The following is a 57,671-nucleotide window of genomic DNA, read 5'->3' as shown; positions in this document are numbered from 1 at the left end:
TCCTTCCGGCGGATTCGCCACCTCGATCGTGCCGCCGTGGAGCCGGGCGTTCTCGCGGGCGATGGCGAGCCCGAGGCCGCTTCCGTCCGACCTGGTCCGCGCCTCGTCGGCCTTCGAGAAACGATCGAAGACATGCGGAAGGATCCGCGGGTCCACCCCGGCGCCCGCGTCCCGCACCTCGATGACGACGGTCTCGGCCCCGGCGCGGAGCCGTACGGTGACCGGGGGCGCACCGTGGCGGAGGGCGTTGCCCACGAGATTCGCCATGATCACGTCGAACCGGCGCGGATCCAGCCGGACCCGCGTGTCCGCGGGCAGATCGAGGCACACCCGCCCGGTCCAGCCGCGGGTCCGCAGGCAGGCGCGGACCGCGTCCGCGGCGTCGACGTCGTCCAGGACCAGCCTCGCCGCACCGGCGTCGAAGCGGGAGATCTCCATGAGGTCCTCGACGAGCCGCACCAGCCTGCCGACTTCGAGGTTCATCAGGCGGGCCGCCTTCTCCAGGTCGCCTTCCAGGTGGCCGGCCTCCTCCTCGAACATGTCGGCCATCGCGAGAATGGACGCCAGCGGGGTGCGCAGCTCGTGCGACACGTCGGCGACGAACCGGCGGGCCTGAACCTCCATGCTCCGCAGTTCCGAGACGTTCGCCTCCAGGGCGGCGGCCGTGGCGTTGAAGGTCTTGACCAACCGCGCCAGTTCGTCGCCGCCGGTCACCTTCAGACGCGTGTCCAGCTCGCCCGCGCCGAGCCTGCGCGCCGCCCGGTCGAGGTCGCGGACCGGGCGCAGGACGCCGCGCGCCGCCACGAGGGCCAGCGCCACGGCGAGCAGCACGACGGGGATCGCCCCGTCCCGCGCGGCCGTGACCAGGAGCTCCTCCTCGCGTTGCTCCTTGGCGAGGGAGACCATGAGGTACACCTCGACGCCCGAGGAGGTGGCCTGCCTGCCGAGCATCACCGGCGTGCCGACCACCAGGTAGGGCGTCCCGGACCTGACGACGCGCTGGTAGAAGAGGCGGTTGCGGTCGAGGACGGTACGGCGCAGCTCGGAAGTGATCGCTCCCGTGTCGTCGCCGGAGGCGATCAGTGCCCCGCCCCGGTAGGCGGCGGCCCCGGTCGCCTCGAGGAACGAGGGCGCGACGCCGTTGGCGAGCCGTTGCAGCGCCGGCCGGTCCGGCGGGTGCTGCATGTTCTCGGTGAGCGTCGCGACGCGCAGCCGGAACTCGTTGACGAGCGACCACTCCGTACGGGCCAGCATGAGGTCGCGCGCCTGGCGATACACCAGCCCGGCGGCGGTCACGGCGCTGAGCGCCGCGAGCAGCACACAGACGATCATCAGCCTGGGGCGCAGCCCGCGCACCCAGCCGGAGAGCCGGCCGTCCCCGGGACCCCGCCTCACAGAGGGCCGAACCGGTAGCCGAACCCGCGCACCGTCTGGATGTACCGGGGCTTGGCGGGTACGTCCTCGATCTTGGCGCGCAGCCGCTGCACGCACGCGTCCACCAGCCGGGAGTCACCCAGGAAGTCGAGCTCCCAGACCGACTCCAGGAGCTGCTGACGGCTGAACACCTGGTTGTAGGCCGCCGACAGTTCCAGCAGCAGCCGCAGCTCCATCGGCGGCAGGGCGATCGGGACCCCGGCCTTGGCCACGGTGAGGGCGCCCCGGTCGATGGTCAGGTCGCCGTGGGTCTCCGGCCCCGCTGACGCGGAGGCCGCCGCCGCGACGGGTCCTCCGCGCCGCAGCACCGCGCGGATCCGCGCCTCCAGCACGCGCGGCCGGACCGGCTTCACCACGTAGTCGTCGGCCCCCGCCTCCAGGCCGCTGACCACGTCGAGGTCGTCGCCGCGGGCGGTGAGCATGACGATCGGCGTGGGCCCTCCCGCGCGGATGCGGCGGCACACCTCGAATCCGTCGAGCCCGGGAAGCATCAGATCGAGCACCACGATGTCGGCGGGGGCGGCGGACATGCGTCGAAGGCCTTCCTCGCCGGTCCGCGCGACCTCGACATCGTGCCCGTTGCGGCCCAATGACAGACGCAGGCTCTCCCGTAAGGAGTGGTCGTCCTCGATCAGCATCACTCGGGCCACCACTCAAGTATCCGGTATGCCCGTTTTTCTTCCTGCGAATGGCGACATCCATTACATGCTCATGACATTCCGATCATGATCGGCGGACATTCCCCTGCCAGCATCGGGGCCATTCCCAGATCAGCGACCTGCGGCGTGCGTGCGGGAACGCCTCCCGCCATGCCGCCGCGCAAGGAGGAAGCATGCGAATGATCCGTACCGCACTGGCGGTCTCGGCGCTCGGCATCGCCGTACTGGCCGCGCCCGTGAGCCCAGCCGTGGCGGACAGCCGACCGGTGGCCGCCGCGCCCTCGCCCGCCGCGCAGCACGCGTCGTCGGACGAGCCCACTCCCGTGCCGTCGGCCGCGCCGGCGGAGCCGAGCGAGGGGGAGCAGGCCCCGGCCGAGCGCCCCCGGACCGTGCCGCGAGGCGCCCCGGAGACCGGTGGCGGCCCCTCGGACACCGCGACCGTGCTGGTCCCGGCGGGTGCCGTCCTTCTCGCCGCGGGGGCCGGGATGGGTGTGCTGGCGCTGCGCCGGAGGTCACGCGCGGGTGCCTGACATGCCGGGTGCGAGGACGGACGGCGGGCGTCGTGCCCTGGGCGTGGCGGCCGCCGCCGTCGCATTGACCGGCGCCGTGTTCGTGGGCTGCGGAGTCCTGCCGGCGGACGGTCCTCCGGCCCCGCCGCCCGCGGCCGCCCGGCCCGCGACGGCCGACAGGGGTACGGCCGGCGGGGGAACAGCCGCGGAGCCGATCTCCTCTTCCGGCCGCCCCGCGCTCGGGCGGTCCGAGCCGCGCCGCCTGGACATCTCCAAGATCGGCGTCCACGTGGCGCTCGGCCGGCTCGGGCTCAACCCCGACGGCACGGTGCAGGTCCCGCCGGTGGACCACCCCGAGGAGGCAGGCTGGTACGCGAACGGAGCGACCCCTGGCGAGCGCGGGGCGGCGGTCATCCTCGGCCACGTCGACGGCGCGGGCCGCAAGGGAGTCTTCTACGACCTCGGGCGGATGCGCCCCGGGGACGTCGTCGAGGTCGGCCGCGCGGACGGCTCGGTGGCCAGGTTCGTGGTCGAGTCGGTGGAGACGGTGCCGAAGAAGCGGTTCCCCACCCGTCGCGTGTACGGCCCGCTGGATCACGCCGGCCTTCGCCTGGTGACGTGCGGCGGTGCGTTCGACCGCCGGGCCGGCCACTACACCGACAATGTGATCCTCTACGCCCGTCTCGCCGGCCGATGACAGGCCGGGACGGCGAACGCCGAGAGCCCGGGAGCCGAACCTCGGGTCAGCCGTCGGCACGAGGCGGGGTGCGCAGGAACGAGCGGATCGCGGGGACGAGGTCGGCGTGGGCGTCTTCCAGCACGTAGTGGCCTGCGCCGTGATACAGGCGGGTCAGGGCGGCGGGAAAACGCCGACGCCATTCGCCCAGCACGGCGCGGTCGAAGACCGGGTCGCTCAGCCCCCAGGCGATCAGCACGGGCCGGTCGGCGAACCGCGTCAGCGACGTGCCGGTGCCCTGCAGAACAGGCCAGGAAGGGTCGCCCGGGCGCAACGGGATGTCCTGGACGAAGCGCTGGATGGCCACGCGGTGCTCGGGCCGGTCGTAGGGAGCCAGGAACGCCGAGCGCACCGGAGCGGGCATACGACGCCGGACTCCCAGCGGACGCCAGGTGGCGCCGCGGGCGAAGAGGTTGTGGCGCAGGAACAGGCGAGTTCCCAGCCGGGTGTCACGCAACACCCGGAACGGCAGCCGCAGCAGAGGACGTACGCGTTCGCCGTGCGGGTTGGGAAAGGCCGCGGTGTTCAGCACGACCAGGCGGGCGACCCGGCCGGGGTGGCGGCAGGCCCAGGCCATGCCGATCGGCCCTCCCCAGTCGTGCAGGACGAGTGTCCACCCGTGTTCGGGGGCACCGCCGCCGGTGATGAGGTGCTCGACCAAGGCGTCCAGGTCGTCCACGCGGGCGGCCAGGTCGTAGGGGTAACGGTCGGCCCCCGGCTTGTCCGACAGGCCCATGCCGATGTGGTCGGGGGCGATGCACCGGAACTCCTCGCGCAGCGCGAGGATCGGCCGCCGCCACAGGTAACTCCAGGAAGGGTTCCCGTGCAGGAACAGCACCGGCTGTCCCGCCCCCTCGTCCAGGTAGTGCTGGCGCAGGCCGTCACGGCGCGGGTGGGCGAACCACCGGGAGGTGAACGGGTAGTCCGGGAATCCGGTCACCGGGTGTTCTCCGCGGACAGGTGGGCGGTGAGCCGGGCCAGTCCTTCCGCCATGCTCACCCGGGGTTGGTAGCCGAGATCGCGACGGGCCGCGGAGATGTCGAACCAGTGCGCCGTCGAGGCCTGCTCCACCAGGAACATCAGCGGTGGCAGGCGCCGCGCCCACGGCAGCCGGCGCGCCTGCTCCAGCAGCCGGGCCGCCCGCAGGACCGGGCCGACCGGTGCCCGGCGTGTCACCGGAGGCAGCCCGGCGGCGCGCAGCAGCAGGTTGAGCCATTCCCCGAAACCGCAGGGCTGGCCCTGGGTGATGAAGTAGGCCCGGCCGGCCTGCGGTGAGCCGGGACGTAACCGGTCGAGAGCGAGCAGGTGGGCGTCGGCGGCGTTGTCGATGTAGACGGTGTCGATGGTCTTGTCGGTCTCGCCCAGCAGCCACAGCAGGCGGCGGTGCGCCACCAGCCTGGGCAGGAAGTGCGGATCTCCTGGACCCCAGATGAGATGCGGACGCAACGCGACCGCCGTCACCCGCCCGGCCGCGGCACCGGCGAGGACGAGCCGTTCCGCTTCCGCCTTGGTGCGCGGATAGGCGGCGGGGAAACGGCGGGCGTAGGGCACGGACTCGTCCACTCCCTCCAGGTCCCGCCCGTCGTGGACGACACTCGGCGAGGACGTGTGAACCAGGCGTGCCCCGTGACGCGCGCAGGCGTCCAGCACGTTCCGCGTCCCTGACACGTTGATCTCCTCGTAGTCCCGGTCCCGTCCATGTACGCCGGCCTTCGCGGCGCAGTGCACGACCGCCTCGCATGCAGCGACGGCGGCCAGCACCGCCGCGCGGTCACGGACGTCGGCGAGGTGCTGGGTGACCCCGAGAGCCGCCAGCGCGGGGCTGTGGTGACGCTGAAGAGCGTGCACGGTGTCGCCGCGGGCGGCCAGCCGCCGGCAGACGGCCTCTCCCAGGAAGCCGCCGCCCCCGGTCACCAGGACCCTCATCGTCGGCCCGCCCGGACGCGTCGCGAGGCCCACAGCGCGAGCTCGTGCCGGCGGATCTTGCTGTTGTGCCGGGCGTCGACCGGGAACCCGGGGTGGAAAAGCACCTCCCGAAGCTCGGCGGTGTGCGGATGGCGGGCCGCCACGTCCAGGACGTCGGCCTTCACGCGAGCCTTCACGCTCGCCTTCACGCGAGCATTCACGCGAGCATTCACCGCAGCGTCGTCCCGGGATCCCGGTTCGCACTCCACGACCAGGACCGCACGCTGGGCGCCGGCGGGACCGACGCCGACCAGTGCGGTGCGGCGGACCCCCGGCACGGCGGCGAAGACGGGTTCGACCTGGTCGGTGTACAGGTCGCCGCCGACGGTGCGGACCCGTTCCGATTTGCGTCCGGCGAACCAGAGCCTTCCCTGCTCGTCGAACCGGCCGACGTCGCCCATCCGGTGCCAGACGCGGTCCCCATCGCGGATCCGGGCCAGTGCGGTGGCCTCCGGATCGTCCAGGTAGGGGTCGCTGACGGTAGGGGCGGCCACGATGATCTCCCCAATGGTGCCGGGCGGCACGACCAGGTCCTCACTCCACCGTTCGACGGGGTCGTCGCCGACGGCGATGACCCGTACCTCGGTGCCCGGCAGCGGAGGACCCAGGCAGGTGCCCGCCCCGGCGGCGGTGGCCGCGGCGTGCTCGGCGAGCAGACGGCTCTCGATCGCGGCCACCGGCATGCATTCAGTGGCGCCGTACACCGACAGCACCCGCGCGTCGTCGCGCAGGCAGCCGCGCAGGCGGTGCATCACCGGCATCGGCAGCGGCGCCCCGGCGGACACCACGTCGCCGAGCGTGTCCAGCACCAGATCGTGCGCGGCGCAGTGACGCGCGAGCCGGTCCAGCAGCGCGGGGGCGGCGAACATCCCGGCCACCCGATACCGCCGGATGTCGGCGACCAGGGCGGCCGGGTCGGCCCGCACCGGATGCCGCGGGTCCATGTCCGGGATCACCACGGTCGCCCCGAACGCCGCCGCTCCCAGGGCGAACGGCGCGAACGTCGACAACACCGGCGTCCCCGGTTCCACCGTGCCCAACGCGCCCAGCAGGTCGAGCTGCGCGGCCAGATGCCGGTGACGCAGCGGCACGCCCTTGGGCGGGCCGGTGGATCCGGAGGTGTAGGCGATCAGCGCCAGGTCGTCGGGGCCGGCGGGGCGCCACCGTCCCGGCTCGCCGGGCCCAAGGCTGCGCCCCGGCTCGCCGGACGGGCCTGTGTCTGACGGGCACGCCGAGCCGCGGGATCGCCGCGAGGGGACCGTGATGGACACGCGGACGTCAGGGGTCCAGCCCAGCAGCCTCCTGGCCAGCTGCGCGGCGGGAATCGCGATGAACGCCTCGGGCGCCGCCTGGCGCAGACAGCGCTTGATCGCGTCGAGTGGCAGCCCGGGATCGACCAGCACCGGTACCGCGCGCAGCCGCACCAGGGCGACGGCCAGCGCGCCCAGTTCCGGACCCGGCGGCACCAGCAGGCCGGTACGCATGCCCGGGCGGATCCCGGCCCCGGCGAGGGCCGCGACCGCACGGTCCACCGACCGCGACATCTGCCCGTAGGTGGTGGCCGCCGGGGTGCGGCCACCGACCTGGCAGGCGATCACGTCGGGCTGCTCGCGAAACCAGCGCTCGGCGCGGACGATCAGCTCGCCGACCGGCTCGGCCGGGCCGGAGCCGCTCGGGCCGGATTCGCTCGGGCCGGATTCGCTCGGGCCGGATTCGCTCGGGCCGGATTCGCTGGGAGGGGTCGCCTGTGTGGTCACCGGATCACCACCGCACGACGACGATTCCGGCACTGGCCCCGCTGGCCAGGCCGACCAGGGCGACCAGGTCGCCGCGCCGTACCCGTCCCGAGGCGACCACCCGCGCCAGTTGCACGAGCAGCGTCGCCGCGACGAGGTTGCCGTGCTGGGCGATGGTGACGACGACCTTGCCCTGCGGGATGCGCACCTGGTCGCAGAACCACCACAGCGTCGGCAGCGTCGCCTGGTGCACGCAGATGGCCGCGAAGTCGTCCCAGGTCAGCCCGAGATCGGCGAGGGGTTTGTGGAAGACGGCGTAGTCGATGTTCTCGATGCCGCGCACCAGCAGGGCGGAGTCGACGATGAGCGGCCCGATGGTGGGCCTGCCCGCCCACGGGTCGGTGGTGAGGTTGTCCACCGCGGAGACCGCCGCCTGCCATCCGGCGGAGTACGCGGAGAACCGGTGGGCGAGCACCCCCGGTTCGGTGCCGGCCTCCAGCAGCAACGCGGCACCGGCGTCGGAGACGGTGTAGGACGCGGCGACGGTGACGTACTCCTCGGCGTCGGCCAGGGTCCACGGTGTGCCGGCGGTGGGTAGTTCTCCGCAGCAGACGAGGACCCGCCGATGACGGCCGCCGGAGATCAGCGCGTCGGCCACCTGGATGGCGTTCAGCACGCTGTTGCAGGCGTTGCGTACGTCGAACACCGGGCAGCAGGCCCCGATCTTGGCGGCGACGACGTGTCCGGTGGCAGGCTCCACGGCGTCGGACGACACTCCGGCGTAGATGAGCAGATCGAGGTCGGCGGCCTGCAGGCCGTTGTCCTCCAGGACCCGGCGGGCGGCGTGCGCCGCCAGGTCGGACGGTTTCTCGTGAGGGAGGGCGACGTGCCGGCGCCGGACTCCGCTGTGGTCGTGGATCAGCCCTCGGGGCAGGTCCAGGGTGGGGTTGCGGTCGGCGAGCCGGTCTTCCAGCTCGGCCGTGCTCAGTGTGGTCTCCGGCAGGTGGGCGGCCACCCCCGCCATCCGGGTGTGCGGCTGGGTCAATGCGGTCCTCACTTCTGCCGGCTCGCACCGGCGGGCTGCTGTTCGCCGCGGAGACCGAGGCGGATGAGCACGCTGTGAGCGATGTCGGCGACGGTGCCGCCGCTGCGCATCAGCTCCATGGGAGGGATGTCGGTGCCGAACCGGCTGCGGATGGAGGTCAGCAGTTCGGTGGCCATCAGGGAGTCCAGTCCGTACTCGTCCAGCCGCCGGTCTTCGGCGATCTGGTCGGCCGGGATGAGCAGGACGGTGGACAGCAACCGGGTGATCTGCTCGGTGATGTACGCGTACTGCTGCTCGTAGCTCATCTCCGCCAGCAGCGACAGCAGGTCGGGGCCCTGCTGCTCCGCGCCGGGCGGCAGCACCGGCGACAGCCACGGGCGCTGCAGGCTGGGCAGGACCTGCCGCAACCGGCCCCAGTCGCACCGGCCCACCATGGCGACGTCGGCGTGCTCGCCGAGCATGGCCTCCACGGCGTCCAGAGCCTGGTCGGGAGGCATCGGCGGGATCCCGGCCTTGGCCAGTGCCTCTCCCTGCCTGCCCCGGGTCAGCACCCCGGTTTCCGCGAGCGCGCCCAGGCAGGCCGTCAGCCCGGGCAGGCCCTGCCGGCTCCGCCGCCGGGCCAGCGCCTCCAGGAACAGGTTCGCGGCGACGTACGACGTCTGGCCGATGTTGCCGATGGTGGTGAGGGAGGAGTACATGACGAACAGGTCGAGGGGGCGATCCCGGGTCAGTTCGTCCAGCACCATCGCGCCGGCGACCTTGGGGTGCAGGACGGCTCGGATCCGGTCGTCGTCCAGGTCGGCGAGCGGGCCGTCGTCGAGGTGCATGGCCGCGTGTACGACCCCGCGCAGCGGGTGGCCGCCGGCGTCCAGGTCGTGCAGGATCCGCCGCATGGCGTCGCGGTCGGCCGCGTCGGCCGCGTACGCGCGGACCTCCACCCCCGATGCCTCCAGTTCCTCCAGCAGGGCGGGAGCTTCGGGCGCCTCGGCGCCCCGGCGGCCGACCAGGGCGAGGTGGCGGGCACCCCGCCGGGCGAGGCGGCGAGCCGTCGCCGCGCCGAACCCGCCCAGGCCACCCGTCACCAGGTAGGTCCCCTCCGGGTCCAGGCGCGGCGCCGTCCGCTGGGGCTGGACGGTGACCGGTTCGTCGCGCGGGTCGAAGGACACCACGACCTTTCCGATGTGCCGGGAATGGCGCATCATGGCGAAGGCGTCGGCGACGCGGGCGGCCGGATACACCGTGTGCGGCAGCGGCCGGAACCGCCGGGAGTGGTAGAGGGGCGCGGCCTGCGACGTGCTCTCCGCCATCAGCTCGGGCGCCTTCCACATGAGAGTGCCCACGTCCACGCCGTAGAACGCGATGTTGTCGGAGAACGGGCGCAGCAGCAGGGGCCTGTTCTGGTAGATGTCCCGTTTGCCGAGCTCGATGAACCGGCCGCCGTGCCGCAGACATTCCACGCCCCGGGTGACGGCCTCGCCGGCCAGCGAGTTGAGCACGATGTCCACTCCCCGGCCCCCGGTCAGTTCCTTGACCTGCTCGGCGAAGTGCAGGCTGCGCGAGTCCAGGACGTGGTCGGCTCCCATCGCGAGCAGCAGATCGCGTTTGGCGGCGGTGCCGGCGGTCGCGATCACGCGGGCTCCGTGGTGGCGGGCGTACTGCAGCGCGGCCAGGCCGACCCCACCGGCGCCGCCGTGGACCAGGATCGTCTCACCCGCCTTGACGCGTGCGCAGTACCCCAGCGAATGGTGCGCGGTGGAGAACGCCATCGGCATGGTGGCGGCTTCGGTGAAGGTCATCCCCTCGGGGAGGGTGACGGCCGCCCACGCCTTGACCCTCGCGTGACTGGCGAATCCGACGGGTCCCGCGGCCATGATCCGGTCACCGGGCCGAATCCCGGTGACGGCGGCGCCGACGGCGGTGACGATCCCGGCGCATTCCAGGCCCAGTTCGTGCCCGCCGAAGACCGCTTCGACGGCCTCGGAGGGCAGCAGGTTCACCGCGCGCATCACGTCGCGGTAGTTCAGCCCGATCGCCCGTACCTCGACCACGACCTCGTCAGGCCCGGGCCGCGGCATCGGCATCTCCTCCCAGGCCAGGGTGTACGACAGCCCGGGATCGCACACCTTGAGCCGGTAGGCGCCGCCCGAGCCGGCGGGCAGGCTGCGGGCGTGCTCGCCCGACTCCAGCAGCCGCGGCACGAAACGCCCTCGGCGGGTGAGCAGAATCTCGTCCTCCTCACCCGGGGCGAGCAGTTCCGCCGCCAGGCGGCCGGCGTCCTGTGCGGCGTCGCCGGTGGGGTGGAGGCAGAGCCGGCGTATCGCCAACCGCGGCTGCTCGTTGCCCAGCGAGCGCGTCGTCCCCCAGGTCGCCGCGTCCTCGGGGTGGAGCCGGACGTCGTCGAGGCGGGGTTCCGGCAGCGCGCCGCAGGGGCGGGCCACCAGCCACACCGCGGTCGCGACGTGCTCGGGCAGTTGCTCGCAGGCCAGCGCGATGGCCCGCAGCGCCGCGGCCCGCCGAGTGATCCGCTCGACGGTCGCCTTGGGATCCGTACCGTCCGCTCCGCCGAGGATGACCGCGATGGTGACCGTCTGGGCGGTGGGTGGGAAGCGATCGATCCAGTGGTCGGGATCGTCGCTGAGCGGCGAGTGGAGCACGTCGGCCCCACGGCTTCGCAGCAGCGCCCCCAGTTCGGCGGTCAGAGCGCCGGTGCCGTCCTCACCGGCGATGATCCACCTGCCGGCGGCGTCCGGTAAGAAGTGCGCGGTGGCCGAAGCGCCCCCCGTGGTGGCCGGGGCGGTGGCCGGCGTGGTGGCCGGGGTGGTGGCCGGCGTGGTGGCCGGGGTGGTGGCCAGCATCACCGAGAAGTCGCCTGCCGCGAGTTCGTCGTCGTCGCCGGTCTGGACGACCTCGGTGTAGCCGGCCTCCGCCAGCACCTCCGGCCATCTCTCCCGGGACAGCAGCGGCGAGAGCGGGCGCAGGTGCCGGTCGGTGAAGTCCCAGAACTCCTCCTGCAGGCCGAGGAACGGCAGCAGGGTCCCCACCCGGTGCGGTTCGGCGATGAGCAACTGGCCGCCGGGAACCAGGAGGGAGGACAGGCGGTGCAGCGCGGCGGGCAGGTCACGGGCCAGGTGCAGGCTGTTCGCCGCGACGACGAGATCGAACCCGCCCGCGGTCAGTCCCTGCTCGACCAGGTCGGCGTCCAGGTCGAGGATGGCGTAATCGACGAAGTCGAAGCCGGCGAAGCGCTGCCGAAGCCGGGTCAACGCCGCCTCGGCGAGGTCGGTGACCAGATAGCGGGTGCGGTCGGCGGGCAGGACGGGCAGCAGCATGGCGGTGGTGCCGCCCGTCCCGGCACCGGCTTCCAGGACACGCAGCGGCCGGTCGGCCGGCCATCGCCGGACGATCTGCTCGACGAGCGCCCGGGCGATCCGGTTGGTGAACAGGTTGACCGGCCCGGCGTCGTGGAACTGCTCCATCAGCTCATGACCGCCGCCGGAGCCCAGGACGTCGGAGCCGGCACGCCGGCCTGCGAGCAGTTCGGGCAGGCACCGGCCGGCCCGTACGGACAGGGCGGTCTGGGCGGCGAAGGCGGCTCCCCGGGCGAGGAGGTCCCGGTGGAGGTCCCGGTGGAGGTCCCGGTGGAGGTCCCGGTGGAGGTCCCGGTGGAGGTCCCGGTGGAGGTCCCCGCGGAGGTCACGGTGGAGGTCACGGTGCGGCTCGTGCGGGTCCGCACCCGTCGGCGTCAGGCGGAGGCCGCCCTCGACCGGCCGCTCCAGCAGTCCGTGCTGTTCCAGCAGCGGCAGTGCCGCATGGAGCATCCGCCGGTGGTGCGCCGCCGGGCACGTCTCGATCAGTTCCTCGACGCCGATCGATCGCTCGGCGGCCAGCTCGCCGAGCGCGCCGGCCAGCGTGCGGGCGAAGACCTCTTCGAGCAGTGCGGCGTACCGCGGATAGTCCAGCTCGTGCCACGCCGAGCGCAGCCGGTCGATCCGCTCGGCCGCGTCGGACAGGATCTGCCCGGGGCGGGGGGCCGGCCACGGCTCGGCGGGCGTGCCGGCCCGGGGCGCGGCCCGTAGCGCCGTCTCGTAACGGGTGACCGGGGTGATGTGGACGCCGGGCATCCGGCGCAGCCGGCAGCCCTCCACTTCGGCGGCGATCCGGCCGTCGTGATCGGCGACCACGATGTCCCAGCAGACCTCCTCGGCACTGCTGGAACGTTCCCTTACGTGCACGAGCCCCTGGGCCGCGGGCGTTCCCCACAGGCGGACCGAGCCGATCGCGGCGGGCATGTAGCCGCGGCCCGATCGGAGCGACTCCACCAGCCACAACACGCCGGCCTGCAGCGCGCTGTCCAGCACCACCGGATGCATCTGGTAGCGCCCCTGCCCCTGCTCCGGGCACGAGTAGGCGCCCAGCACCTCCCGCTCGCCCATCCACAGCTCGGTCAGGACCTGGAACTGCGGCCCCCACACCATGTGTCCTTCGGCGGCCCGCGCGTAGTAGCCGGGCACGTCCACGCGCGTGCCGATGCGAGCGCGCAGCGCGGCCACGTCCAGCGGCGGCGGGATCCGGCGCAGCAGCGGCCGTACCCGGGCCCGGAAGTGCTCGCGGGGCTGCTCCGCCTGGCGGCCCGCGCTGGCCACGGTGACCACCCCGGTGTCGACGCAGAGCGACGTCTGCGCGTATACCGGATCGGCGGCGGCCTGCGACGGCACCACCATGGCCCGGCTGATGTCGACCCTGTCCACCTCCACCGCCTCGGCGGCGTCCGGCATGACCAGCCGGGCGGCGGCGATGGCCATCTCCACGTAGCCGGTGGCCGGCATGACGGCGGCACCGCCGGCCCGGTGGTCGGCCACCCAGGGCACCCGCACCCGGTCGATCTCCCCCTGCCAGGTGGGGTCCAGCACCGGCATCCGCTGTCCCAGCAGCGGATGCTGGATCGTCGTGTCGATGTCGGTCCGCACCCAGGTGTGCGGGCCTCCGATCCAGTGCCGTTCGCGCTGCCACGGGTAGGCCGGCAGCGATCGCACCGCGCCGGGGCGGGGGAAGTATCGATCCCAGTCGAGCCGCGCACCGGCCGCGACGAGTTCGGCGACCGCGCGGCGGACACGCGCCGGGCCTGGCTCGTCCCGGCGCAAGGTGGTCACGACGGCCGCGCGTACCCGCGCGGTGCCGCTGATGCGGCGCAGGTAGGAGCGCAGCACCGGATGCGGGCCGATCTCCAGCAGCACGTCGAAGCCGTCGCCGAGCACCCGCTCGACCGCCGCGGCGAACCGCACCGGCTCTCGGACGTTCCGCCACCAGTACGCCGCGTCCAGCTCCGGCCCCCGGACCGGGTCGCCCGTCACCGTGGACACCAGGGGGATGCGCGCCGGGCAGGGCCGCAGCCCGGCGAGTCCCTCGGCCAGGGGCTGCCGCACCGGATCCATGGCGCCGCTGTGGAAGGCGTAGTCCAGGTCCAGTTCGCGGAAGAAGATCTCGCGCGAGGAGAGGTCCTCACCCAGTGACTTCAGCGATTCGTCCGGTCCGGCGATCGTGACGTCGCGGTCGGAGTTGACCGCCGCGACCTCCAGTCGCGGGTAGCCGGCCAGGACCTGCCTGGCCGCGGTCTCGGGCAGCCCGAGCGCGGCCATCCGGCCCCGCCCCCGGGTGACCGACTGCGCCATGCCACGCTCGGAGATCACCTGTGCCGCCTGGGCCAGTGACAGGGCACCGGCGGTGTAGGCGGCGGCGACCTCGCCCACGCTGTGGCCGAGCACCGCTCCCGGCCGTACGCCCGCCGCCTTGAGCATCTCCACCAGACCGACCTGGACGGCGAACAGCAACGGCTGCGCCACTTCGGTCGCCGACAGCCGTGACTGGTCGGCCGGCAGGGACAGTTCCTTGAGCACCGACCAGCCGAGCCGATCGGAAAGTTCGGCGTCGACCGCTTCCACGGCCGAGCGGAAGGTCTCGTCGGACAGCAGATCGGCGCCCATCCCGGCCCACTGCGAACCGTTGCCGGAGAACACGAACGCCACCCGCCCGTGCTCCACCGTCTCCGACTCCGCCACCGCCGCGTCCCCGGCTCCGAGCCGCCCGCCCCCACCGGACTCACCGGCGGGGCCGGTCGGCTCCCCGCCCGTCGACTCCGGGGCGTCCGCCAGGCTCGCCAGCGCCCGCGCCGCCGCGGCGGCGGTATCGGCCAGCACAACGGCGCGATGCCGGTGGCCGCCGCGCCGCCGGGTCGCGGTGTAGGCCACGTGGTAGAAATCCCGTTCGTCGAGTGACGCCAGGTGCGCGGCGGTCCGTTCCACGGCTTCCCGCAGCGCGGACCGGCTGCGCGCGGACACGACGACGGGCAGCGCTCCTGCGGGGGGTGCCGCCGGTTCGTCCACGGCCTCCCGGGGGAAGGGCGGTGCGGCCAGCGCCACATGGGCGTTGGCGCCCCCGAACCCGAAGGAGTTGACTCCGGCCACGGGCCGCTCGCCTGCTTCGTCCAGCGGTCGCGGCTCGACGGTGACGCTCAGCCCCAGGGCGTCGAAGTCGATACGGGGGTTGAGCGTGGCGGCGTGCAACGAGGGGGGGATCATCCGGTGCCGGAGCACCAGCAGGGCCTTGAACAGCCCCGGCATGCCGGAGGCGGGCTCCAGGTGCCCCAGGTTGGACTTCACCGAGCCGATGGGCAGGACTCCGCGCGTGCGCCGGCTGCCCAGCGCCCGCCCCAGCGCCTGGCATTCGGCCGGATCACCGGCCTGGGTGCCGGTGCCGTGCGCCTCCACGTACACGATCTCGTCGGGGCTGATGCCCGCCGTGGTGTACACCTGCCGTAACAGGGCTTCCTGTGCTTCGGCGTTCGGCAACGCCAGCCCCATGGTGTGGCCGTCGTTGTTGGCGGCGGCGCCGACGATGACGCCGTGGATGCGGTCCCCGTCGGCGATCGCGTCGGCCAGGCGCTTGAGCACCACCACACCGCCGCCCTCCGCGCGTACGAACCCGTCGGCGTCGGCGGAGAACGCCCGGCACCGGCCGGTCGGCGACAACATCGACGCCTGGCTGAAACCGATGAAGGGGCCCGGGCTGAGCAACAGGTTGACCCCGCCGGCCAGCGCCACCCGGCTGGATCCCTCCGCGAGGGACCGCCAGGCCCGCTCCACGGCCGTCAACGACGAGGAGCACGCGGTGTCGATGCTCATGCTCGGCCCGCGTAGGTCGAAGAAGTGCGACAGCCGGTTGGCCGCGATGGACAGGGTTCCCCCCGACATCGAGTAGGGGCCCATGGCACCCGGCTCCAACGCCTGCATGGTGCCGTAGGCGGGATCCGAGATGCCGATGAAGACTCCGGTGTCCGTGCCTGCCAGCACCGCCGGATCGATGCCCGCGTCGTCCAGGGCCTCGACCGCCATCTCCAGGAGCAACCGCTGCTGCGGGTCCATCGAGGCGGCCTCTTTGGGGGAGATGCCGAAGTAGGCGGCGTCGAAGGCGGTGATGTCCTCGTCGAGGAAGCCTCCGGCCCGGGTGTAACTCCTGTTCGGCCTCGGCAGGGTCTCGTCGACGAACCGATCGGCCTCGAACCTGCTCGGCGGGACCTGGCCGACCAGATCGGCGCCTTGCCGCAACGCCTGCCACAGCCCGTCCAGGTTCACGATCCCACCGGGCAGGCGGCATCCCACGCCCACCACCGCCGCCGCGTGCTCCGGCCATGCCTGCTCCGCTGTCGGGTCGTCCGCGCTCATGTCGCCCTTCCTGCTCAGGTTCACCACGACTCGGCACTTCGCCGGTCGGCTTGCTGTCTCGGTCAGGGTCCACCTAGCGCGTCTGGCGCAGGGCTAGGCGGTCGGCCACCATGTCATCACAACTCACCGTATATGCATAGATACTGTCCGTATTTGCCCAAGAGAAGGATGTTATGCGAGGTATGCGGGAAACCCGCTATCTCGAGCAGGTGTAACTGAATTCGATGTACTCGTTCACCGGCGGGCGAGTGAGGAGAGGGTAGCTACTGGAAAAGGTGATGTAGACCTGCCCATTGGGCTCCGGCACCAGTCGCTGGACGCCTTCACCCGCTTCGACGTCGTACGCGGTGAAGCTTTGGGTAAAGCCTCTCTGCGTGTACTCGAGAGATTCGAAAAGGGGGTAGCTCGACGGGCAGCCGATTGAGGTCCTGAGCGGCTTCGTGTCGCTCGACCTGACCATGACGGCGTTCTCCCTGTTGATGGTCGTCGGCAGCGACGAGCAGATATACCTGATCTCCACCGTTGCCGGCTCGGTGCCGCTGTTGGTCGCTCTCACCCCCCAGCCGTCGTGCTCGTCGTTCCGGCGGACATACTTCATCCCGTCCGCGCCGGAGCCGTACTGCACGCGGAATCCGGTCCTCTGCATATAGGGAAGATCGGACGGGCAATTATCGGTGATGTCCACGGTCGCCCCGGGGGCGACGTCGACAAAGCGCTGGAGGCTCGCGCTGTCGGCGGATGCGGACGGCGCGGTGATGACCAGGCCGACGGCGGCCATCGCCACCGCGCCCAGAGCGGCCTTCTTGGACAAGCTCATGTGTGTGTTCCTCCTCGGAATGTCTGTCGTCCAGGACGTTAGGACCGCGGACTTGACGCGTCCTTGGAGCGCACCAGGGCCAAGACTTGGCGCGGGATTCAATGAGCGCGAGCGATCACGCTTCGACCGGCACACCTGCACCGTCATGTGGGGGGACGGGACGGCGCCCGGGGTGCTCGACGGAGCTTTGTCGCCGTGCTTCCTGCCCCACACCTACGGTCCGGGCACGTTCACCGCCACGGTCACGGTGAGCGACGGCGACGGCGGCTCGTCTTCGCGGCGGGCTCTCCGGCGTCGGGACAGACCTCCTGCTCCCCGGGTCGGACGGACTCGGTCGAACAGACGGTCACCGCAGGTGGATCGCCGCTGTCGTACGACGCGGCGCAGGATCAGTACACGTACGTCTGGAAGGCCGACAAAGCGTGGGCCGGCCAGTGCAGGCGGCTGGTCGTCACCTTGGCCGACGGCACCCAACACTGGGCGCTGTTCGCGGGCACGAGGATGAACCACGGTGAGGGCGCATACGTGCTCTGAGGCATGAGACTACGGATGATCCTGCTCGTGGCGGTGACGGCGCTGACCACGGCCTGTGGAGGAGTGGAACCGGACACGTCGGCGGCCGCGGCCGCCGACGGACCGGCGAAGCCGGTCGCCTTGTGGGGCGCGGAAGGCGGGTTCGTGACCCCGACCACGAACGTGCTGCGTCCGCCGAGGGTGGTGCTGTACGGCGACGGCCTGGTGATCGTCGACGCGAGCAGGCAGATGACGCTCACCGATGCCGAGGTGCGCGAGACGGTCGCGCGCATGGAGGAGTACCTGACCGGGCAACCGCCGACCGCGGAGCCGAAGCCGGGTGCGCCGTCGGTGACCGACGTGCCGGACACCGTCCTCGGCGTACGGGGGAAGGACGGGAAGATGCTGGAGGTCCGGGTCCCGGCCCTGGAACAGCTCGCGGACTTCTACCCGAAGCAACTGGTGGACGCCAAGAAGCTGATGGACGGCCTGGCGACCCGGGCCACCGCGGAGGGCGCCGACTATGTCGCCACCCGCGTCCGGTTGGTCGCCGAAGGGGCCGCGTCGGCGGAGGGCAAGCCGTCGCCGTGGCCCGAGGGCGTTCCTGAGCCTTCGGGCGTGGTGGACCCGGTCTGGCGGAAGGACGTCGAGGGGGCGGCGGTGAGTGCGATCACCAAGGCGGTCCCCGCCGGGCAGGAGCACGGCCGGTCGCTCTTCAGGACCGGCTCGGGGGCGATCTTCGTGCTCTCCTGGCGATACCTCCTGCCTCACGAATAGCCGCCGGCCGGCGCGGGTGGCCCAGGGTGATCTCCTCCTCGGTGAGCGTTTCGCAACCGCGCTCAGCTCTTTGTCCCGATATATGAGAATTGTCAGGTTTCTTTGCTGGTTCACCTTCGCTACACGCGAGGGACCCGATCCGTTTCACCGTCCGTGATTTCTGTGATCGGCACGCTAGAACCACCTGAAACGGTAGAAACATGACGCGCAGCAGCGCACCACGAACACTCACCTGGCCCGGTGCGGTCACGGCGATCGCACTCGCAGCCGGCGCACTGGCCGGTGCGCCGGCTTCCCCGGCCGCGGCAGCCGGTGAGGACCGGCCGACCTACCTGGGCAGGTCCCTGTACACCGGCGAGTTCCACGCGCACACCTCCGTGAGCGACGGCGCCGAACTGCCGCCGGACGCCTACAAGCACGTCCATGACGAGACCGACGCCGACTTCTTCGCGGTGTCCGAGCACGACGTCATGTGGGACATCCGCAACGGCGACGACTTCGTCGACGACTGGCGGGACGCCGACTCCGCCGAGTGGCGCTACCTGCACGAGAGCGCCGCCCGATTCAACGCCGACCAGAAAGACCTGGTCGCGGTCCCGGCGATCGAGAACACCTGGTATGACGGCACCGGCCACATCAACGTGTTCGACACCGACTGGCACGTGACGGCGCGGGCGACCGAGAAGGGCAGCGTCGACGGGTACGGCAACGCGTTCGGCACCGGCGACATGAAGTACGACTACTTCACGTTCCTGGCCCGCCTGAAGCAGGACCCGGACGCGATCGGCCAGTTCAACCATCCGTCCACGAAGGACAAGGGCGACTTCTTCGGCTTCAAGGGCCTGGACCCTGTGGTCGACGACAGGATGGACCTCATCGAGGTCAAGTCGGCCGATGCGGTGGGCGAGTTCCAGAAGGCGCTGGACGCCGGCTGGCACCTGGCCCCGACGTGGAACGGCGACGAGCACTCCGCGACCTGGGTGTCCGGGAACCCGTCGATCACCGGCGTGTGGGCCAAAGGGCACTCCCTGGACGCCCTCTACGCGGCGATGCGCGACCGCAGCCTCTACTCGACGGCCGACACCAACGCGGTCCTCGGGTTCGGCGGCAACGGCTCGCTCATGGGCTCGATCCTGCCGGGCGACACCACCAGCCTGGACGTCGAGCTCCGCCTCGCCGACCCCGACGCCAAGGACTCCTTCACCTCCGCGCGCCTCGTCACCAACGGCGGCGCCGTCGCCCACGACTTCGGCGAGATCAGCGGCAACGACCTGACGCTGAAGACCAGGCTCGACGTCCGGGACGGCGACTTCTACTACGTCCGGGCCGACCAGGCCGACGGCAACTTCCTGGTCTCCGCCCCGATCTGGATCGGCAAGACCACGCGCGGCGCGAACTACGCCCCGCGGATCACCGTCCCGGGCGGCTTCCCCGCCACGGCGCGGTACGGCGACACGATCACGCTGCCGCAGGCCACGGCCGTCGACGACTCCGGCACCCGGCCCACGGTCACCTACGAGGTGTACGACTCGGCGGGTGAGGTCCCGGTCTCCGCCGGCGCCTTCCGGATCCGTTCGTACGACGACGCGTTCGTGGTCGTGAAGGCGACCGACAACCTCGGCAACACCAACGCCGAGCTGCTCCGGATCCAGGTCTCCCAGGAGGCGCCGGACCCGGCGGGAGTCTTCCGTTTCGGCAGCAACGCGTCCGTGGGCGAGGAGCCCGGCTCCGCCGGCATCGCGGTCACCACCGACCGCGACGTCAAGCAGGTCTACGCACAGGTCCTGCCCGAGGGCTCGGACGACTGGTCCAAGGCCGAGGTGCTGACCTCGGCGAACGACCGCCCGTACGAGGTCGACACCGTCGGCAACGACGAGCCCGTCCGCCAGCACTCCATCACCGGTCAGACGCTGCGCTCCCACGAGTTCCGGCCGACCGGGCTGAAGGTCGGCACGACCTACCGGTTCCGGTTCGGCGTGGCCCGCGACGGCCGCGCCCCCGCCGCCACCGACGCGTCGGCCTGGACCGACGTGCGCGGCAGGTTCCTCGCCGGCGGCGCGAAGGGGGAGCCGGTCTACATCCTGGGCGACGTGCAGGTGCCCGACGGCGACGCCGGCGAGCTCACCCTGCCGGGACGGGTGCTCGACCAGCTGAAGAGCCGGACGCCGGGCGGCGGCACCGTGATCCAGGTCGGCGACCTCGTCGACCGCGGCGGCCGGGGGGAGAAGTGGGCCGAGATCCACGACTCCTTCCTGTCGAAGCTCGACCTGCAGTACGCGGGCCTGGTCGGCAACCACGAGACCTACGAGGACCTCGACTACGACGCGGTCGGCAGGCAGCCGAGCGCCATCTTCACCAACATGTTCGCGCTGCCGCGCAACGGTGTGATCGGCGAGAGCAACTACTCCTTCGACCGCGGCGACATCCACTTCTCGGTCCTGAACTCCAACGCGCGTCTGGACGAGCAGCTCGACTGGCTGGTCGACGACGTGCGCGCCTCGGACGCGACGTGGAACGTCGTCGTCGGCCACTTCTCCTACTACGGCGGCCGGCACGCCGGCGACGGCGGCATGGACATCGACCGGGACAAGGTCACGCGCGTGCTCGACCAGCTCGGCGTCGACCTGTACGTCGGCGGGCACGACCACGTCTACAAGCGATCCACGATCTACGACGGACGCCTGGCCAAGACGCCCGAGGAGGAGGTCGCGGGCACCACGTTCGTGACCATGGGGTCGTCCGGCCCGAAGTTCTACGACAACCAGAAGTTCTGGTGGGACGACAAGGTCTTCGACGAGGACGTCCAGATGGGCGGCGTCCTGAAGGTGACCGACGCCGGCCTGCGGCTGTCGACGTACACGATCGACGGGCGCCTGGTCGACGAGGTGACCGTCGCCAAACCGCACGGTTCCTGGAAGGTCTCCTCCGCGGAGATCAAGAGCCGTGAGCTGAAGGGCGTGGGACTCCTGTCCTCCCGGGGCAGCCTGGACAGGGTCACCGTCATGGCCGCGACGTACGACAACGCGTAGCAGCGGATGATCGACGTGCGCACCCTCGACGTCACGCTCGACCACCGGGGGCGCGAGCAGTACGTCCGCTTCGACACGCCGCTGCCGGTGGCGCCGAGCTCGACGGTGAAGCTGTTCACCTGGGACTCCCTGGCGTCCGGCAAGCCGTTGCAGCCGGCGGTGACCCTGCGCGAGGGCCTGGCCGGTGAGGGCAGCGAGCAGTCCCCGTATCTCATCGACTCGCCCGACGACCTGGCCAAGGTCGACAACGACCCGGCCGGTCACTACCGGCTGACCGCCGACCTGAACCTGACCGGGCTCGCCCGTGCCCAGATCGGCCGTACGACCACCTTCACGGGCGTCTTCGACGGCGACGGGCACACCGTCTCCGGGCTGGCCGCCCTGGCCGACCAGGGGCCGGGCCTGTTCGCCGACAACCACGGCACGATCGAGGACCTGGTGGTCCAGGGTGACGTCACCACCGACCGTTCCACGGCCGGCCTGGTCGCCGACGCCAACCACGGCACGATCCAGCGGGTCCGCGTCGACGGGTCGCTGACCGCGAACAGCTACGTCGGCGGCATCACCGGCCACCACTTCGGCACTGTTCGTGACAGTGTTTCCACGGTGGACGTGCGCGCCACGACCCAGTACGCCGGCGGTGCCGTCGGCGTCTCCGTCGGCGGGTCGGTCACCGAGAACGTCCTGGTCACCGGTGCGGTCGTCGCGAACAGCGCGTCCGCGGGCGGTGTGGCCGCCTACGGCTACACCGACACCCAGGTGCGCCACACGGTCGCGTTGAACGCGAACATCTCCGCGTCGAGCTACGCGCACGCCATCGTCGGCCGCGTCTACACCGGGCAGACCGCCACACTTGAGGACAACCACGTCAGCCGGTCCGTGCCGATCAGCGGGCAGTCGCTGACCTACCCGCCGGCGGCCGACAACCAGAAGGGCAACGTGGTCGCGCCCTCGGAGATCCAGAAGCAGGCCTTCTACGAGGAGCGCGGCTGGGACTTCGCGAATGTCTGGCAGTGGAACGACGTCGCCAGGCGCCCGACCCTGCGGATGGCGCCGGAGACGCTCGAACCGGTCCCGGCACCCGGGCTGCCGGCCGACGAGCGCGGCTTCTACAAGATCGACAGCATCGAGGGCCTGACCCTGATGGGTCAGCACCCGTCGTACGACTACATGCTCGCCGCCGACCTCGACCTGACCGGCAGGCCGTTCACCAGCCTGCCCGGGCCGTTCACCGGCGAACTGGACGGCGCCGGCCACACCGTCAAGGGCCTGACCTCCACCACCGGTGGGCTGTTCGCCCAGGTCTCGGGGCGCGTCCACGACCTCGCGGTGCTCGACGCCACGGTGAACACCACCACCGCGCGCGCCGGCATCCTGGCCAACAGCAGCACCGGCACCATCGAGCGCGTGTGGGTCTCCGGGTCCGTGACCGCGGGCTCGCGCGCGGGCGGTCTCGTCGGCGACTCGCAGGGCATCGTGCGCGACGCCTACTCGACGGCGAACGTGCGCGTGCGCACCACCGAGGCGGGCGGCGTGATCGGCGTGGCCCTGGCCGGCTCCACCACGGAGCGGGTCTTCTCCACGGGCGCCGTCACCGCGGACTCCCGCAACGACGGCGGCGTGGCCGGCTACGGCTACACCGGCACCACCATCCGCGACTCGATCGCGCTCAACCCGACGGTCACCGCACCGTCCTGGGCGCACCGTTTCCTGGGCCGGGTGCTGGCGAACAACGTCGCCGCGCTCGGCAACAACTGGGCGGCCGAGACCGTCGAGGCGAAATCGCAGACCGAGACCGCGATCGGCCCGGCCACGCTCAACGGCGCCACCGCGACCCGGGACGAGGTCGCCGGCCAGGCGTTCTGGGCCGGCAAGCTCGGTTTCGACTTCGCGTCGGTGTGGCAGTGGGACGCCGGCCTCGGCCGGCCGGTGCTGCGCGGCACGGCGGCACCCGCCGCCCAGGCGACGGCGGCACCCGTCGGTGCGGCGCCCGCGACAGCCGGGACCGAGGCTGAGGTGCCCGCGACAGCCGGGACCGAGGCTGAGGCGACCTCGGCCGAACACGCGGCCATGGGGGAGACCGTCGCCGAGGCCGGGGCGGTGCGGACCATAGCGTCCACCACCGCGGTTTCGCCGGCGGCCGAGGCCACCGAGACCGGCGGCATCCGTCACGAAGCGGTCGTGAACGAGGACGGCACCGTCACCGTGAAGGCGTCCGCCGGGACCGCCGCGGCGGCCAAGCGGCTGTCGTTCCTCCTGCTGAAGGCCGGCGCCTCGACGTCGGCTCCGGCCGAGGACGACATCGCCTACCTCGGGGAGGCACCCCTCGACGAGCAGGGCGAGGCGACGCTGACCGTGCTCGTGAACCAGCCGGACGGGACGACCCTCGCGCTCAACACCTCCGGTGACAGCGAGCGCTACGTCGCCTCGCTCCTCCCGCCGAAACCCGAAACCCCGGCGATGAGGGTGCTGCACGACACCGTCACCGCCACGGTCAAGGGGAAGGGGAACGCCCCCGCCCAGGCGACGATCACCCTGGTCTGCGCCGGTGCGGACAAGTGCCAGGAGCAGGTCACCGTCACCCATGACGGCCACCCTCTCGACACCAAGAAGGTCACGCTCCAGCCCGGCAAGACGCGGGACCTGAAGCTCAACCTCCGCGACGAGGCCCGCGCCGCCCTCCTCGCCGGCGAGTCGGTCATCCTGGACGTCCAGGTCGGCTCGGCCCCGGCGGTCCGGGTGACCGTCACTCCGTGACGTACCGACCGGAGAGGTGTCGCTCTCTGCGGTGACTCCGGAAACCATGGCGCCCGCGGCCGCGGGCGCCATGGCTCTTTCCCTGGTGACTCGGCTCCGCGCCGCCCTCGTCCGTACCCCCGGCGTCGACTTCCGCCCTCGGCTCGCCGCGCCCTCGGCTCGCCGCGGACCCGGATGGAAACAGATTCCGCCTTACAGCAGGCCGTATCCAGGATGAAAGCGCATTGCAAGAAGCCGGGCCTACAACTGGTCGTGCGAAGGCCGATCGGAACCGGCACCGAGAAGTCGGGCGGATGTGGACGTACGACGGTCTCGCGGAAACAGCCGTTATTTCTCCGTGCGGAACCATTTCCGCGCAGGCGGGGAAGAATCGCCACCGGCTCCCGGCGGCGCACATCGATTGGAAGGGACGAGGAAAGATGACGAACATCACGCGCAGGACCCGACTGGGCCTGACCTTCGCCGCGATCGCCGTGGCCTCCTCGGCGATCATCCCGGCCTCCGCCGCCACGGCGAGCACCGCCTCCGCCGCGACCACCGCCACCACGACGTCCGCCGCCCCGCTGGCCTGGCACTCGGGCTATTTCACCAAGACCATGTGCTACAAGGACGCTCGCTCGTTCGCCCAGGGCGCGTTGCGCCGCTACGGCTATGCCGTCGCCTACAACCCGCCGAACGCCGTCCTCGGCACCGATGGCACCACCACCGTCGAGGTCTCCTTCGCCCCGGCTCAGACCAGCTACAACCCCAACACCTTCGCCAAGATCAACTTCACGGTCACCGCGATATCCAACTCCTCCAGCCTTGCCGAGAACGCCCGGAACCGCGTCCGCGAGAGCATCGTCAAGCAGGTCTACTTCGACTACTGCTGATCTTCGCCCGCACCCCTTCATATGGTCACTGCGGGACGACTCGATGGCAGAAGGGCGAAGTCCTCGCTCTCCCCGGGACCACCTCGTCCGAGCGCTCCTCGCGCCGTACAGGCGTACGCCGAGGTCGAGGTGGTCCTCGCGCGGGCATCCCGCCTCGTCACCAGCCGGGGCGCGCCCCCGCCGGGCCGTATTGCTTTCGGCCGCGAAATGTCAGCCCCTGGATCTACCCTCGGGAAACGTCGAATCACTTGCGCGCAGAAATCAATCTTGGTGTGGCATTCCGGTATGCCTGTTTGTCTTGCCCGAAGTTTTGTCCGTGCTGCCGTCAATTGGGAGGATCGGCGCTCACCACCGCAGTGGCGGAGGTGTTTATCGATCCCGGGCGCGGGGACGGTTGCCGTCGTAATCGCCCATACCGGGTGAGTCGACGGATCCAGGAGGCTGACATGACTGGATACCTGCCGTATCGCGATTCCACTCCCGCTGCCCGCATCGGCGGCGTACGCGGCTGGCAGGCGGACATTCTCCGCGGCGAGTCGTAGCTGAGTGAATCGAGGTACTGCGGCGCGTCAAGGCCGCAGTGCCTCGACCTGTTACGAGACCTACTCAGAGGCGGGGGGATTTCATGGCGCGATTGTCCTACCCTGCCGCCTGGCGCAGCGATGTGGTGGAGGATCTGTTCGGATTCCCGGTGCCCGATCCCTACCGGTGGCTGGAAGACGGCGACGACCCGCGCGTGCGGGACTGGGCCGCGGCCCAGGATCGCCTCTTCCGCGCCCATCGCGACGAATGGCATGACAAGGAATCCTGGGCGTCATCAGTGGATGAGGCGTCCTCCTTCGGCTTGTCGGAGCCTCCGATGGTGCGTGGCTCGCTCATGTTCCTCGCCGAGCAGCTTCGCGGGGACGAGCAGCGGCGTCTGCTCGTCGTCGACGCCGAGGGTGACAGGCGGGTGCTGGTCGATCCGGTGGAGATCGATCCGTCCGGCCACACCGGGCTGTACGCCTGGTGGCCGTCACGCGAGGGCGAACGTGTGGCCGTGCAGACGGAGGTCGCCGAGCAGCCCGGCAGCGACATCATGGTGCTGGACGTGCGTACCGGCGAGGTGGTGGACGGGCCGTTGCCGCGCGCCCGCAACACCTCGCTCGCCTGGCTGCCGGGAGGGGACGCGTTCTACTACGTCAGCCGTGTTCCCGACGAGGAAGTGGCCCCCGGCGACATGCGTCTTCACCGGCGGGTGCGGTTGCACCGGATCGGATCGCCCTGGAAGGCCGACGCGGTGGTGTTCGGCGGCGAGGACGCTCCGGACCACTATTACGGGCTCACGGTCAGCGCGGACGGCCGTCATCTGGCGATCACCGCGATGGCCGGACCCTCCTCGCAGAACGACGTGTACGTGGCCGAACTCGCCGACCCCGAAGCCCCGCACTTCGTCAAGTTCGTGGACGGAGGTGCCGTCGGCGCCCGCGTCCTCCCCCGCTTCCTCGCGGACGGCACCCTGCTGCTCGTCACCGACCATCAGGCCCCGTGCGGCCGCGTCTGCGTGGCGGACGGGCGCGATGCCGACCCGGCCGCCTGGCGCACGCTGATAGCCGAAGATCCCCAGGCCCCCGTGGACGAGTGCCTGGTCCTGGACGGCCCGGCGCTCGCGCGGCCCCTCCTGCTGGTGGCGCGCGCCCGCCACGGCATCTCCACCCTGACGCTGCACGACCTGGCCGACGGCCGGCTGCTCACCGATCTGCCCCTTCCCGGCGCGGGCGTCGTGTCGTCCCTGCGCACGAGCATTCCGCACGGACATCAGGCCTGGTTCAGCTACTGCGACGCCACCACACCGCCCACCGTCTATCGCTACGACGCCGTGCGCGGTACGACGGAACGGGAAGCCGGCGCCGCGACAGCGGGGCGTACTCCGGAGATCCGCAGCCGCGCCGTACGCTGTCGCGCCGGTGACGGCACCGAGATCACGCTGTTCCTGTTCACTCCGGATGAGGAAGACCAGGGCCCGCGCCCCACCCTTCTGTACGGGTACGGCAGCTTCGGCATGCCGATGCGCCCGTGGTTCTTCCCCCTGGCGGCCGCATGGGTCGGCGCCGGCGGCACCTACGCGGTCGCCTGCGTGCGCGGAGGCGGCGAAGAGGGCCGACACTGGCACGACTCCGGCCGCGGGCCACACAAGCACCGCGCGGTCAGCGACTTCAACGACGCCGCGGCCTGGCTCATCGAGACCGGCAGAACCACCCGCGACCAACTGGCGATATACGGCCAATCCGCCGGCGGGCTGCTGGTCACCGCCGCCGCCGTACAGCGACCGGAGCTGTACGCCGCGGTCGTCGCCGAAGGCCCGCTCTGTGACATGGTGCGCTATGAACAGTTCGGCCTGGGATGCACGTGGACCGACGAATTCGGCAGCGCCTCCCGGCCCGAGCAACTCCAATGGCTGCTCTCGTACTCCCCCTATCACAACGTCACGCCGGGAGTCCCCTACCCCGCCTTCCTTTTCACGGGCGCGGTGACCGATCTGCAGACCGGAGAGGCCCATGTCACGAAAATGTGCGCGGCCCTCCAGCACGCCACCGGCGGTGACCGGCCGATCCTCATGCGCAGGGAACCCGACACCGCCCACGCCGCCTCGCCCGCGAGCAAGGAACGCGCCCTGACCGCGGACATCCTGGCCTTCGCCGGCGAACACACCGGTCTGTCACCGAGGAAGCCGGCCACGTCTCTTCGCGAGACCGCCGCGGAACCACTTCGAAAAGCCGGCGTGCCGCAGGCGGGATCCTGACAAGATCGCACCATGCTGCGATTGGTCATGACATTGCTGGTCGTGGTGCCGCTCCTCGGCGGCGGTTGCCTTCTGGCCGGACCGCGCACATTCGAAGAGCACGCCGCACAGGCGGTGGAGACCTGGCGGACCAGCGGTGCCGCGGAGATCTGGCGCGACGGCTTCGTCCCTGTCGGCGACCTGACCGTGATGCCGCCGGAGGTGCGCGAGCAGATCGAGCATGACGAGGAATACGGCTGGGTCGTGGCCGGCCCGCTCCCCGCCTCGCCGGGCGCGGGGCAGGTCCGCTGGGACGACGGGTCCGCGATGCGGGTCCCCGTGATCGGGCCGGCGGAGGCGTTGCAGGCGGTGTCTCCCTGGCCCGAAGAGTGGATCTGGCCTGACCGGCACACGTACCCCGACGGGGAGGCGTACAAGCTGACCGGTGCGGAGTTCACGACGATACGGCTGGAGACCGTACGCGGCGTGGCGACCGTGCCCGCGTGGCGGCTGCACTTCTCCAACCTGCCGGGCCTGATCGACCGCGTCGCGGTCGATCAGGAGGCGCTCGACACCGTGAAACGCGCCGTCGGCAGGCACGACCCGGGCGCCGAGCAGATCATGGACGTCGAGGCGCGCGGCGAACGCCGGCTGCTGGTGACCTACGAGTACGGGACCTGCAACGGTGAGCGGCTCGATGTCGTCCTGCGGGTCAGCGAGCAGCCGGACGTGGTGGTCCTGGGGCTCGACGTCCCCTCCCAGGGCGACGGCCTGTGCTTGGGCACCGGCATGGGCGGCCAGGGTGTCGTGGGGCTCGACAGGCCGCTGGGCGATCGTGTGGTGCTGGACGCGATGAGCGGGCTTCCCGTCCTGTGTCTTCGCCGCGCGCCGGACGCCTGCGGTTCCAGGAACGCGTGACATCACCAGCGCCCCGCCGGTTCATCCCTGCGTGAGCGGTGTGCCGGGTCCCTCGTGGAGCGTGGTCTTCCGGCGGCGCCGGAAGACCAGAGCCGCGACGGCGAGCCCGCAGAGGACGACGAGGAGGAGCAGCAGCGCCCAGGGGAGGGTCCACGCGTGCGCGGTGCTCTCGACGACCGAGAGCGGGGCCACCGAGCCCGCCGCGTCGGTGAGCAGCGGGACGAGGGTGACCGTCCCCGTCAGTCTCAGCGCGGGAGTCACTCCGTGCACCGGTACGGAGACCTTCCAGGTGTCGCCCGGCAGCAACTGGGGCGAGTCGTCGACGTGCCCCGCGCGGGCGTCCCAACGCCCGAAGGGGCCGGACAGGGACACCGCCTGCCGAGCGGTGAGAACGCTGTTGCCGTCGTTGCGGATCGTGTAGGTGACGGTGGCGTCGCCCGTCCCGAGCGGGTTGGGCGTGCCCGAATAGCGCACCCGCAGGTCCTCCACCGACAGGCTCGGCGTGAGCTCTCCGCCCACGCGCAGGCGGATCCGGATGCCGAGACGTCGTGCGTCCGCCGTGCCGAGCTTGATCGGCGAGGTGACGATGCCGCCCATGTACTCGCCGGGTGCGGCGTCGTCCGGAAGCGTGACCGTGAACGGCACCTCGGCCGTCTCGCCGGGCCGGACCGTCACGTCGCGCCGGTCCGGGTGGACCCACGCGCCCACCCCGGTCGGCGTCGCGTCCTCGCCGCGCAGGTCGAGCCGGCCCTGCCGGGTGGTGAACGCGTCCGCGGCGTACACGCTCAGGTGGAGCGGCGCCGTGCCGTGGTTGGCGACCACGAGACCGTCCTCGATCCGCCCGCCGGGGTCGAGTGTGTAGCTGTAGTTCCGCCGGTCGGACCCGAAGTCGCCGGAGGCCGTCGCGACCGTCCAGGAGGCCTCGCCGTCCGCCGCCGCGGCGGGGCCCGTCCCCGCTACGAGGAGGCCGGACGCGGCGAGCAGCGCCACGACGACGGCCCGGACGAGAGAGCCTGCTGGTCTGGTCGTACGCGGTCTGGGCTGGCGCATCTGATGGTCCTCGGGTGGTTCTGGGAACGGTGGGATGGACGACGTGCCGTGGGGTGGGCGCCTGGACGGTGCCCACCCAGGTGCCCACCCCACCGGGTCGAGCGGGGCCGATCAGCTCATCGTGAGGGCCCCGCGTCACCCTCTGTCGTCTACTGGAGCCAGTCGGACTCGGCCGCCGCCGGCTTGTCCGCGCCGGCCTTGCCCTCGTTCGTGTGGATCACGACCTTGTCGACGGTGGAGCCGACCGCGGGAGCGGCGGTGGCGCCGTTGTCCGGGCCGCACCACTTCACGTTGCCGAGCTCCACCGCGGCGTTGGGCGCGGCGCAGGTGCCGCTGCGGATGTTCTCGACGACGAGCTTGTTCCCGCGCACCTGGACCCGCACGTACGTACGGACGTGCTCCTGGTTCTCGACCGAGTTGGCCCAGTGGTTCTTGGGGTTCAGCGGGTCGGGACCGTAGTTCGGGTCCTTCGTCGCGTCCGGCGCGGTGAGGTCGTAGTACTTCGAACCCGACGCCGAGTTCGCCGTCACGTAGATGACGCCGCCCGGGCCCTTGGACACCTCGGTCGCGCCGGGCTGCTCGTCCTTGTTCGCCTTCTGGCCGTTCTTGATCACATAGCTGCGGGAGTAGCTGTGGTCGTGACCCTGCAGGACCAGGTCGACGCCGAGCTTCGAGAAGGCCGTCGGGAAGTCCTGACGGCGCACCTTGTTGTCGGCGTCGTTCGCGTGAGCGGCCGGGGAGTAGATCGCGTGGTGGTAGATGAGCACCGTGTGCTTGGCGCCGGCCCCGTGCTTGTTGACGACATCGGTGATGTAGTCGATGTGCGCGGCGTCGGAGCCGTTGGAGTAGGCGTTGCTGTTGATGTCGATGAACAGGATGTTCTTGTACTTGAACCAGTAGTCGCCGCCCGACCGGGTCGTCGCGCTGCCGTTGTAGTACGGCGCGGAACGGTCGGTGTTCGGCGTCCAGAAGTGCTGCTCGTAGGCCTTGCCGCCGACGTCGTGGTTGCCGATGGTGGCGGCCCAGGGGTACTGGCGCAGCTTGTCGGGCGCGAGGAACGCGTTCCACTGCGTCTCGGTGTTGGCGGACTCGACCTGGTCGCCGCCGGAGACCAGCAGCTCGGCCTTCGGGTTGGCGGCGAGGGCGACGTTCAGGGTGTCCTCCCACCCGGCGCCGTCCTTCGCCACGTTGCCGGACGAGCCGATCTGCGGGTCGCCGAAGAAGAGGAAGTCGAGGTTGTTGCCGTTGAAGTCCTGGGTCGTGAAGGAGTACGTCGGGGACCAGTTGCCCTCGGCGCCGACCCGGTAGGAGTACGCGGTGTTCTGCTTCAGGCTGTCGATCGTGGCGTGCGCGTTGTAGCCGCCGTTGACGACGTTCGCGGTGACCGTGGCCGGGAAGGTGACGGCGTTCGCGGGGAACCGGCCGTCGACCACCTTGGACGTCGGCGCGACCTGGACCACCTGCGCGGTGCCGGCCGAGGAGTACCACGACACGACGCGCTGCGTCTCGTCGGCGCCCACGCCGAGGACGATGCCGGTGAGCGTCGCGCTGTCGGCGTGAGCCGCGGTCACCAGGCCGCCGCCGAACACGGCGGTGGCGCTGAGGGCCGCCGCGGTGGCGGTCATGGCCACCCGGCGCAGGACGAGCCCGGGGCCCTGAGTCCCCTTGTCGAGCTTCATTGCTTTCCATCCATTTGGGGGTATTGGAGCGATTTGCACGATTTCGGGATCCGGTGTCGCGGAGATGAACGTGGGGCAGGCGGACTGTTGCGCTTGCCGGAAGTTGTGATGTGATCTCAAATTCCGAGAACCCGTTGCACGAACCACACCAGGCCCATCGCGGACACACCCGCCGCGATCGCCCCGGTCGTCCACAGCCCCGCCATCGGCCGGCGGTGACGCAGCAGGGCGAGCAGCGGGAAGACGGCGACGATGATCGCCAGCTGGACGACCTCGATGCCCACGTTGAAGACGAGCAGCGACCACAGCAGCGTCCACGACCAGGCCTGGTCGATCCCCAGCGCCGCGGCGAAGCCGAGTCCGTGCACGAGACCGAAGCAGAAGACCACCGCGAGCCGCGTCCAGCCCGCGCGGTCCAGGCCGAGGCGGCCGTGACCGGCCGTCTCCAGATCTGTGGCGTGCGAGCGGCGTCGCCAGATCCGCCACAGATGCCAGCCCGCGACGACCGCGATCGACAGGGCGATGACGGGCTCGACGAACGACGCGGGCGCCTCCACGAGCCCGAGGGCGGCGAGGACGAAGGTCACCGAGTGGGCCAGCGTGAAGGTCGTCGCCGCCAGCACGATCTCGCGCAGGCGGCGTGACCCCGCGATGAGCGCCAGCAGGAACAGGATGTGGTCGAGCCCGCCGAGCAGGTGCTCGGCTCCGAGCCGGAAGAACTCCCAGAACCGCTCGAACCAGGACTGCTGCGTGGAGAACGACCGATGCTGAGCGTCGAGGGCGGTGCTTCCGGACTTCAGGTCGAGGTCGTAGGTGACGATCGTCTTGCTGTCACGCACGTACCCCTCGGAGCCGGGGAACAGCGCGCTGCGCACCTCGTGTGCTTCGGCGGACTCCGGGCACCGGTAGTCGAGGATCAGCCGCGCGTACGGGACGCCCTCGCGCTGCCCGATCGTGAAGCCGCCGTCCCTGACCGGGGCGCACACCTGGCCCCCGGCGGTGACGCCGAAGCGCTCGGTGACGTACGCGACGACCGAGCCGGCGTGGGCGTCGAGCGCGACGGCCTGCTGACCCGCGTCACCGGCCTCGAACGCCGCGGTGCCCGCTTTGAAAAGCGGGTCGTCCTTCTCGGAGTCGGCGGCGGAGACGACGAGCAGGTCGTACTCCAGTTGGATCTCGGCGCGGACGTGCCCGGCCCGGGGCGAGACGAGGTTGGCGTAAACCGTCGAGGTGAACCCGTGGGCGAGGGCGGGCGCGGCACCCAGCAGAGCGGAGAGGGCACTGAACAGGACGGCCACGGCTGCGGCGCCGATGACAGCACAGACACGACGCCGAGCGGCGGGGGACATATAACTCCTTTTCGGCTTTTGCGTACGAAATCTGCTCGATTGAGATGAACGAGCGGTATCTCGGACGAGAACCGTCAAGGAACCACGTCCGGCGGAGACGCCCCCGGCACCGAAGGCCGCAGATCATGAGGTAGGAAGTAGGCGCACTTCCCGCCGCCCCGAAGGACGATCCCCATGCGCTCTCGGCTTCTGCCTGCCTGCACACTGGCCGCGGCAGTCGCGACCGCCCTGCTGGCCGCCGGATGCGGCTCCGGCGACGACTGGTCCCGGCCGCATGCGAAGCCCACCACCGTCGGCACCCCCGGCCCGGGGTTCTTCCCGGCCGCGTCACCCGCCCCGGAGTCGACGATCACGCCGAGGCCCGGCTCCTGGAACGGGGTCCGTCCGCCGGAGGGCTACCGTGTGGTGCTGCTCACGGCGGGGGAGGACCGCCAGACCACGACGCTGGCGGGCGCGGTGACCGCGTGGGCCGAGGAGGAACACGTCAGCCTCAGGACCCTCACGGCCACGCGGCCGGACCAGTTCGTCCCGACCATCAGCAGGGCGATCGGCATGAAGCCCGACCTCATCGTCAGCGCCGGCGACGACCTCGTCGACCCCCTGGCCCTGGTCACCCCCAACCACCTCGACCAGCAGTTCCTCGTGGTCGGCGCCGAGCTGGCCGAGCCCACGGCGAACGTCACCGCCGCCGACTGGACCGGTGCGTCGTTCCGCGGCGAAGGCCTCGGCATGTCCTCGACGTACGATCCCGCCAGCTTCACCCCCGAGCGCGCCGGGCGTGCGGTCAGGGCCGGTGCCGCGGCCGTGCTCAACGGCATGACCGGCATCGTGCTCTGGCTCGACTAGGGGCTCGACTAGGGGCTCGGCCAGGGGCTCGACCAGCGCATCCTCAGCGCGCCGGCGTCCCTGCGGATCACCCGGCACATCCGGGAAACCGCACCTCATGGAGGTCTTCCGGGACCAGAGCGGGTAGAGGCTCGGCTTCACCGGTCTCGATGTCGATCCGGTAGAAGTGGCTGGGCCCGTAGCCGTAGGTGCTGACAACGAAGGTGTCGGCGTCGGCCCAGCACTGGACCCTCTCGACATTCACGGTCGCGGGCAGGCGCATCGTCCTGCGACCCGTGCGCGGGCCGAATCGGGTGAAGCGGTTCCGCTCGTAGTCGAGCCGGATCCACGTCTTCCCGTCGGGGGACAGCGTGTCGAGGTGCCGATCCTGCACCGTGAACACGACGCCGCCGCTCAGGTCGACGGCCCGTGTGTCCTCCCAGCCCTCGACCAGCAGGGCCTGCCCGCTCGCCAGCCAGCCGTTCAGTGTCGAGTGCCGCCCAGACCCCGGGACACGCCGCCGCGTGCCGTCCCAGACGTACAGCCCGCTCTCCGAAGCGAACGCGAGGCGGCTGCCGTCCGGAGAGAAGTACAGTCCGCCGTCCGGCTCTTCGGCTTCCGACACCGTGCCGACCTCGCCCGTGGGGAGGTCCTGCACGACGAGCCCGCGCCTGCTCCGGCTGAGATAGGCCAGCCTGCGGCCGTCCGGGCTGATCACGAGGTCGCCGGGCGCCGCGTCCTCGACGAGCAGCCGCTGGTCCGACTCGGTGACCGCGACCCAGTAGCTCCCCGTGGTGAGCACGGTCCCCCGCGCGTCCACGCGGTAGGCGTACCGGACCGCGGCCTGCGTGGGACCGCGCAACGGACTGGGCTCCGTCAGGGCGAGGGCGACGCCGGAAGGGTGGTCCGCGAGCTGTCCGAGTGAGACGTTCGACGCACAGGAGTGGGCCACCAAGAGAGCGAAAGCGACAAGGCAGGCGATCACGGAGACGCGCGTGAGCCTACTTCGCCCGGGGGCGGGCCTGGCAGGCGGAGGAAGGTCGTCCGTCATCGCCCGCAAGGTGTCGGCGAGGGCGGCGCCGTCGATGCCCAACGCACGAAGGCCCTTCTCGCCCGCCCGCCGTACGGCCTTTCCGCTGCGCCCGCACAGATAGGCGGTCTCCTGCTCGGTCCAGCCGTCGTGGTGCATGGCGACCAGCACCGCGCGCTGCAGGTCGGACAGTTCCCTCCCCCAGCCCGGATCGGGCCAGAAGCGGAAGCGGCTGAGATAGGACCGGTAGAGCGAGAAGAAGGCGTCCTTCGTTCCTCGTCCGGCGCGCAGCGCCTTGTCCGCCATGCGCCGGGCGTACGGCCCGCGCCCGCCCAGCAGCGACGCCGTACGGTGGACCCGCTCGTCCCAGTCCCGCATCAGCGGACCTTCCCGAAGGCGACCGGCTCGGCGTACGGGATGCCGATCGGGACGAGCTCGCCCGTCCCGGCGTCGACGGCGACGTAGTCATCCCCGTCCTCGATGTTCCCGTCTCGTGCGACCAGGGTGTCGGCGCCGACCCACCGCACCTCGCTGAGCCCGGCGGGCAGGGTCCGCACCCGCCGCCCGGTGGCGGTCTCGTGGATCGACGTGGGGTCCTCGAAGTCGATGTACCACCGCAGATCCGCGGACATGTCACGCGGCATCGTCTCCTCCGACCGGAAGGCGGTCGCCGTTCCGTCGAAGCGGATGGCGTCGATCGAGACGCCGACACCGTCGCAGCCCGCGCTGCCCATCAGCATGTCGCCGGTCAGCCCGTAGGCCCAGCACACCCCGTCGAGCGTCCTCGTCCGGCCCGTGGCGAAATCGGTGACGAACGTCCGCCGGTTCTCCCGGGTGGACACGGCGAAGTGACGGCCGTCGGCGGAGGCGGCCACCGTCGTGATCCCCAGGATCTCCTCGGTGGTCAGGCGTGGGGTGAGCGACCGGGTGACGCCCGAGCGGAGATCCCTGGCGAGATAGCGGAGCTCCTCGACGTCGAGGTAGGCGACGCGGTGCCCGTCCGGGGCGATGGCGATGGGGATGCGTCCGCCGTCGAACATCGACAGCGGTCGGACATGGCTCGCGGCGGTTCTGAGCTGGATATCCACGCCGAAACGCACATGCAACGTCCACCCCACGCAATCGATTTCGGTCCCGTCCACCGGCTCGGGCTGGAACGGGTTACGCGAGCACGACGTGGGCTCGCCGTACGTGACCGCCCGCGTATCGGGCCAGAAAGGCCCTTGACATGCGGCCAGAATCACGACGACCGCGGCGATTCCCGTCCACCTGCGGATGCGCCGCCGGCGCGCGAGTCTCGCCCACGGATGTGTCACGGGAAACAGTGATACACGGAGTCGATCACAAACGAATCAACGGCTTCGTGCTCGAATATGGTCCACCGTCTCATGACGTGAAACCATTGCCGAAATCTCCCCCGTTCAGAAGGGTCGGTCAATGCGGGCTACCACGGACGCCGACGTACGCCGGGTGTTCGACCGGATGGCGGATCGGTACGACGGCCAGATGCTGGCCTGGGAGCGCCGCCTGTTTCCGGGAAGCCGGGAGTGGGCCGTCGGGCAGGCGCGCGGCCGTGTCGTGGAGATCGCGGTCGGCACCGGGCTGAACCTCCCGCTGTACGGCCCCGACGCCACCGTGATCGGGATCGAGCTGTCCGAGCGCATGCTGGAACTGGCGCGGCGGCGGGTGGCGCTCGCCGGGCTCGGCGAGCGGGTGGAGCTGCGGCAGGGCGACGTGCAACGCCTGGACCTGCCCGACGGCAGCGCGGACACCGTGCTGTCCACATTCACGATGTGCACCATCCCGGACCCGGTGGCCGCGGCACGCGAGGCCTACCGCGTGCTCAGGCCGGGCGGGCGGTTCGTGCTGGCCGAGCACGGGCCGTCGAGCAACCCGCTCATCCGGGCCGGGATGCGGCTCGTGGAGCCGCTGTTCGTGCGGTTCGAGGCCGACCACCTCACCCGCGACCCCCGGCCTTTCCTGGAACAGGCCGGCTTCCAGATCGAGTCGGTGGACCGGATGACGCGGGGGATCTGCTTCCGGGTGCTGGCCGTCCGGCCGTGACCCGCCGGGGCGCCCCCGCGTTTCCTCAGCGCCTTCTTTCGCGGCCTTCTTTCGCGGTCTTCGTTCGCGGTCAGTACGCGACGGTGAAACGGGTCCGGTGGTGGCGCGGCCGTTCGGCTTCGTCCAGCAACGCCACCGCGAGGTCCTCCATCGAGATCCGGGACTGGCCGTCGGCGTCGACCACCAGCTCGTCGGCGCCCACCCGGTACAGACCGGTCCGCTCACCCGGGACGAGCAGGTCGGCCGGGCTCAGGTAGGCCCAGTCGGCGGTGGTGTCGGCCCGGCAGGCCGCCAGCTGGCCGACGCACGCCGCCGCGATCGGCAGCAGGAAGGGCGGATAGCCCACCTGGTCCATCAGGAGGCCGCCGCCCTCGACGGTCAGGCTGCCCGCGCCGCCGACGAGCAGCAGGCGTACGCCGGTCTTGGCGCACGCCGCGAGCAGCGTGGTGGCGACCGTGACCAGCTGGTTCTCGTCGCCGGGCGCCGGGCAGGTCGCGGTGATCACCAGGTCCTGCCCGGCGGCCAGCGCGACGACGTCGTCCACGTCGGTCGCGTCGCCGACGCGGGCGTGCGCCTGGGCGGGCAGTCCGGCGAGCCGCACGGGGTTCCGGGCCACGCCGGTCACCTCGTGTCCGCGGGACACGGCCTCGGCGACGACACGTCTGCCGACGTTCCCGGTCGCCCCGAACACTGTGATGCGCATGCCTTCTACTCCCTCTCGATCTACGGGGTGGTGCGGGCGGTAACCTTGCGGTGTGCCGGATCATGTGGATCGCGTCCTGCAGCAGTGGGCTGACGCCCGCCCTGACCTGGACGTTTCCCCGATGGCGGTCTTCGGGCGGCTGTCGCGGCTGACCCAGCTCGTCAACAACGAGCTGCGCCGCACGTTCGCCGAACACGACCTGGACCCCTCGTCGTTCGACGTCCTGGCCACCCTCCGCCGAGGCGGCCGGCAGGCCCCGGCGGAGCTGATGCGCTCGGCCATGATCACTTCAGGGGCGGTCACCCAGCGCCTCGACCGGCTGGAGGCGCGGGGCCTGGTGACGCGGACGCCCAGTGACGTCGACGGCCGTGGTGTCCACGTCGATCTGACCGACGCCGGCCGCGAGCTGATCGACCGGGCGCTGCCCGACCACGTGGACACCGAGCGGCGCCTGCTCGCCGGGCTCACCCCCGCCCAGCGGGAGAACCTGGCCGAGATCCTCAGGCAACTGCTGACGTCGCTGGGCGACGAGCGCGACACTCCCTAGACCCGCCTGGCGCCGGACACCACCAGCGACGTCAGGACCACGAGTCCCGCCGCGACCCACAGCACGCCGGTCACGGCGACCGCCCCGACGATGAGGCTGCCGAACAGCGCTCCCAGCGCGATCGCCAGGTTGAACATGCAGGTGTTCAGCCCGGTGGCGGCCTCGACGCCCTGCGGCGCGGCCTTGATGATCCAGGTCTGCACGCTCACCGGCAGGCCGCCGAACGCGAAGCCCCACAGGATCAGCAGGATCGACCCGGTGACGGCGTTGCCGCCGAGGAACGGGAACGCCGCCAGCACGGCCGCGAGCACGACGCTGACCACGATGATCGTGCCCCGGACGTTGCGGCCCGCCCACGAGCCCGCGATGAGGTTGCCGGCCATCCCGGCCACGCCGTACGCCAGCAGCAGCGGGCCGACGAACGTCGCGCCGACCCCTGAGACGTCCTGCAGGATCGGGCTGACGAACGTGAAGGCGCCGTAGTGCCCGGACACCAGCAGGAAGGTGGCGATGACGCCGATCCGGACGGCGGGCGTGCGCAGCTGCTCGCCCAGCGTACGCAGCCGGACGGGCTCGGTCGCGGGCATCCGCGGCAGCAGCACGGCCAGCGCGATCACCAGCAGGAGCGCGACCGCGGCGACCACGCCGAACGCGACGCGCCAGCCGGTGAGCTCGCCGACGAACGTGCCCGCGGGGACACCGAGGACGTTGGCGGCCATGGCGCCGAAGAAGATCAGCGAGGTGGCCCTGGCGACGTGCGCCTCGGGGACCAGCCGGACGCCGAGACCCCCGGCGAGCGCCCAGAACCCGCCGATGCTGACGCCCACGAACAGCCGGGCCACCATCAGCACGGCGTACGTGGGGGTCACCGCGGACACGATGTTGGCCACCAGTGCCAGCAGGATCAGGCCGAGCAGGACCACCCGCCGGTCCAGCCCGCGGATCGCCACGGGCAGCAACGGTGCGGTGACGGCGGCGACCAGGCCGGACACGGTCACCATCAGGCCGACTTCGCCGTCGGAGACGTTCAGGCCGCCGCCGATGGCCGTGAGCAGGCCCATGGGCAGGTTCTCGACGGTCACCACCAGGAAGGTCCCCAGCGCGACGGCGATCACCGCGAGCCAGTTCCTGATGGGCACGCGATCCGGTTTGCCGGTCCCTGCGGAGACGGACTCGATGACTGTCATCTGTTCCTCCTGTGCGCGTGGGCCCGGTCCGGCCAGGCGAGGGCGAACGTCGTGCGTCGGTTGGGTCGAGCGAGTGCACCGCCGGTCGGGACCGGCCGCGGCAATGGGCAACTTCTCTTAGCACTAAGAGACTTTACCTTAGCGCTAAGCAATCCACCAGAGGGGGGCGCCGGCCGGCTTCGAGGCGTGCGGGCCGGTGACGGCATCCGCCCGGCGTGGACGGGTGTGAGATCCGGCGACGGCGGCACCCGGGGGCGGGGAACCGCGCCGGCGAACCATCCGGTGAAAGCGATTGCTCGTGGTGCATTTCTCACCACCGCCGTTTCTCGCGCGTGCTCGTCGGGCACTCCGCAACGGACGCTAGTTCCGCGTTTCCCGCCGGGTCAACGAGAGCCGCGCACGACTCGGGGCGGGCGATTTCCCGACAGGGGTCGTCAGGGGTTGCCGGCCGTCTCTTCCCAGCGCAGCCCGGGGCCACCCGAAAAGTCCAAAGGTGCCCCGGATCGTCCTGGCGTGCTGTGGGGCTGCTAGGGGTTGTGGGAAAAGCCCGCCGACGCGAATTCTGAATACGTCCCGCCAGGCCCGGAGTGTTCGCGCCGACGCGAATTCCCTCTCGAAAGGCCGCACTGTCGCGGGCAGTTCAATGCCATCGTTCGTGGCCGATTGCAATTCGTTTCCGACCGAGGCCGCTCAGGCCGGTTCGAAAGGCGGGTCAACATGCAGGGACTTATTCAGGTGGCCGGGGTCATCGACCAGGCCGAGGCGGACCTGATCCGCGAGGAAGGCGCGGACTGGCTCGGCTTCGCCTTGCGGCTGCCGGCGAAGAACGAGGACCTGTCCGAGGAGGACGCCGCGGCGATCGTCAAGGAGATCCAGCCGGAGCACAGGGGCGTCGTGATCACCTACGTGACCGACGCCGAGGAGATCAAGGCGTTCTGCGAGGAGCTGGGCGTCACCGCGATCCAACTGCACGGCGACGTGCCGGTCGAGGAGCTGCGGAAGCTGCGGCGCATCGCCCCCGACCTGTACGTGCTCAAGAGCCTCGTGGTCAAGCAGGACAACCTCGACGAGCTGATCAAGATCGTGGACGAGGCGGCCGAGTGGGTCGACATGTTCATCACCGACACCTTCAACCCGGCCACCGGTGCCAAGGGCGCCACCGGACTGCTGCACGACTGGTCGATCAGCGCGGAACTGGTCCGGATCTCGCCCCGGCCGCTGATGCTCGCCGGCGGGCTGAACCCGGAGAACGTGGCCGCGGCGATCGCCGAGGTCCGTCCGGCCGCCGTCGACGCGCACACCGGCCTGGAAGACCCGGTGACCCGCCGCAAGGACCGGATGAAGGTGCGCAAGTTCGTCGAGGAGGCCCGCAGGGCCTTCGCCGAGCTGGAGGCGGGTGAGAAGGCATGACCATCACGGCGACGCCGGCGACCGGCACCGCGACCGGCACCACCACCGGCACCACCACCGGCACCACCACCGGCACCACCACCGGCACCACCACCGGCACCACCACCGGCACCGCGACCGGCACCGTGCACCTGCTGCCGCAGACCAGGCAGCTGCGGGCGCTGCACACGATCATCCGCGACCGTAACGCCGACCCGGAGCGCTTCGTCACCACGTCGGGCCGGATCATCCGCCAGCTCATCGAGACGGCCCTGGATCTCCTGCCGTACGAGCCGTTCGACGTGCAGACCCCGGTGGGGCGCACCTACCACGGCCTGCGGCCGGCCTCGCGGATCTGCGGGGTGTCCGTCCTGCGCGCCGGGGAGAGCATGGAGCACGAGCTGCGGGCGATGTCGCCGGGAGTGCGGATCGGCAAGATCCTGATCCAGCGGGACAAGGTGACGAAGCTGCCGCGGCTGTACTACTCCGCGCTGCCCGCGGACATCGACCGGCGGAGCGTGCTGCTGCTGGACCCGATGCTGGCCACCGGCGGGACCGCGCTGGCCGCCATCGAGGTGCTGCTCGACCACGGGGTCGCGGAGGACGACATCGTCTTCGTCACCCTGCTGTCGGCGCCGGAGGGCATCGACGCGGTCCACGCGCGCCACCCGAACCTGCCGATCGTGACGTCGGCCATCGAGGAACGGCTGAACGAGAACGCCTACATGATCCCTGGTATCGGCGATTTCGGCGACCGCTACTTCGGCACGGACATCCCACGTTGACACCCTCCCCTCCCCTCGGGGAGGGGATTCCAACCGTCGCCGGTCAGATCTTCCTGCTTCACCGGCGGCGGCCCCCGGGGACGAACTGAGCCAGTCGTGCGTGACCTCCACTGGCCTCACACCCCGCAGGCCCGGCTGTAGACCCCGACCGGCTCTCGGCGCGGCCCCGGGCCGGTCACCCCGGCGGGCGAGCGCGGAAGAGCGGCGACGGCGCCCGGGGGCCGCGGCTTCCCAGTAACCCTTGTCCGCCCATCGCAGGGGGAGGAAATGACTACCACTCCAGAATCTGAAGCGAGGCGGGAATCACCTGAGGACGTCTGTCTTCCCGATCTGCTCGACGCCCAGGCCCGGACGCGCCCGGACGACACGGCGGTCGTCTGCGGAGAACGGCGGCTGACCTTCCGCGAGCTCGCGGAGGGCGGCGCGGCCCTCGGCGGGCACCTGCGGGAGCTCGGCGTGAACCTCGACGAATGCGTGGGGCTGTTCGTCGAGCCGTCGATCGACCTGATGGTCGGCGTGTGGGGGATCCTGCGGGCCGGCGGCGCCTACCTGCCGCTGTCCCCCGAATACCCCGAAGAGCGCCTCCGCTACATGATCGAGGACGCCGGCGTGCGGGTCGTCGTCACGCAGGACGAGCTCGTGGCCAGGCTGACCGAGCTGGCGCCCGCGGGGACGAGGATCGTCACCCTCAAGGACGCGGAGCGGTCCGCCGGGCCGCCCGGAGGCGACCGGCATCCCGACCGGCACCCCGACCGGCACCCCGCTCGCCACCCGGGCCTGCGTCCGGGCAACCTCGCGTACGTCATCTACACCTCCGGCAGCACCGGCAAGCCGAAGGGCGTGATGATCGAGCACCGCAGCATCGTCAGCCAGATGCGATGGCTGCGGGCCGGCTACGGAATCGACCACGACAAGATCATCGTGCAGAAGACGCCGATGAGCTTCGACGCGGCGCAGTGGGAGATCCTCGCGCCGGTCTGCGGCTCCGTGGTCGTCGTGGGCCCGCCCGGGGTCTACCGGGACGCCGAGCGGCTGATCGACGTCATCAGGACGAACGGCGTCACGACGTTGCAGTGCGTTCCGACGCTGCTGACGGCGCTGCTCGACACCGAGGAACTGCAGAGCTGCACGTCGCTGACGCAGGTCTTCACCGGCGGCGAGGTCCTGTCCAAGGCGCTGGCGACGAGCTTTCTCGACACCCTGCCCGGGTGCGCGCTGGTCAACCTGTACGGCCCCACCGAGTGCACGATCAACTCGTCGGCGTACACGGTGGACCCGGCGACCGTCGGCGAGGGTCCGAACGCGATCTCGATCGGGGCGCCGGTCGACCACACCGACTACCACATCCTCGACCCGGCCGGGGCGCCGGTGGCCGTCGGCGAGCTCGGCGAGCTGTTCATCGGAGGCGTCCAGGTCGCCCGCGGCTACCTGCACCGGCCCGAGCTGACCGCCGAGCGGTTCGTGGACAACCCGCTCGGCGAGGGCAGGCTGTTCAAGACCGGCGACCTCGCGTACTGGAACGCCGACGGCACCGTCCAGTTCGTCGGCCGGGCGGACAACCAGGTCAAGCTGCGCGGGTTCCGGGTCGAGCTGGACGAGATCAAGCTGGCCATCGAGACCCACGACTGGGTCAAGCACGCCGCGGTCATCGTCAAGGACGACCCGCGCACCGGGTTCCAGAACCTGATCGCCTGCGTGGAGCTGAATCCCAAGGAAGCGGCGCTGATGGACCAGGGCAACCACGGCGCCCACCACCAGTCCAAGGCGAGCCGGCTCCAGGTCAAGGCGCAGCTGTCCAACGCCGGGGTCCGGGACGCCGCCGAGCTCGACGGCAGGCCGGTGGTCGACCTGCCCGGCAGGCAGGCGACCGCGCGGCAACGCGGGCTGGCGTTCGCCCGCAAGACCTACCGGTTCTACGAGGGCGGGGAGGTCGGCCGGGGCGACATCCTGAAGCTGCTGGCCAGGAAGGCCGACGGCGCGCGCTCCCGCGGCCTCGACTCCGTCGGCCTGGAGGATCTCGGCGAGATCCTGCGCTACTTCGGCCAGCACCTCAGCGAGGAGCGACTGCTGCCGAAGTACGCGTACGCCTCGCCCGGGGCGTTGTACGCGACCCAGCTCTACCTCGAGATCGACGGGATCGGCGACCTCGAGCCGGGCTTCTACTACCACCACCCCGTGCACCACAGGCTCGTGCTGGTCGGGCCGGCCGCCGGGGGAGCGGAGCCCCGGGTGAGGCTGCACTTCGTCGGCAAGAAGCGGGCGATAGAGCCGGTCTACAAGAACAACATCCGCGAGGTCTTGGAGATCGAGACCGGCCACATGGTCGGCCTGTTCGAGGAGGTGCTGCCCGGGTACGGCCTGGACGTCAGGCCCCTGGAGTACGCGCCGGCCACGAAGGACCACCTGGACTGCGCCGCCGAGGACTACTACCTCGGCACGTTCGAGCTGGTCCCGTACGCGGGGCCGCGCCCGGACGAGATCGACGTCTACGTCCAGGCGCACCCCGGGAAGATCGCCGATCTGCGGGCGGGCCAGTACGCCTACGAGAACGGGCGGCTGCGGCTGATCTCCGACGAGCTCATCCTCAAGAAGCAGGTCATCGCGATCAACCAGCAGGTCTACGACCGGTCGAGCCTCGGCATCTCGGTGATCAGCAGGAACGACGAGGAGTGGCTGCGCTACATCGACCTGGGACGCACGCTGCAGCACCTGTCGATGAACGACGTCAACATCGGGTTCATGTCGTCCGGATACAGCTCGAAGTCCGGCGACGACCTGCCCTCCGCGCGCCGGATCGACGGCATCCTCCGCGCGCTCGGCCGGCCCACCGGCCCGTCCTACTTCTTCATCGGTGGCCGCGTGAGCGACGAGCAGCGGCTGAGCGAGGGGATGAAGGAGGACTCGGTCCACATGAAGGGACCGGCGGAGATGATCAGGGACGACCTGATCAACTTCCTGCCGGACTACATGATCCCGAACAAGGTCGTCGTGCTGGACCGGCTCCCGTTCACGGCGAACGGGAAGATCGACGTCAGGGCGCTGACCGAGTCCGACGCGACGAACGTGGACAACGCCGACCGGCCGTACGTCGCGCCGCGGACGACGACCGAGCGCCGGATCGCCGAGCTGTGGAAGAAGGCGATGAAGCGGGAGACCGTCTCGGTGCAGGACGACTTCTTCGCCTCCGGCGGCAACTCGCTCATCGCCGTCGGGCTGATCAACAAGATCAACCGGGAGTTCTGCGGCTCGCTGCCCCTCCAGGTGTTGTTCGAGTGCCCCACGATCGAGAAGCTCGCGCGGCGGGTGGACGGAACCGAGTCCGAGGCGTGCTCCCGGCTGGTGCCGCTGCAGCGGGAGGGCCTGGACCAGCCCGTCTACTGCTGGCCCGGGCTCGGCGGCTACACGATGAACCTGCGCACGCTGGCCGCCAGGATGGGCGTCACCCGGCCCTTCTACGGTGTCCAGGCGTACGGGATCAACCCCGAGGAGGTCCCGTACGCGACCATCGGCGAGATGGCGGCCGAGGACGTCAAGGCGATCCGGCGGCTGCAGCCGTCCGGTCCGTACACACTGTGGGGATACTCGTTCGGCGCGCGCGTCGCGTTCGAGGCCGCCTACCAGCTGGAGCAGGCCGGTGAGCGGGTGGAGCACCTGTTCCTGATCGCGCCGGGCTCGCCGAAGGTCCACTTGGCGGGCACGTCCGAGCACGAGCGCGAGGCCGGCTTCGGCAACAAGGCGTACGTGACGATCCTCTTCTCGGTCTTCGCCGGCACGATCACCGGGCCGCTGCTGGAACGGTGCCTGGCCGAGGCCGTGGACGAGGACGGCTTCGCCGCCTTCATCCACCGCAACTTCCCCGACCTGGACATCGACCTCGTACGCCGGATCATGCGGGTGGTGGGGGAGACCTTCGAGTTCAGCTACACCTTCCGCGAGCTGGCCCGGCGGCGGATCGACGCACCGATCACCATCTTCAAGGCCAGGGGCGACGACTACTCGTTCCTGGAGAACAGCAGCGGCTATTCGGCGACGGCCCCGGTCGTCGTCGAGCTGGAAGCAGATCACTACGGCCTGCTCAAGGAACCGGAGATCGACGAGCTGGTCGCAGCCATCAGGGATCGTCTCGGGACCCACCGTAAGGAGATCATCATGCCGCACGTCAGCATCAAGCACTTCCCGGTCCCCCTTACCGAGCAGCAGCACACCGACCTGGTCGCCGCGGTGACCCAGGCGATGACGAGCGCCTTCGGCTGCGAGGAGGGCTCGGTGTCGATCATCCTGGAGCCGGTCGCCAAGGAGCTGTGGGACGAGAAGGTCTACATCCCGGAGATCCTCAACCAGAAGCACAAGCTGAACAAGCTGCCGAACTACGGCCCGGCCGCGAACTGAGAGGCGACGATGACTCGGGAGCATGGGCGCGTCCCGCTGGTGTTCAGCGAGGAGGTCGCGGACGCACTCGCCGAGGGCCGGCCGGTGGTGGCGCTGGAGTCGAACGTCATCACCCACGGCCTGGCCTATCCGGACAACGCGGCGACGGCGCGGAAGGTCGAGGACGCGGTCCGCGCGGGCGGCGCGATTCCGGCCACGATCTGCGTCGAGGGCGGCCGGATCAAGGTCGGCATGACCGACGAGGACGTCGAGCGGTTCGCCTCGACGCCCGGCATCCCCAAGGTCAGCAGCCGGGACCTGCCGGTGATCCTGGCCCAGGGCGGGCTCGGCGCGCTGACCGTGGCCAGCTCGGTGGTGGCGGCCGAGCTGGCCGGCATCCCGTTCTTCTCGTCGGCCGGCATCGGCGGCGTGCACCGGGGCGCGGAGAAGACGATGGACGTCTCCTCCGACCTGATCCAGTTCACCCGGTCGAAGGTGGCCGTCGTCTGCGCCGGGGCCAAGAGCATCCTCGACCTGAATCTGACCATGGAGTATCTGGAGACCCACTGCGTGCCGGTGGTGTCGTACCGGTCGGACGACTTCCCGGCGTTCTACTGCGTCTCCAGCGGCATCCGCAGCCCGCAGCGGCTGGACGACGAGCGGATGATCGCGCGGGCGGTGGAGAACCACTGGGCGCTGGGCAACAACAGCTCGTTCCTGATCACCACGCCGGTGCGGGAGGAGGACGCGATCGACGCGTCCGAGGTGGACGCGGCCATCGCCGGCGCGATGGCCGCGGCCGAGCGGGACGGCGTCCGCGGCAACGCGATCACCAAATATCTGATGCGCGCCGTGGACGCGGCCACCGAGGGCCGGTCGTCCAGGGCGAACATGTCCGTGCTCGTCAGCACGGCCGAGGTCGGCGGCCGTCTGGCCGCGGCGCACGCCGAGTACGTCAGGGAGACCGCCTGATCACCCGCCGGCCCGCAGGTCCGCCATCCCGCGGACCTGCGGGCCACGGAGGATGAGAAGCATCGCGACCAGCAGCGACACCACCAGGCCTGAGGGATAGAGGAACGTCATGAGGCGCAGGTCCGTGATGGCCAGTGGAGATACGCAGGGGCCGGTCGCGCAGGACGCCAGGCTCATGGCGACGGCCGCGCCGGCCCCCGCCGGGAGGTTCGCGAGGGTCGCCGCGAGCATGGCGTGCGGCAGGCGCAGAGTGCGTGTCACGGTGACGGCCAGCACTACGGCGAGGATCTGCGCCAGCACCCCGGCCGCCATGCCGGACCAGACGAGGAGAGTGGCGAGTTCGTCGGACCGCCGCGTGGGTGGAACCGCGAGGAAGACGAGCAGGTACACGGTCAGGAGACCGAAGGTGACGCCACATGCGGCGATGAGACCGGCCTGGACTCCCCGGGCGGGGATGGGCCGGGGGGCGGCGAGCCGGGCGGTTTCCGGCAACGGAGTCAGGGACACCCATGTGCGCGGCGGGCCCGCTCGCACCCACCTCGCCGTGGCCGCGAACGGCGCCGCCCACAGCAGGACGACGAAAACGGTCAGGCCCGCCAGCAGCCCATACGCGGGCTCGACGATCAGCACTCCGAGGAAGACCAGGACCTGGGGGACGTCGGGAAACACCATGCGCGCCGTCATGTTGACCGATGACGGCAGATCGAGGGCGAACGCAAGCCAGGCGGTGAGCACGACGGCGGTCACCGCCGCGCAGCCGAGGACGGTGGGCAGCGGCGTGCGGCGACTCGCCGCGTACGGCAGCCACGCGGCCAGCAGATCGGTGATCCACTGGACCGTCAGCAGCGCGCCGGCCACCATCAGGCCCGCCCACACGAGCCACAGCGCCGGCGGCATCGACGGCATCCCCCCGTCCCCGGAGAGCGGGACGTCACTTGGTCGCACCCCGAAGCCCGGCGTGACGAAGGTGCCGAGCACGAAACCCGTGCCCAGGCCGATCCCGAGGGGGCCCAGGCTCGTGGGACGACCGGTGAGACCCGCCGCCAGCACGACTCTGAAGATCCCGAAGGTCAGCGCGCAGGCGAGCAGCGCCGTGAACGGCGCCAGATGAACCCACTCTCCCGGTGGGTCGGGGGAAAGCCAGCCGGCTATGAGCGTCAGCGAGGTCAGGGAGTAGACGGTGGTCGTGCCGAGGGCCAGGCCGTCGCCGAAACCGACGGCGATCACGCGGCTTGGATCGGTGAGAGCCGCCCGGCGGTGCTCCGCCTCGGGATGGTTGCCCCAGCCCCAGCGCCGGGCGAACCGTCGCGGCAGTGCCCGGCCGCTGAGCGCCCGGTGCAGGATCTCCGGCGTACCCCACCGCGCGGCGCGTGCGTCGGCGTAATGCTCTCGCGAGCGCAACGTCGCGTCGCGGACCATGCGAACGAGCAGCGCGGTGACCACCAGCCGCCAGACGACCCCTCCCAGCTGGCTCACGATCGCGCTCGCGAACGCCGGAACGAGGACGAGTATGACCCAGGACCGCCACACGGCGATCGTCAGGTAGGTCGGGTCGATGTCTCCGTTCCGGACATGGGCGAGTTCGTGCAGCATCACCGCGCGGAACCGTGCGGGGTCGGTGGTCGCGCTGTGGACGAGCCCACGGGAGAGCACGATGTGACGGCGACCGACGCGGCCGAAGGCGAGCCCGGTCACGCGGCGGTCGAGAGGGTCGAACAGGAAACGGGCCTCACCGACACCGGTGATCCGCGTCAGCTCGTCGAGCTGCCGGTGCACCTCGGGGAGCGCCGACGGCGGCGGAAGGGGGGTCAGGCGCCTGCGGCGGATCAGCCGGCGCGGAATCCACCAGTAGATCGCGAGCGCGAGAACGAACACCGCCGCGATCATCGCGATCGTGTAGAGGCCCATGCCGGCCGAGACGTGCGGGTGGCACGTCTCCACGACGTACCGGCCCATGGTCTCCAGCCGATCCACGAGAGCCTTGCCCGTGACGTCCGGCATCCCCTGTAAGAGCCGCTGGATGCAGGCTTCCTCGTCGTTCTTGCTCGCCAGCGCGCCCGGCACGATCGCGTATCCACGCGGCGCGGTCAGCAGGGGCGTGATTCCGACGACCGCCGCGACGAGCAGCCCGAACCGATACCAGGTGTCGGCGCCCAGGACGAACGGGTTGGACCTGGGCGGTTCTCGTCCGCCTGCCGCCCTATTCACCGGCGTTGTCCCGACCGGAGGTGGCCAGCTGGCCGAGGATCGCGTCCGCGATCAGCTCCGCCTTCTGCGGGGTCATGTCGAGAGAGGTCGCCGCGCGTACGGCGACCTCGCGTACCTTGAGGAGTTGCTCGCGCGAGAAGGACGGCGGCAGGGTGAGGCTCCGTGTGGCGGGACGGCGGCGGAGCCGGCGGAAGAAGCGAAGGACGCGACGCACCAGCCGGCGGATCCAGGCGTCCCCTCCGGCTTCCTCGAAGGTGGTCTCGTAGATTCGGGAGGCCAGGAACTCGAATACCGCCGCGGTCGCCCCGAGCGCGGCGGTGGTCACGAGCGGCACGATTTCCTGCCCGTCGAATTCGAGTTCCGTCAGCCTGCGCCGGCCTGCCCGCGCTTGGCGTCCGGATGCGAAATACGCCTGGCAGGTGGTCTCGAAAAGGGGGAGTTCCTCCGGCGCGACGGCGCCGACGACCCTCCGTGCCAGTTCAGGGATTCGCAGCGTGGCGTCCGTACGCCGCATGTCGCTTCCTCTCGAATCGGCGTAATGGCAATCACCTGTGCGTCCATACATTAACTCCCGGGCAATCCAGAGGAACGGGGTTTGATTTTCGGGCACGGGCATATAAGTCGTTTCCGGGCAATCGCAAAGGTGGCGGCCCGCTTCTCCGCGACCTCCAGGCGGCGCCCGGGCGACGCCGGGAAGCGGCCGGGCGGGCGGCCGTCCCGCCCTGGAGGAAACAAGGAGGGCCCCGGGGCATAGCGCTGGGGCCGGTTCGCGCGGTACAAACGTCCCACACATTTTTCAGGGCTTGATACAAGGCGGGCCCGTGAGAGAGCGCTCTCTCGGCTGCGTACGCAGCGGAAAGGACGAACCGGTATGACGACCCAGACTCCTGGCATTGGGAGTCCCACGAGGCGGCGCCCCGGCCGCCGGCTGATCGGCCGGGCGTTCACGTTCGGTCTCGTGCTGACCACCGCCGTCGTGACGGCGGGAGCGACGGCCGCCACCGCCGCCGCACCGGCCCCGGCCTCCGGAAACCACGGGAACCACGGGAACCAGGGAGGTCCCGACCTCGGGCCGAACGTCACCGTCTTCGACCCCGGCATGCCGGTCGACCAGATCCAGGCGACCCTGGACGCGGCGCACGCGGCGCAGGTCGACAACGAGATGGGCGCCGAGCGCCACGCCTACCTCTTCAAGCCCGGCACGTACGGCACCGCCGAGCACCCGCTCCAGATCAAGGTCGGCTACTACACCGAGATCGCCGGCCTGGGCGCCTCGCCCACCGACGTCGTCATCAACGGCAAGGTCGAGGTCTACAACCGCTGCCTGGAGAACAACGGCACCGGCAACTGCCTCGCGCTCGTCAACTTCTGGCGCACGCTGTCGAACCTGTCGATCAACGTCAACGCCGCGGGCCAGGACGGCTGCCGCCAGTCGGCGAACTTCTGGGCCGTCTCGCAGGCGGTCTCCATGCGCCGCCTCAACGTCAGCGGCGGCACCCTGTCGCTGATGGACTACTGCACCGCCGGCCCGCAGTACGCCAGCGGGGGCTTCATCGCCGACTCCCGGCTGCCGTCCGTCACCAACGGTTCCCAGCAGCAGTGGCTGACCCGCGACACCGAGGTCGCCGGGTGGTCCAACGCTGTGTGGAACCAGGTCTTCTCGGGCGTCGTCGGCGCGCCGGACGAGTCCGGGTTCCCCAACCCGCCCTACACCACTGTGGACAACACCCCCGTCAGCCGGGAGAAGCCCTACCTGTACGCCGACGCGCAGGGCAGGCTCAACGTCCGCGTGCCCGCCGCCAGGAAGAACACGCGCGGCGTCTCGTGGGCGGACGGCATGACGCCGGGCCGCACGGTGCCGCTGTCGGACTTCTACGTCGCGAAGCCGTCCGACTCGGCGCAGGCCATCAACAGCCAGCTCGCACGCGGCAAGAACCTGCTGCTCACGCCCGGCGTGTACGACATCGCGCGGAGCATCGAGGTCAAGCGCCCCGACACCGTGGTCCTCGGCCTCGGGCACGCCACCCTCACCGCCGTACGCGGCGCGATCCCGCTCGACGTCGCCGACGTCCCCGGCGTGGTCGTCGCCGGAGTCACCGTCGACGCGGGTCTCCAGAAGTCCCCCGTCCTGCTGCGGGTGGGCGACAAGCACGGGTGGCACCGGAGCTCGGCGGACAACCCGACGACCCTGTCCGACGTGTACTTCCGGGTCGGCGGCCCGCACGTCGGCAAGACCGAGACCGCTCTCGAGGTCAACAGCGACAACGTGCTCATCGACCACACCTGGGTGTGGCGCGCCGACCACGGCGTCGAGGGCTTCACCGACACGCAGCGCTGGAACACCAACATCGGCCGCTACGGCGTGGTCGTCAACGGCGACCACGTGACGGCGACCGGCCTGTTCGTCGAGCACTTCCAGCGCTACAACACGGTCTGGAACGGCGAGGACGGCACGACGATCCTCTACCAGAACGAGCTGCCGTACGACCCGCCCACGCAGGCCGACTGGATGAACGGCTCCGTCGAGGGCTACGCCGGCTACAAGGTCGGCGACCGTGTGAAGAGGCACAATCTCTACGGCGCGGGCGTCTACGTCTTCAACCAGAACAACCCGCAGATCCACACCGAGAACGGCTTCGAGGTCCCGCGGACCCCGGGCGTGAGGCTGCACCACATCATGACGGTCAACCTCAGCGCCGGGACGATCGACCACGTCGTCAACGGCGTCGGCGACGCGGCCGACACGACCAGGGTCGGCGCGCCGGTGTACATCGCGGACTACCCGTCCCAGTAATCACGTCACCCGCTCGGGTGGGCCGGGGTTCCCGGACTCCGGCCCACCCCTCCCTCAGGAATCGCCGCGGGACTCGCAGCGCCGTTTGAGGCTCTCCGCCTCCGTGCGTACGTACCTGCGGGTCCGGCCACCGATCAGCAGGCTCATCAGCGGCGCCAGCGGTCCGGACTGGTCGATCCCGAGCAGGACCGACACCCCGCCCTCCCGGGGCGTGAGCACGTGCGTCGCGAGCGTGGTGACGCCTGCGCCCGCCGCCCGCCAGGCGAAGGAAGCACCATCGGTGAACTCCGTCACCTGCCAGACCATCGGGGGAAGCCCCGGCTGCTTGATGCGCACGCGGCTGCCGAGGCTCAACGGGCCGTCGCCGAGGTGCTCCACCGCGGTCATGGTGGGCGTGAACTCGGGCCATCCGGCGACGTCCGTCATGACCCGCCAGACGCGCTCCGCGGTGGCGTCGATGTCGACGCCGGTCTCGAACCGCATGCCCGCACTCCCTCTTCGTCTCCGACCCGGGTGGCCCGGCGGCTCAGGTGAGAGCCGCGAACGCCCTCACGATGATGCGGTCGTCCCCTGCGGTTGATCAACGGGCCTGCGGGCGGCGTCCGGCCACGAGGTGGGCGTAGACGATGATGTTGTCGCGGTAGTGGCCACTGGCGGTGTCGAAGGCTCCGCCGCAGGTGATGAGGCGCAGGCCGGGGAACTTCACCATCCCGTAGACCTTTCGGGTGGGGAAGCGGTCCTTCGGCACGCTCTCCAGGGAGTCCACCTCGAAGATCACCTGGGTGCGGTCCTTCCTGGAGATCCTCACCGTGTCGCCCGGCCGCAGGTCCCCGAGCCGGAAGAAGACGCCGGGCCCCTTCTTCGAGTCGACGTGACCGGCGATGACCGCGGGACCGGGTGAGCCCGGCGACGGACCGAGGCGATACCACCCGGCCTCGTCGACCCTGTCGAGTGGCGGGACCTCCAGCGTCCCGTCCGGGTTCTTGCCCAGTGTCATCAGCGTGGTCCGCACCCCGATCCTCGGGATCTCCAGCATGACCGGCGGTGACGACGACAGGGCGCGTGCGGTGGCCTTTGGATTCGCCCGAGGAGTGGAGGCGCTGACGGGAGGCGCGGGCGGCGCCGCTTGACGGTCGCCGGAGCACCCGGCGGCGACCGTGACGGCGGCGGCGACCGCGGACAGGTTCAGTAGGACGGCGACAGCCGACCTGCCCATTTCATCACCGTTCCCGTACTGAAATCTCCTAGCACATCTTATGTCTCTTTGATGTCAACCAGTCACTGCCGTCACGCGTGTAACCTCTTGGAAGTAGTCACCACAATGCGGCGGTTTGCTGGGAGCTGGACGGGTTTCAAGTGGTTCAGTCAGAAACTCTGCCCAGGCCGCCGGAGGCCGGGCGCGGCGGACACGCCGTCCCGCCGGGCCACCCGGAAAACATCGCGGAGCCGCGCACGGGCCGCCACCGGGCCGGGAAGGGCGCCGACGGCAAGCGGGACCTCCCGGAGGTCGACCCCTCGCGCATGCACGTCACCGTGCTGGTCCCGGCGCACAACGAAGAGGACCAGATCGCCGAGACGATGACGTCGCTGCACGGCCAGCGGCGCAGGCCCAACCGCGTCATCGTGATCGCGGACAACTGCACCGACAGGACCGCGGAGATCGCGCGCGCGCACGGCGCCGAAGTGATCAGGACGGTCGGCAACCGCCACAAGAAGGCGGGCGCGCTCAACCAGGTGCTCGAAGTCCTGCTTCCCCAGCTCGGGTCCCGGCACGCCGTACTGGTCATGGACGCGGACTCGGCGCTCGACCCCGGTTTCATCCACCACGCCGTCCTCCGGCTGGCCACCGGCGAGCTGGCCGCGGTGGGCGGCACCTTCACCGGCAAGCCGGGCGGCGGCATGGTCGGCATGTTCCAGCGCAACGAGTACGCGCGCTACGCCAGGGACGTGCGGCGGCTGCGCGGGAAGGCGCTGGTGCTCACCGGGACGGCGACGCTGTTTCGCGCGCTCGCGCTCAAGGAGGTCGTCAGGGCCCGCCGCGGCGGCCGGCTCCCCGGCCGCGACCAGGTGTACGACGTGCGCGTCCTGACCGAGGACAACGAGCTCACCCTGGCGCTGCTGCACCTGCGGTTCCGCATCCTGTGTCCCGCGGAGTGCACGCTCACCACCGAGGTCATGGAGACCTGGAAGGACCTGTTCAAGCAGCGGCTGCGGTGGAAGCGGGGGGCGCTGGAGAACCTCACCGACTACGGCTGGACGCGGGTCACGTTGCCCTACTGGGGCCGTCAGCTCCTGTCGCTGATCGGGATCATTGTGATCTTCGCGTACCTCGGCGCCACGGCCTGGTCGATCGCCGTCACGGGCACGCTCAACTTCCATCCGCTCTGGGTGGCGGTGACGGGCGTCTTCATGGTCGAGCGGATCGTGACCGTACGGAGCAGGGGCGGCAGGCAGATGGCCGTCGCCGCCCTGCTGTTCGTCGAAATGATCTTTGACGTCTTCCTGCAGATCGCACAGGCGAAAGCCTTCTGGGACGCCGCATGGCGTCGGGAAAGGAAATGGTGAACATGTACAACAACCCACCCATCGGGGGCGTCGCGGCGGGCTTCGGCGGTGCGGCGCTGACCGCCCCGTTCGTGGGCTGGAACGCGCTCTGGATCGCCCTGGGCCTGTTCACGCTGGTCTCGGCCGCGGTGGCGGTCAAGCGGATCATCCCGAAGCGGGAGTCCTGATCCCGTTCGGCGAGGCTCAGCGCCGGCCGGGAAGGCCGGCGCCGAGCCCGGCGTCCCTGGCGCGGGCCACCGCGGCGGCGCGGTCGCTCACCCCGAGCTTGCCGTACACCGCGCTCACGTAGTTGCGGACCGTCTTGTCGGAGACGTAGAGCCGGGAGGCGATGGCGGCGTTCGACAGCCCCCGTGCCATCAGGTCGAGGATCTCCACCTCGCGCTCGGTGAGCTCGGGCAGGACCGGGTTGGCCACGGGCCGCCGGGTCTCGGCGCCGACGAGCCCGGCGAGTGCCCGGGCGGCGTTCGGGCCGAAGTAGGCGCCGCCGTCCCCGCATGCCTCGAGCGCCCGCAGGATCTCGGCGCGGCCCGCCCCCTTGAGAAGATAGCCGCGGGCGCCCGCCCGTACGGCCGCCGCCAGCGACTCGTCGGACTCCAGCATCGTCAGCACCACGACGGCGACGCCCGGAAGCTCTGCCCGCAGCCGTCCGGTGGCCTCGACGCCGTTCATGACCGGCATGTGCAGGTCCATCAGGACGATGTCGGGCGTGAGCCGGACCGCCAGCTCGACGGCGGCCGCCCCGTCCCCCGCCTCGCCCACGACCGTGACGTCGGGACGACCGGACAGCGCCGCGATCAGCCCCTCGCGGTACATGGGGTGATCGTCCACGATCAGCACGCGCATCTCACACCTCGACTCTCGGCAGCCGCACGCGGATCTCGGTACCGCCGTCCACCGGGGCAAGAATCTCGCATTTCCCGTCGAGCTGGGCGGCGGCCTCCGTCATCGACTCCAGGCCGACGCCCGCTCGCCACCCCGGGGCGGAGCCGGCCATGCCGACGCCGTCGTCCCGTACGGTGAAGTGCAGCGCGTCGGGCGACAGCGCCACGTCGATGTCGCAGCCGCCGGCACGCGCGTGACGGGCGGTGTTGGCCAGCGCCTCGCCCACGATGCGCAGCGCCGCCGCCTCGGTGGCGGCCGGAAGCGGGGGCAGGCCCTGCTCGGGCAGGCGTAGCCGGACGGCGAGGCCGGGGCGGTCGAAGGCCGCCGCCTGTGCGCGCAGCGCCTCGGCCAGGCCCAGGTCGTCGAGGGCGGACGGGCCGAGGCCGTCCACGATCCTGCGGACGTCGCTCACGGCGCCGGCCAGCCACGCGGCGCATCGGTCGGCCAGTTCACCCGCCCCGGCCGGGTCGGTGGTCACGAGGTCGCGGACGGTCTCCAGTTGCAGCTGAACGGCCGACAGGCTCGGTCCGAGATGGTCGTGCAGGTCCCGGCGCAGCCGGCGGCGTTCCTCGGCGCGCGCGGCGACCAGCGCCCGACGTGACCGGTCCAGGTCCGAGGCGAGCCGGGCGGCGTGCGCCGTCGCGCCCGCCTGCCGGGCCAGCACGTGCAGCAGCCGGGCCTCGGCGGGGCGGAACTCCCCGGCGCGCGGCCGGGTCAGCAGGAGCTCTCCCACCGCCTCTCCGGCGTGCACAAGCGGCACCCGCACAGGATCGGCGCCGAGATCGTCCCCGTGGCGGGACTGCGGCCCGTCGAGCACCAGCACCCACACGGCCGGCACCCGCAGGATCCTGGCGACGTCCCCGGCCAGCCGCTGCAGTGCCTCGGCGGGGGCCGCCGCCGTCTCCAGCGTCGCCCCCAGCCGCCCCAGCGCGTCGTACGGATCAGCCGCGTCGCCGTACAGCAGCCGCCGAACTCCCCGCTGCAACAGGCGGTTGAAAGGAGCCACGCTGACGGCGACCACCGCCGCGGCGACGAGGGGAGCGCCGACAGTGCGGCCGAGCAGATCCCCGAGCAGCGCGACGACGACCGTGTAGCAGACAGCGATCTCGGCCGACATGAGCGCCCAGACCAGCCCGCGGCGCAGCACGATCTCCATGTCCCACAGCCGGTACCGCTGGATCGCCGCCAGCACGGAGACCGGCAACGGTACGGCGGACGCCGCCAGCAGCACCCCCGAGCCGCGCGCAGGCACCGCCTGGGCGGCGGCCAGAAGGAGCAGGGTGCCCGCCATTCCCGTGGCGACCCACGCCAACTGGCCGCGCCTGTCGCCCTCAGCCCGGCGCAGGCGTACGCCCAGGGAGGCGAGCCCGCCCAGCGCCGCGATGGCGATCAGGATCAGGCTGACCGGAAGGAGCGCCTCCGCGCCCGCGACCCCCAGGGGGTTGACAAGGCCGCTTTCGGCCAGCGCCGGATCGTCGCTGTGCTCCCAGGGCAGCAGTGCCCAGGCGGCCGACCCCGTCACCACGGCGACGCACCCGGTGTACATCAGGGGGCGGAACACTCCCACCGGCCGCTCGCCTGACGGCAGCCAGTAGGGAACGACGGCCGCCACGATCGCGTATGCGGGAAGCCAGCTCCAGACCGACAGCCAGAGCACGGTCAGATGGCCGGGCCAGCCGAGCACGGCCGCCGTGGCGGCGTACTCCGCCGCGAGGGCGCCGGTCGCGGCGCTCGCGCTCACCGCGACGAAGAGCCGGCCAAGGACCGTCCGGCCGCGCCGGATCAGGAACGCGCCGGGCGGGCCGTACACCAGAGCGGTCACCGAGATCCACAGCCAGTAGTCGTCGGCGAACCCCGCGGATGACCGCAGCCGCAGCCCGAATCCGGCCAGGGTCGCCGCCGCCGCGGCTCCCGCGACCCACTCCCCGGTCAGCACCAGACGCGAACGCACAAGGGGAATTGTCCGTTATCTGATGTCCCGTCCGCATGGGACAAATCGTCCTTCTTGTAGTTGGCGACTGCGTGCTCAGGCCGCCCGGGACACGGCCGCGCCAGTGTTCTCGAAGTGCGGCCAGACGGGACGCACGTCAAGAAGGAGCACAAACCCATGAGCACGCCCTCCACCTCCCGCAAGCCCTACCTGCTCGCGGCGGCGGTCGTCGCCGGCCCGTTCGCCGCACTGGTGTGGCACCTGGCCGACACGGTCGGCCTGCCCCGGACCGCGGCGGCGGACTACCTCGGCCAGGTGGCCGCCGACCGGGACGGCTACGCTCTCGGCACTCTGCTCTACATGATCTTCGTCGGCAGTTCCATCCCCGGCGGCCTGGCGGTGATGCGGGTGCTACGCGAACGGGCGCCGCTGGCAGGGACGATCTCCGGGCTGCTGCTCGCCCTGTCCGGCGCGCTCGGGCTGGTCGTGTCGGGCATGAGACCGGTCGTGCTGGGCCTGGCGCCCGAAGGCGGAGCAGTCGCCGAGGCGGTCGCGGCATACGAGAGATACCAGGGCTCGGCGTGGTTCGGCGGAGTCATGCTGCCCATGCTGGCGTCGGTCGTGATCGGCCTGGTCACGCAGGCCGCCGCGATCCTGCGTACCGGCGTCTTGCCGCGCTGGACGGCCCCTCTCCTGGTGGCCGGGTTCGTCCTTTCCAGCGGAGAGTTCAATCCCGCGGTCACGGTGGCGGGTGCGCTGGTCCAACTCGCGGGCACCCTGCCGCTGGCCGCCAAGCTTCTCGCCACCACCGGGACCGAGAGCGAGTCCGAGCCGGCGCACGCGGCCCTCGCCCGAGGCTGAGACGACGGCGGCAGGGTCCTTTCGTCAGTTTCGGCCGGACTGCGTCTTGAGCCGGGACCTCCCGATCACCCGGAGCCGGTGTCGACGGGATGGGCGGCCTGCAGGCGGTGCCCGTCGTCCCCCGCCTCGTTCCCGGTCGCCCGGCCCCGGCGCAGGGCGGCGACCGCCGTCGCGACGGCGGGCACCAGGATGACCGCCGCCGCGACGTTGACCGCGCGGAAGCCGCCGGCGGCGAGG

General features: G+C 71.1%; 41 protein-coding genes (1 of these 41 running past the window's edge). 20 read left to right on the top strand and 21 right to left on the bottom strand.

The annotated features are described in order from the left end of the window. Both ABZ857_RS38500 and ABZ857_RS38495 read right to left on the bottom strand, forming a co-directional pair. Nucleotides 1–1,395, bottom strand: partial view of a HAMP domain-containing sensor histidine kinase gene (locus ABZ857_RS38500; protein ID WP_357053902.1) — the 5' portion only. Its footprint begins 93 nt before the window's first position; only the first 1,395 of its 1,488 coding nucleotides appear in the window; it begins with the start codon at nt 1,393–1,395; its stop codon lies off the left edge, out of view. Beyond that, the gene (locus ABZ857_RS38495) at nt 1,392–2,084 is read right to left on the bottom strand and encodes a response regulator transcription factor (RefSeq protein ID WP_357053899.1); all 693 of its coding nucleotides are present in this window, start codon (nt 2,082–2,084) and stop codon (nt 1,392–1,394) included. Before ABZ857_RS38495 ends, ABZ857_RS38500 begins: the two co-directional genes overlap by 4 nt. A 182-nt stretch (nt 2,085–2,266) precedes the next feature. Between ABZ857_RS38495 and ABZ857_RS38490 the strand changes: the two genes are divergently transcribed. Together ABZ857_RS38490 and ABZ857_RS38485 are read left to right on the top strand one after the other, a co-directional pair. Next, the gene (locus tag ABZ857_RS38490) at nt 2,267–2,623 is read left to right on the top strand and encodes a hypothetical protein (RefSeq protein ID WP_357053896.1); all 357 of its coding nucleotides are present in this window, start codon (nt 2,267–2,269) and stop codon (nt 2,621–2,623) included. 1 nt (nt 2,624) lies between these two features. Further along, nucleotides 2,625–3,299, top strand: a complete 675-nt coding sequence (locus ABZ857_RS38485; RefSeq protein ID WP_357053893.1) for a class F sortase — start codon at nt 2,625–2,627, stop codon at nt 3,297–3,299. A gap of 46 nt (nt 3,300–3,345) precedes the next feature. Here ABZ857_RS38485 and ABZ857_RS38480 read toward each other — a convergent pair whose 3' ends face one another. From ABZ857_RS38480 to ABZ857_RS38455, 6 genes are all read right to left on the bottom strand, one after another. After that, nucleotides 3,346–4,278 carry an alpha/beta fold hydrolase gene (locus tag ABZ857_RS38480; protein WP_357053890.1) on the bottom strand — a complete coding sequence of 311 codons (933 nt, stop codon included), beginning with the start codon at nt 4,276–4,278 and terminating at the stop codon, nt 3,346–3,348. Continuing rightward, a complete protein-coding gene (locus ABZ857_RS38475; protein WP_357053887.1) occupies nt 4,275–5,264 on the bottom strand; it encodes an NAD-dependent epimerase/dehydratase family protein in 990 nt (329 codons plus the stop codon). Before ABZ857_RS38475 ends, ABZ857_RS38480 begins: the two co-directional genes overlap by 4 nt. After that, the gene (locus tag ABZ857_RS38470) at nt 5,261–7,060 is read right to left on the bottom strand and encodes a fatty acid CoA ligase family protein (protein ID WP_357053884.1); all 1,800 of its coding nucleotides are present in this window, start codon (nt 7,058–7,060) and stop codon (nt 5,261–5,263) included. The genes ABZ857_RS38475 and ABZ857_RS38470 overlap by 4 nt, the downstream gene beginning before the upstream one ends. Nucleotides 7,061–7,064: 4 nt before the next feature. Continuing rightward, nucleotides 7,065–8,096 carry a 3-oxoacyl-[acyl-carrier-protein] synthase III C-terminal domain-containing protein gene (locus ABZ857_RS38465; protein WP_357053881.1) on the bottom strand — a complete coding sequence of 344 codons (1,032 nt, stop codon included), beginning with the start codon at nt 8,094–8,096 and terminating at the stop codon, nt 7,065–7,067. Continuing rightward, on the bottom strand, nt 8,093–15,802 hold the full coding sequence (locus ABZ857_RS38460; protein ID WP_357053879.1) for an SDR family NAD(P)-dependent oxidoreductase: 7,710 nt from the start codon (nt 15,800–15,802) through the stop codon (nt 8,093–8,095). The genes ABZ857_RS38465 and ABZ857_RS38460 overlap by 4 nt, the downstream gene beginning before the upstream one ends. Nucleotides 15,803–15,998: 196 nt before the next feature. Beyond that, complete coding sequence (locus ABZ857_RS38455) at nt 15,999–16,619, bottom strand: hypothetical protein (protein WP_357053876.1); 621 nt, start codon at nt 16,617–16,619, stop codon at nt 15,999–16,001. A 147-nt stretch (nt 16,620–16,766) separates the two neighbouring features. On the opposite strand from ABZ857_RS38455, the gene ABZ857_RS38450 reads away from it, so the two are divergent. The 7 genes from ABZ857_RS38450 (at nt 16,767) to ABZ857_RS38420 (ending at nt 28,246) form a co-directional block, all read left to right on the top strand. Then, nucleotides 16,767–17,153, top strand: a complete 387-nt coding sequence (locus ABZ857_RS38450) for a PxKF domain-containing protein (protein ID WP_357053873.1) — start codon at nt 16,767–16,769, stop codon at nt 17,151–17,153. Nucleotides 17,154–17,156: 3 nt separating this feature from the next. Next, nucleotides 17,157–17,909 (top strand): hypothetical protein, encoded by a 753-nt coding sequence (locus ABZ857_RS38445; RefSeq protein WP_357053870.1) that lies wholly within the window; start codon nt 17,157–17,159, stop codon nt 17,907–17,909. A gap of 200 nt (nt 17,910–18,109) precedes the next feature. Further along, a complete protein-coding gene (locus ABZ857_RS38440; protein WP_357053867.1) occupies nt 18,110–20,938 on the top strand; it encodes a metallophosphoesterase in 2,829 nt (942 codons plus the stop codon). A 6-nt stretch (nt 20,939–20,944) separates the two neighbouring features. Then, nucleotides 20,945–23,695, top strand: coding sequence for a hypothetical protein (locus ABZ857_RS38435; RefSeq protein WP_357053865.1), 2,751 nt, complete (start codon nt 20,945–20,947; stop codon nt 23,693–23,695). Between the two features lie 419 nt (nt 23,696–24,114). Then, the gene (locus tag ABZ857_RS38430; RefSeq protein WP_193204338.1) at nt 24,115–24,567 is read left to right on the top strand and encodes a hypothetical protein; all 453 of its coding nucleotides are present in this window, start codon (nt 24,115–24,117) and stop codon (nt 24,565–24,567) included. 625 nt (nt 24,568–25,192) lie between these two features. After that, complete coding sequence (locus tag ABZ857_RS38425; RefSeq protein ID WP_357053862.1) at nt 25,193–27,349, top strand: prolyl oligopeptidase family serine peptidase; 2,157 nt, start codon at nt 25,193–25,195, stop codon at nt 27,347–27,349. 12 nt (nt 27,350–27,361) lie between these two features. After that, nucleotides 27,362–28,246: a hypothetical protein gene (locus tag ABZ857_RS38420; protein ID WP_357053859.1), complete on the top strand. Its 885-nt coding sequence runs from the start codon at nt 27,362–27,364 to the stop codon at nt 28,244–28,246. A 21-nt stretch (nt 28,247–28,267) separates the two neighbouring features. On the opposite strand, the gene ABZ857_RS38415 is transcribed toward ABZ857_RS38420, so the two are convergent. From ABZ857_RS38415 to ABZ857_RS38405, 3 genes are all read right to left on the bottom strand, one after another. Then, on the bottom strand, nt 28,268–29,296 hold the full coding sequence (locus ABZ857_RS38415) for a DUF916 domain-containing protein (RefSeq protein ID WP_357053856.1): 1,029 nt from the start codon (nt 29,294–29,296) through the stop codon (nt 28,268–28,270). A 149-nt stretch (nt 29,297–29,445) separates the two neighbouring features. Continuing rightward, nucleotides 29,446–30,975 (bottom strand): metallophosphoesterase family protein, encoded by a 1,530-nt coding sequence (locus ABZ857_RS38410; RefSeq protein ID WP_357053853.1) that lies wholly within the window; start codon nt 30,973–30,975, stop codon nt 29,446–29,448. Between the two features lie 116 nt (nt 30,976–31,091). Beyond that, nucleotides 31,092–32,324, bottom strand: a complete 1,233-nt coding sequence (locus ABZ857_RS38405) for a HupE/UreJ family protein (protein WP_357053850.1) — start codon at nt 32,322–32,324, stop codon at nt 31,092–31,094. 174 nt (nt 32,325–32,498) lie between these two features. Here ABZ857_RS38405 and ABZ857_RS38400 point away from each other — a divergent pair, with 174 nt between their 5' ends. Further along, nucleotides 32,499–33,170, top strand: a complete 672-nt coding sequence (locus tag ABZ857_RS38400; RefSeq protein ID WP_357053847.1) for a hypothetical protein — start codon at nt 32,499–32,501, stop codon at nt 33,168–33,170. A gap of 67 nt (nt 33,171–33,237) precedes the next feature. Here ABZ857_RS38400 and ABZ857_RS38395 read toward each other — a convergent pair whose 3' ends face one another. Next, nucleotides 33,238–34,557 (bottom strand): hypothetical protein, encoded by a 1,320-nt coding sequence (locus ABZ857_RS38395; protein WP_357053844.1) that lies wholly within the window; start codon nt 34,555–34,557, stop codon nt 33,238–33,240. Beyond that, complete coding sequence (locus ABZ857_RS38390) at nt 34,557–35,267, bottom strand: hypothetical protein (protein ID WP_357053841.1); 711 nt, start codon at nt 35,265–35,267, stop codon at nt 34,557–34,559. The genes ABZ857_RS38395 and ABZ857_RS38390 overlap by 1 nt, the downstream gene beginning before the upstream one ends. Before the next feature lie 349 nt (nt 35,268–35,616). Here ABZ857_RS38390 and ABZ857_RS38385 point away from each other — a divergent pair, with 349 nt between their 5' ends. Further along, complete coding sequence (locus ABZ857_RS38385) at nt 35,617–36,243, top strand: methyltransferase domain-containing protein (protein ID WP_357053838.1); 627 nt, start codon at nt 35,617–35,619, stop codon at nt 36,241–36,243. Between the two features lie 70 nt (nt 36,244–36,313). Here the strand turns inward: ABZ857_RS38385 and ABZ857_RS38380 are convergent, their stop codons facing one another. Next, nucleotides 36,314–36,946, bottom strand: coding sequence for an NAD(P)H-binding protein (locus ABZ857_RS38380; protein ID WP_357053835.1), 633 nt, complete (start codon nt 36,944–36,946; stop codon nt 36,314–36,316). Between the two features lie 52 nt (nt 36,947–36,998). On the opposite strand from ABZ857_RS38380, the gene ABZ857_RS38375 reads away from it, so the two are divergent. Beyond that, nucleotides 36,999–37,493 (top strand): MarR family transcriptional regulator, encoded by a 495-nt coding sequence (locus ABZ857_RS38375; RefSeq protein ID WP_357053832.1) that lies wholly within the window; start codon nt 36,999–37,001, stop codon nt 37,491–37,493. Here ABZ857_RS38375 and ABZ857_RS38370 read toward each other — a convergent pair. After that, nucleotides 37,490–38,680: an MFS transporter gene (locus ABZ857_RS38370; RefSeq protein WP_357053829.1), complete on the bottom strand. Its 1,191-nt coding sequence runs from the start codon at nt 38,678–38,680 to the stop codon at nt 37,490–37,492. The genes ABZ857_RS38375 and ABZ857_RS38370 overlap by 4 nt on opposite strands. Before the next feature lie 717 nt (nt 38,681–39,397). Between ABZ857_RS38370 and ABZ857_RS38365 the strand changes: the two genes are divergently transcribed. From ABZ857_RS38365 to ABZ857_RS38350, 4 genes are all read left to right on the top strand, one after another. Further along, nucleotides 39,398–40,090 carry a phosphoribosylanthranilate isomerase gene (locus ABZ857_RS38365; protein ID WP_357053826.1) on the top strand — a complete coding sequence of 231 codons (693 nt, stop codon included), beginning with the start codon at nt 39,398–39,400 and terminating at the stop codon, nt 40,088–40,090. Continuing rightward, on the top strand, nt 40,087–40,854 hold the full coding sequence (upp, locus tag ABZ857_RS38360; protein ID WP_357053823.1) for a uracil phosphoribosyltransferase: 768 nt from the start codon (nt 40,087–40,089) through the stop codon (nt 40,852–40,854). Before ABZ857_RS38365 ends, upp begins: the two co-directional genes overlap by 4 nt. Nucleotides 40,855–41,121: 267 nt before the next feature. After that, the gene (locus ABZ857_RS38355) at nt 41,122–45,243 is read left to right on the top strand and encodes an amino acid adenylation domain-containing protein (RefSeq protein WP_357053820.1); all 4,122 of its coding nucleotides are present in this window, start codon (nt 41,122–41,124) and stop codon (nt 45,241–45,243) included. Nucleotides 45,244–45,252: 9 nt separating this feature from the next. Further along, a complete protein-coding gene (locus ABZ857_RS38350; RefSeq protein ID WP_357053817.1) occupies nt 45,253–46,194 on the top strand; it encodes a pseudouridine-5'-phosphate glycosidase in 942 nt (313 codons plus the stop codon). Here ABZ857_RS38350 and ABZ857_RS38345 read toward each other — a convergent pair whose 3' ends face one another. After that, entirely contained in the window at nt 46,195–48,402 is a 2,208-nt protein-coding gene (locus tag ABZ857_RS38345; RefSeq protein WP_357053814.1) for a M48 family metalloprotease, read from the bottom strand. Continuing rightward, nucleotides 48,395–49,018: a hypothetical protein gene (locus tag ABZ857_RS38340; RefSeq protein ID WP_357053811.1), complete on the bottom strand. Its 624-nt coding sequence runs from the start codon at nt 49,016–49,018 to the stop codon at nt 48,395–48,397. Before ABZ857_RS38340 ends, ABZ857_RS38345 begins: the two co-directional genes overlap by 8 nt. 255 nt (nt 49,019–49,273) lie before the next feature. Between ABZ857_RS38340 and ABZ857_RS38335 the strand changes: the two genes are divergently transcribed. Continuing rightward, the gene (locus tag ABZ857_RS38335; RefSeq protein WP_357053808.1) at nt 49,274–51,196 is read left to right on the top strand and encodes an adenylyl cyclase; all 1,923 of its coding nucleotides are present in this window, start codon (nt 49,274–49,276) and stop codon (nt 51,194–51,196) included. A 54-nt stretch (nt 51,197–51,250) separates the two neighbouring features. On the opposite strand, the gene ABZ857_RS38330 is transcribed toward ABZ857_RS38335, so the two are convergent. Together ABZ857_RS38330 and ABZ857_RS38325 are read right to left on the bottom strand one after the other, a co-directional pair. Continuing rightward, nucleotides 51,251–51,679 (bottom strand): SRPBCC family protein, encoded by a 429-nt coding sequence (locus ABZ857_RS38330; protein WP_357053805.1) that lies wholly within the window; start codon nt 51,677–51,679, stop codon nt 51,251–51,253. 97 nt (nt 51,680–51,776) lie between these two features. Further along, on the bottom strand, nt 51,777–52,412 hold the full coding sequence (locus ABZ857_RS38325) for a class F sortase (RefSeq protein WP_357053803.1): 636 nt from the start codon (nt 52,410–52,412) through the stop codon (nt 51,777–51,779). Nucleotides 52,413–52,552: 140 nt separating this feature from the next. Between ABZ857_RS38325 and ABZ857_RS38320 the strand changes: the two genes are divergently transcribed. Then, entirely contained in the window at nt 52,553–53,761 is a 1,209-nt protein-coding gene (locus ABZ857_RS38320) for a glycosyltransferase family 2 protein (protein ID WP_357053800.1), read from the top strand. A gap of 2 nt (nt 53,762–53,763) precedes the next feature. Beyond that, a complete protein-coding gene (locus ABZ857_RS38315; protein WP_179155170.1) occupies nt 53,764–53,928 on the top strand; it encodes a hypothetical protein in 165 nt (54 codons plus the stop codon). Between the two features lie 16 nt (nt 53,929–53,944). Here ABZ857_RS38315 and ABZ857_RS38310 read toward each other — a convergent pair whose 3' ends face one another. After that, nucleotides 53,945–54,604, bottom strand: a complete 660-nt coding sequence (locus ABZ857_RS38310; RefSeq protein WP_193204355.1) for a response regulator transcription factor — start codon at nt 54,602–54,604, stop codon at nt 53,945–53,947. 1 nt (nt 54,605) lies between these two features. After that, a complete protein-coding gene (locus tag ABZ857_RS38305) occupies nt 54,606–56,594 on the bottom strand; it encodes a histidine kinase (protein WP_357053796.1) in 1,989 nt (662 codons plus the stop codon). 156 nt (nt 56,595–56,750) lie between these two features. On the opposite strand from ABZ857_RS38305, the gene ABZ857_RS38300 reads away from it, so the two are divergent. Continuing rightward, the gene (locus ABZ857_RS38300; RefSeq protein WP_357053793.1) at nt 56,751–57,434 is read left to right on the top strand and encodes a hypothetical protein; all 684 of its coding nucleotides are present in this window, start codon (nt 56,751–56,753) and stop codon (nt 57,432–57,434) included. Nucleotides 57,435–57,671 lie beyond the last annotated feature (237 nt).

The sequence above is a fragment of the Microbispora sp. NPDC046933 genome, from assembly GCF_040644635.1.
Taxonomy (GTDB): Bacteria; Actinomycetota; Actinomycetes; order Streptosporangiales; family Streptosporangiaceae; genus Microbispora.
This window is presented reverse-complemented; position numbering and strand designations above follow the sequence as displayed.

Coding starts and splice junctions, on each gene's coding strand:
- ABZ857_RS38380 (WP_357053835.1), bottom strand. CDS start 36,946: ATGCGCATCACAGTGTTCGGGGCGACCGGGAACGTCGGCAGACGTGTC.
- ABZ857_RS38485 (WP_357053893.1), top strand. CDS start 2,625: ATGCCGGGTGCGAGGACGGACGGCGGGCGTCGTGCCCTGGGCGTGGCG.
- ABZ857_RS38420 (WP_357053859.1), top strand. CDS start 27,362: ATGCTGCGATTGGTCATGACATTGCTGGTCGTGGTGCCGCTCCTCGGC.
- ABZ857_RS38460 (WP_357053879.1), bottom strand. CDS start 15,802: ATGAGCGCGGACGACCCGACAGCGGAGCAGGCATGGCCGGAGCACGCG.
- ABZ857_RS38395 (WP_357053844.1), bottom strand. CDS start 34,557: ATGCGGGACTGGGACGAGCGGGTCCACCGTACGGCGTCGCTGCTGGGC.
- ABZ857_RS38350 (WP_357053817.1), top strand. CDS start 45,253: ATGACTCGGGAGCATGGGCGCGTCCCGCTGGTGTTCAGCGAGGAGGTC.
- ABZ857_RS38315 (WP_179155170.1), top strand. CDS start 53,764: ATGTACAACAACCCACCCATCGGGGGCGTCGCGGCGGGCTTCGGCGGT.
- ABZ857_RS38455 (WP_357053876.1), bottom strand. CDS start 16,619: ATGAGCTTGTCCAAGAAGGCCGCTCTGGGCGCGGTGGCGATGGCCGCC.
- ABZ857_RS38410 (WP_357053853.1), bottom strand. CDS start 30,975: ATGAAGCTCGACAAGGGGACTCAGGGCCCCGGGCTCGTCCTGCGCCGG.
- ABZ857_RS38365 (WP_357053826.1), top strand. CDS start 39,398: ATGCAGGGACTTATTCAGGTGGCCGGGGTCATCGACCAGGCCGAGGCG.
- ABZ857_RS38385 (WP_357053838.1), top strand. CDS start 35,617: ATGCGGGCTACCACGGACGCCGACGTACGCCGGGTGTTCGACCGGATG.
- ABZ857_RS38430 (WP_193204338.1), top strand. CDS start 24,115: ATGACGAACATCACGCGCAGGACCCGACTGGGCCTGACCTTCGCCGCG.
- ABZ857_RS38435 (WP_357053865.1), top strand. CDS start 20,945: ATGATCGACGTGCGCACCCTCGACGTCACGCTCGACCACCGGGGGCGC.
- ABZ857_RS38445 (WP_357053870.1), top strand. CDS start 17,157: ATGAGACTACGGATGATCCTGCTCGTGGCGGTGACGGCGCTGACCACG.
- ABZ857_RS38370 (WP_357053829.1), bottom strand. CDS start 38,680: ATGACAGTCATCGAGTCCGTCTCCGCAGGGACCGGCAAACCGGATCGC.
- ABZ857_RS38330 (WP_357053805.1), bottom strand. CDS start 51,679: ATGCGGTTCGAGACCGGCGTCGACATCGACGCCACCGCGGAGCGCGTC.
- ABZ857_RS38355 (WP_357053820.1), top strand. CDS start 41,122: ATGACTACCACTCCAGAATCTGAAGCGAGGCGGGAATCACCTGAGGAC.
- ABZ857_RS38425 (WP_357053862.1), top strand. CDS start 25,193: ATGGCGCGATTGTCCTACCCTGCCGCCTGGCGCAGCGATGTGGTGGAG.
- ABZ857_RS38335 (WP_357053808.1), top strand. CDS start 49,274: ATGACGACCCAGACTCCTGGCATTGGGAGTCCCACGAGGCGGCGCCCC.
- ABZ857_RS38340 (WP_357053811.1), bottom strand. CDS start 49,018: ATGCCCGTGCCCGAAAATCAAACCCCGTTCCTCTGGATTGCCCGGGAG.
- ABZ857_RS38325 (WP_357053803.1), bottom strand. CDS start 52,412: ATGGGCAGGTCGGCTGTCGCCGTCCTACTGAACCTGTCCGCGGTCGCC.
- ABZ857_RS38415 (WP_357053856.1), bottom strand. CDS start 29,296: ATGCGCCAGCCCAGACCGCGTACGACCAGACCAGCAGGCTCTCTCGTC.
- ABZ857_RS38440 (WP_357053867.1), top strand. CDS start 18,110: ATGACGCGCAGCAGCGCACCACGAACACTCACCTGGCCCGGTGCGGTC.
- upp (WP_357053823.1), top strand. CDS start 40,087: ATGACCATCACGGCGACGCCGGCGACCGGCACCGCGACCGGCACCACC.
- ABZ857_RS38475 (WP_357053887.1), bottom strand. CDS start 5,264: ATGAGGGTCCTGGTGACCGGGGGCGGCGGCTTCCTGGGAGAGGCCGTC.
- ABZ857_RS38405 (WP_357053850.1), bottom strand. CDS start 32,324: ATGTCCCCCGCCGCTCGGCGTCGTGTCTGTGCTGTCATCGGCGCCGCA.
- ABZ857_RS38400 (WP_357053847.1), top strand. CDS start 32,499: ATGCGCTCTCGGCTTCTGCCTGCCTGCACACTGGCCGCGGCAGTCGCG.
- ABZ857_RS38300 (WP_357053793.1), top strand. CDS start 56,751: ATGAGCACGCCCTCCACCTCCCGCAAGCCCTACCTGCTCGCGGCGGCG.
- ABZ857_RS38310 (WP_193204355.1), bottom strand. CDS start 54,604: ATGCGCGTGCTGATCGTGGACGATCACCCCATGTACCGCGAGGGGCTG.
- ABZ857_RS38490 (WP_357053896.1), top strand. CDS start 2,267: ATGCGAATGATCCGTACCGCACTGGCGGTCTCGGCGCTCGGCATCGCC.